The organism is Pseudomonas mosselii, from assembly GCF_005796105.1.
In the GTDB taxonomy this organism is placed as follows: domain Bacteria; phylum Pseudomonadota; class Gammaproteobacteria; order Pseudomonadales; family Pseudomonadaceae; genus Aquipseudomonas; species Aquipseudomonas mosselii_C.
The window spans coordinates 226940-280027 of the sequence record NZ_VAUO01000008.1; the positions used below are offsets into that span (position 1 = coordinate 226940).

At 59.5% G+C, this 53088-nt stretch carries 48 protein-coding genes (1 of these 48 running past the window's edge); 16 read left to right on the forward strand and 32 right to left on the reverse strand.

Going from position 1 to position 53088, the window contains the following annotated elements:
- From FEM01_RS17630 to FEM01_RS17645, 4 genes are all read left to right on the forward strand, one after another.
- A protein-coding gene (locus FEM01_RS17630; protein WP_138220764.1) for a methyl-accepting chemotaxis protein crosses the window boundary here: on the forward strand, positions 1-1521 show its 3' portion. The gene continues 99 nt to the left of window position 1, outside the view; only the last 1521 of its 1620 coding nucleotides appear in the window; its start codon lies off the left edge, out of view; it ends in the stop codon at positions 1519-1521.
- Between the two features lie 224 nt (positions 1522-1745).
- Positions 1746-2273, forward strand: a complete 528-nt coding sequence (locus FEM01_RS17635; protein WP_138220765.1) for a DUF3455 domain-containing protein — start codon at positions 1746-1748, stop codon at positions 2271-2273.
- A gap of 108 nt (positions 2274-2381) precedes the next feature.
- Complete coding sequence (locus FEM01_RS17640) at positions 2382-2930, forward strand: sigma-70 family RNA polymerase sigma factor (RefSeq protein ID WP_138220766.1); 549 nt, start codon at positions 2382-2384, stop codon at positions 2928-2930.
- Positions 2927-3634 carry an anti-sigma factor gene (locus tag FEM01_RS17645; RefSeq protein ID WP_138220767.1) on the forward strand — a complete coding sequence of 236 codons (708 nt, stop codon included), beginning with the start codon at positions 2927-2929 and terminating at the stop codon, positions 3632-3634. The genes FEM01_RS17640 and FEM01_RS17645 overlap by 4 nt, the downstream gene beginning before the upstream one ends.
- 128 nt (positions 3635-3762) lie before the next feature.
- On the opposite strand, the gene FEM01_RS17650 is transcribed toward FEM01_RS17645, so the two are convergent.
- The 3 genes from FEM01_RS17650 to FEM01_RS17660 form a co-directional block, all read right to left on the reverse strand.
- Complete coding sequence (locus FEM01_RS17650) at positions 3763-4566, reverse strand: helix-turn-helix domain-containing protein (protein WP_138220768.1); 804 nt, start codon at positions 4564-4566, stop codon at positions 3763-3765.
- A gap of 178 nt (positions 4567-4744) precedes the next feature.
- Positions 4745-5983 carry an ethanolamine utilization protein EutH gene (eutH, locus tag FEM01_RS17655; protein WP_138220769.1) on the reverse strand — a complete coding sequence of 413 codons (1239 nt, stop codon included), beginning with the start codon at positions 5981-5983 and terminating at the stop codon, positions 4745-4747.
- 750 nt (positions 5984-6733) lie between these two features.
- The gene (locus FEM01_RS17660; RefSeq protein WP_138220770.1) at positions 6734-7066 is read right to left on the reverse strand and encodes a hypothetical protein; all 333 of its coding nucleotides are present in this window, start codon (positions 7064-7066) and stop codon (positions 6734-6736) included.
- A gap of 150 nt (positions 7067-7216) precedes the next feature.
- Between FEM01_RS17660 and FEM01_RS17665 the strand changes: the two genes are divergently transcribed.
- Positions 7217-7891, forward strand: a complete 675-nt coding sequence (locus tag FEM01_RS17665; protein ID WP_138220771.1) for a response regulator transcription factor — start codon at positions 7217-7219, stop codon at positions 7889-7891.
- Entirely contained in the window at positions 7888-9279 is a 1392-nt protein-coding gene (locus FEM01_RS17670) for a sensor histidine kinase (protein WP_138220772.1), read from the forward strand. The genes FEM01_RS17665 and FEM01_RS17670 overlap by 4 nt, the downstream gene beginning before the upstream one ends.
- Before the next feature lie 112 nt (positions 9280-9391).
- Here FEM01_RS17670 and FEM01_RS17675 read toward each other — a convergent pair whose 3' ends face one another.
- From FEM01_RS17675 to rpmH, 23 genes are all read right to left on the reverse strand, one after another.
- The gene (locus FEM01_RS17675) at positions 9392-10663 is read right to left on the reverse strand and encodes a D-arabinono-1,4-lactone oxidase (RefSeq protein ID WP_138220773.1); all 1272 of its coding nucleotides are present in this window, start codon (positions 10661-10663) and stop codon (positions 9392-9394) included.
- A 27-nt stretch (positions 10664-10690) separates the two neighbouring features.
- Positions 10691-11458, reverse strand: a complete 768-nt coding sequence (locus FEM01_RS17680) for an SDR family NAD(P)-dependent oxidoreductase (RefSeq protein WP_138220774.1) — start codon at positions 11456-11458, stop codon at positions 10691-10693.
- Between the two features lie 764 nt (positions 11459-12222).
- Positions 12223-14058: a glutamine--fructose-6-phosphate transaminase (isomerizing) gene (gene glmS / locus FEM01_RS17685; protein WP_138220775.1), complete on the reverse strand. Its 1836-nt coding sequence runs from the start codon at positions 14056-14058 to the stop codon at positions 12223-12225.
- 12 nt (positions 14059-14070) lie between these two features.
- Entirely contained in the window at positions 14071-14838 is a 768-nt protein-coding gene (locus FEM01_RS17690) for a DeoR/GlpR family DNA-binding transcription regulator (protein ID WP_138220776.1), read from the reverse strand.
- Between the two features lie 196 nt (positions 14839-15034).
- Positions 15035-16402, reverse strand: a complete 1368-nt coding sequence (gene glmU, locus FEM01_RS17695) for a bifunctional UDP-N-acetylglucosamine diphosphorylase/glucosamine-1-phosphate N-acetyltransferase GlmU (protein WP_138220777.1) — start codon at positions 16400-16402, stop codon at positions 15035-15037.
- Between the two features lie 122 nt (positions 16403-16524).
- Positions 16525-16944, reverse strand: coding sequence for a F0F1 ATP synthase subunit epsilon (locus FEM01_RS17700; protein WP_054893003.1), 420 nt, complete (start codon positions 16942-16944; stop codon positions 16525-16527).
- 44 nt (positions 16945-16988) lie between these two features.
- On the reverse strand, positions 16989-18365 hold the full coding sequence (gene atpD / locus FEM01_RS17705; protein WP_138220778.1) for a F0F1 ATP synthase subunit beta: 1377 nt from the start codon (positions 18363-18365) through the stop codon (positions 16989-16991).
- A gap of 27 nt (positions 18366-18392) precedes the next feature.
- Positions 18393-19253, reverse strand: a complete 861-nt coding sequence (gene atpG, locus FEM01_RS17710) for a F0F1 ATP synthase subunit gamma (protein ID WP_138220779.1) — start codon at positions 19251-19253, stop codon at positions 18393-18395.
- Positions 19254-19301: 48 nt separating this feature from the next.
- Complete coding sequence (gene atpA / locus FEM01_RS17715; protein WP_138220780.1) at positions 19302-20846, reverse strand: F0F1 ATP synthase subunit alpha; 1545 nt, start codon at positions 20844-20846, stop codon at positions 19302-19304.
- 21 nt (positions 20847-20867) lie between these two features.
- Entirely contained in the window at positions 20868-21404 is a 537-nt protein-coding gene (locus FEM01_RS17720; protein ID WP_138220781.1) for a F0F1 ATP synthase subunit delta, read from the reverse strand.
- A 12-nt stretch (positions 21405-21416) separates the two neighbouring features.
- Positions 21417-21887 carry a F0F1 ATP synthase subunit B gene (locus tag FEM01_RS17725; RefSeq protein ID WP_138220782.1) on the reverse strand — a complete coding sequence of 157 codons (471 nt, stop codon included), beginning with the start codon at positions 21885-21887 and terminating at the stop codon, positions 21417-21419.
- Positions 21888-21944: 57 nt separating this feature from the next.
- Positions 21945-22202, reverse strand: a complete 258-nt coding sequence (atpE, locus tag FEM01_RS17730) for a F0F1 ATP synthase subunit C (protein WP_003097235.1) — start codon at positions 22200-22202, stop codon at positions 21945-21947.
- A 144-nt stretch (positions 22203-22346) separates the two neighbouring features.
- Positions 22347-23216, reverse strand: coding sequence for a F0F1 ATP synthase subunit A (gene atpB / locus FEM01_RS17735; protein ID WP_138220783.1), 870 nt, complete (start codon positions 23214-23216; stop codon positions 22347-22349).
- Between the two features lie 16 nt (positions 23217-23232).
- Entirely contained in the window at positions 23233-23640 is a 408-nt protein-coding gene (locus FEM01_RS17740) for a F0F1 ATP synthase subunit I (protein ID WP_138220784.1), read from the reverse strand.
- Between the two features lie 149 nt (positions 23641-23789).
- Positions 23790-24662, reverse strand: coding sequence for a ParB/RepB/Spo0J family partition protein (locus tag FEM01_RS17745; protein ID WP_138220785.1), 873 nt, complete (start codon positions 24660-24662; stop codon positions 23790-23792).
- A gap of 9 nt (positions 24663-24671) precedes the next feature.
- The gene (locus FEM01_RS17750; RefSeq protein ID WP_138220786.1) at positions 24672-25463 is read right to left on the reverse strand and encodes a ParA family protein; all 792 of its coding nucleotides are present in this window, start codon (positions 25461-25463) and stop codon (positions 24672-24674) included.
- Between the two features lie 18 nt (positions 25464-25481).
- Positions 25482-26132, reverse strand: coding sequence for a 16S rRNA (guanine(527)-N(7))-methyltransferase RsmG (rsmG, locus tag FEM01_RS17755; RefSeq protein WP_138220787.1), 651 nt, complete (start codon positions 26130-26132; stop codon positions 25482-25484).
- Positions 26129-28021 (reverse strand): tRNA uridine-5-carboxymethylaminomethyl(34) synthesis enzyme MnmG, encoded by a 1893-nt coding sequence (mnmG, locus tag FEM01_RS17760; RefSeq protein WP_138220788.1) that lies wholly within the window; start codon positions 28019-28021, stop codon positions 26129-26131. Before mnmG ends, rsmG begins: the two co-directional genes overlap by 4 nt.
- Before the next feature lie 521 nt (positions 28022-28542).
- Positions 28543-29913: a tRNA uridine-5-carboxymethylaminomethyl(34) synthesis GTPase MnmE gene (mnmE, locus tag FEM01_RS17765; protein ID WP_138220789.1), complete on the reverse strand. Its 1371-nt coding sequence runs from the start codon at positions 29911-29913 to the stop codon at positions 28543-28545.
- Positions 29914-29996: 83 nt separating this feature from the next.
- Entirely contained in the window at positions 29997-31679 is a 1683-nt protein-coding gene (gene yidC, locus FEM01_RS17770) for a membrane protein insertase YidC (protein WP_138220790.1), read from the reverse strand.
- A gap of 2 nt (positions 31680-31681) precedes the next feature.
- Positions 31682-31927 (reverse strand): membrane protein insertion efficiency factor YidD, encoded by a 246-nt coding sequence (gene yidD / locus FEM01_RS17775; RefSeq protein ID WP_011536514.1) that lies wholly within the window; start codon positions 31925-31927, stop codon positions 31682-31684.
- Entirely contained in the window at positions 31920-32324 is a 405-nt protein-coding gene (gene rnpA, locus FEM01_RS17780; protein ID WP_138220811.1) for a ribonuclease P protein component, read from the reverse strand. The genes yidD and rnpA overlap by 8 nt, the downstream gene beginning before the upstream one ends.
- 13 nt (positions 32325-32337) lie before the next feature.
- Positions 32338-32472, reverse strand: coding sequence for a 50S ribosomal protein L34 (gene rpmH / locus FEM01_RS17785; RefSeq protein ID WP_003253163.1), 135 nt, complete (start codon positions 32470-32472; stop codon positions 32338-32340).
- Positions 32473-33050: 578 nt separating this feature from the next.
- On the opposite strand from rpmH, the gene dnaA reads away from it, so the two are divergent.
- The 6 genes from dnaA to FEM01_RS17815 all read left to right on the forward strand — a co-directional run bounded on the left by dnaA (position 33051) and on the right by FEM01_RS17815 (position 41375).
- Entirely contained in the window at positions 33051-34577 is a 1527-nt protein-coding gene (dnaA, locus tag FEM01_RS17790; RefSeq protein ID WP_138220791.1) for a chromosomal replication initiator protein DnaA, read from the forward strand.
- A 40-nt stretch (positions 34578-34617) separates the two neighbouring features.
- Complete coding sequence (gene dnaN, locus FEM01_RS17795; protein ID WP_138220792.1) at positions 34618-35721, forward strand: DNA polymerase III subunit beta; 1104 nt, start codon at positions 34618-34620, stop codon at positions 35719-35721.
- 15 nt (positions 35722-35736) lie between these two features.
- Entirely contained in the window at positions 35737-36840 is a 1104-nt protein-coding gene (gene recF, locus FEM01_RS17800) for a DNA replication/repair protein RecF (protein ID WP_138220793.1), read from the forward strand.
- 4 nt (positions 36841-36844) lie between these two features.
- Complete coding sequence (gene gyrB, locus FEM01_RS17805; RefSeq protein ID WP_138220794.1) at positions 36845-39265, forward strand: DNA topoisomerase (ATP-hydrolyzing) subunit B; 2421 nt, start codon at positions 36845-36847, stop codon at positions 39263-39265.
- A 294-nt stretch (positions 39266-39559) separates the two neighbouring features.
- On the forward strand, positions 39560-40444 hold the full coding sequence (locus FEM01_RS17810; RefSeq protein WP_138220795.1) for an MBL fold metallo-hydrolase: 885 nt from the start codon (positions 39560-39562) through the stop codon (positions 40442-40444).
- Between the two features lie 112 nt (positions 40445-40556).
- Positions 40557-41375 (forward strand): sulfite exporter TauE/SafE family protein, encoded by an 819-nt coding sequence (locus FEM01_RS17815; RefSeq protein WP_138220796.1) that lies wholly within the window; start codon positions 40557-40559, stop codon positions 41373-41375.
- On the opposite strand, the gene FEM01_RS17820 is transcribed toward FEM01_RS17815, so the two are convergent.
- On the reverse strand, positions 41364-42251 hold the full coding sequence (locus FEM01_RS17820; protein ID WP_138220797.1) for a LysR family transcriptional regulator: 888 nt from the start codon (positions 42249-42251) through the stop codon (positions 41364-41366). The two genes, FEM01_RS17815 and FEM01_RS17820, sit on opposite strands and share 12 nt — an antisense overlap.
- A 204-nt stretch (positions 42252-42455) precedes the next feature.
- On the opposite strand from FEM01_RS17820, the gene FEM01_RS17825 reads away from it, so the two are divergent.
- Positions 42456-44105 carry a GMC family oxidoreductase gene (locus tag FEM01_RS17825; RefSeq protein WP_138220798.1) on the forward strand — a complete coding sequence of 550 codons (1650 nt, stop codon included), beginning with the start codon at positions 42456-42458 and terminating at the stop codon, positions 44103-44105.
- Positions 44106-44201: 96 nt separating this feature from the next.
- The gene (locus FEM01_RS17830) at positions 44202-45821 is read left to right on the forward strand and encodes an MFS transporter (protein ID WP_138220799.1); all 1620 of its coding nucleotides are present in this window, start codon (positions 44202-44204) and stop codon (positions 45819-45821) included.
- A gap of 227 nt (positions 45822-46048) precedes the next feature.
- Here the strand turns inward: FEM01_RS17830 and FEM01_RS17835 are convergent, their stop codons facing one another.
- The 4 genes from FEM01_RS17835 to glyQ all read right to left on the reverse strand — a co-directional run bounded on the left by FEM01_RS17835 (position 46049) and on the right by glyQ (position 50414).
- Complete coding sequence (locus FEM01_RS17835) at positions 46049-46819, reverse strand: lysophospholipid acyltransferase family protein (protein WP_138220800.1); 771 nt, start codon at positions 46817-46819, stop codon at positions 46049-46051.
- A 65-nt stretch (positions 46820-46884) separates the two neighbouring features.
- A complete protein-coding gene (gene gmhB, locus FEM01_RS17840; protein ID WP_138220801.1) occupies positions 46885-47412 on the reverse strand; it encodes a D-glycero-beta-D-manno-heptose 1,7-bisphosphate 7-phosphatase in 528 nt (175 codons plus the stop codon).
- A 3-nt stretch (positions 47413-47415) separates the two neighbouring features.
- On the reverse strand, positions 47416-49470 hold the full coding sequence (gene glyS / locus FEM01_RS17845) for a glycine--tRNA ligase subunit beta (RefSeq protein ID WP_138220802.1): 2055 nt from the start codon (positions 49468-49470) through the stop codon (positions 47416-47418).
- Positions 49467-50414 carry a glycine--tRNA ligase subunit alpha gene (gene glyQ / locus FEM01_RS17850; RefSeq protein ID WP_027592054.1) on the reverse strand — a complete coding sequence of 316 codons (948 nt, stop codon included), beginning with the start codon at positions 50412-50414 and terminating at the stop codon, positions 49467-49469. Before glyQ ends, glyS begins: the two co-directional genes overlap by 4 nt.
- Positions 50415-50497: 83 nt before the next feature.
- Between glyQ and FEM01_RS17855 the strand changes: the two genes are divergently transcribed.
- Positions 50498-51049: a DNA-3-methyladenine glycosylase I gene (locus tag FEM01_RS17855; protein ID WP_138220803.1), complete on the forward strand. Its 552-nt coding sequence runs from the start codon at positions 50498-50500 to the stop codon at positions 51047-51049.
- Between the two features lie 10 nt (positions 51050-51059).
- On the opposite strand, the gene FEM01_RS17860 is transcribed toward FEM01_RS17855, so the two are convergent.
- On the reverse strand, positions 51060-51911 hold the full coding sequence (locus tag FEM01_RS17860; RefSeq protein WP_138220804.1) for a class I SAM-dependent methyltransferase: 852 nt from the start codon (positions 51909-51911) through the stop codon (positions 51060-51062).
- Between the two features lie 228 nt (positions 51912-52139).
- Between FEM01_RS17860 and FEM01_RS17865 the strand changes: the two genes are divergently transcribed.
- On the forward strand, positions 52140-53027 hold the full coding sequence (locus FEM01_RS17865; RefSeq protein ID WP_138220805.1) for a lysophospholipid acyltransferase: 888 nt from the start codon (positions 52140-52142) through the stop codon (positions 53025-53027).
- The last annotated feature ends 61 nt before the right edge of the window (positions 53028-53088 follow it).

A 53088-nucleotide genomic window follows, 5' to 3' on the forward strand; every position in this document is an offset into this window, starting at 1 on the left:
ATGAGCAAGCTGCGTGACATCGAAAAAGACGTCGAGCAGAACTGGATGGCCAGTATTCGCCAAACCGCGATAATGAACGCTTCGATGCTTCGCCTGCGCTTGGAAACGCAGCGCGCGCTGGCGGACCCGCAAAGCCTGCAGAAAACCATCGCAAACTTTCCTGACTATCGTCAGGTGATGGCAAATGCCGTCACCAATTACGAGCCGCTCATTGCCAGCGATCAGGAGCGCACCTTGTTCTCTGCCGTGAAAACCAGCGCGCAGGCCTATCAACAGCAGTTGGATCTGCTCGAGCCCATGATGCAGGCTGGCGACATTCCCGGGGCGGTCAACCTGGTCGCCACACGTATTCGCCCGTTGACCAGCGGCATGGAAGAGCAGATCCAGGCACTCACCGACTTCAACAACAAAGGTGCCGCGCAAGCCGGCGAGACTGCGACCAACATCTATTCATCAGGTCGCTGGCTGGTTATCGCCATCATTGTCGCAGTGGTGGCGCTGACGATCGGCCTGGCCTTGGTGCTGACCCGAAGCATTACCTCGCCAATCAGTGCTGCATTGTCCGTGGCCGAGCGCATCGCCAACAGCGACCTGTCGAAGGACGTGCAGGCCAGCGGGACCGATGAAGCCGGCAGACTGCTCCAGGCATTGGCGCAGATGCAGCAAAACCTGCGCAATACGATTGTCCAGATATCGGACTCTTCGACACAGCTGGCCTCGGCCTCCGAGGAAATGACAGCGGTCACGGAAGCGTCGAGCCGCGGCCTGGTCGCGCAAAACGACGAGGTCAATCAAGCCGCGACGGCAGTGACCGAGATGAGCGCAGCGGTGGATGAGGTCGCCCGCAATGCAGAATCCGCCTCTCAAGACTCCAAACGTACCCAAGGCTTTACCCAAAGCGGCCAGGAGCGGGTCGCGCAGACCTTGAAGTCGATCCAGCGCCTGAGCGGTAACGTCGAGCAGACCAGCGAACAGATCCAAGGGTTGTCGGAGCGCGCGCAAGATATCTCCAAAGTCGTGGAAGTCATCCGTGGCATTGCCGAGCAAACCAACCTGCTGGCCCTCAACGCGGCAATCGAAGCGGCACGCGCGGGTGAACAGGGGCGTGGCTTTGCAGTGGTCGCAGACGAAGTCAGGGCGTTGGCGCATCGCACCCAGCTGTCGACGCAAGAGATCGAGCAGATGATCGCGACGATTCAAGCCGACTCCGAGAATGCCGTGCAGGCGATGAACACCAGCCGTGACTTGGCCAACCAGTCTTTGGGTATCGCCCAGCAAGCCAGCAGTTCCCTGGATGAGATCGCCAGCGCGATCACGCAAATCAATGAGCGTAACCTGCAGATCGCGACGGCGTCTGAAGAGCAATCGCATGTAGCGCGTGAAGTGGACCAGAACCTTTTGCGCATCCGCGATCTCGCCTCGCAAAGCGCCGCCGGCGCGAGCCAGACCGCAAGCGCGTGCAGCGAGATGTCGCAATTGGCGGTCAACCTCAATCAACTGGTCACGCGTTTCGTGGTCTGACCCACCCGTGCCTCACCCGGCGAACGCATGACAGCCGTTTGCCGGAGGATCAGCGGGCACCTTCATGGGGGCCACTTGCCGAAGGCAACGTGACCCCGTGATACAGCTTTCGGCGCCACGCGCACAATTGCTTGAAGCAGATGCATCCAAAATGAAACCTGGCGGGTAGTGCTTATCAGGCAGCCGACAATTGGCTGGCCCATGACCCCACAGGAGTTCATCACATGCGCATAAAACCCGCTTTCTCCGTATTGGCCGCCTGCTGCATGCTGGGCGCTGCGAGCGCCCATGGGCAATCGGCGCTACCCGAGGCAGTCAAGGTGCCCGATGGCCACCGCGTCATGCTCGAAACCGTCGGCGTCGGCGAAATTACCTATGAATGCCGCGACAAGGCCAATTCGCCCGGCCAGACCGAGTGGTTCTTCGTCGGCCCCAAGGCGGTGCTCAATGACCGCACCGGCAAGCCTGTGGGGGACTACTTTGGTCCGCCGGCCACTTGGCAGGCCAAGGACGGTTCGAAAGTGACCGGTACGCAGCTTGCGGTGGCACCTGCGGCCAAAGGCGATATTCCGTACCAACTGGTCAAGGCCAACCCCGCTGAAGGCAAAGGCGCCATGCAGGGGGTCAGCTATATCCAGCGCCTCGCTACCCGGGGTGGGGTGGCGCCGGCCATGGACTGCACGGCGCAGAACAAAGGCACGCAGCAGGTCGTCAAGTACCAGGCCGATTACGTGTTCTGGTCGGCCAAATGACCGGGGCCTAGCGGCAGTGCGGCGATTGATCATCTACGCTCTTGGGCGAGCCCCTGGCCAACAGGCCAGGGTATCGTCCGACCTACGCTGCCACGGAAAGCTGCCTAATTGAATTCGCCCATTGCGCCTTTCGACTTCGAAGGCTGCCTCGCCGCCTGTGCTCAGGGAGACCGCCGAGCGTTGCAGGCACTCTATGAACACGAGGGTTCTCGTTTGCTCGGCGTGGCCAAGCGAATCGTGCGCGATCAGGCCAGTGCAGAGGACATCGTTCACGATGCCTTCGTACGTATATGGACACGCGCCGCCCGCTTTGATCCGCAACGGGGTTCCGCTCGGAGCTGGGTCTACAGCCTAACACGTCACCTGGCGCTGAACGCGGTGCGTGACAGCCACTGGGAAGCCTCTATGGATGATGCCGACATGAGCGCCATCGCGACGCTGGCAGCAGACACTGACGAGCTGCACCTTTGGTCCGGCTCGGCAAAGATCTACCGCTGTCTGGAGCGCCTACAGCCCGCCGCACAACGCTGCATCCTGCATGCGTATGTGGACGGCTGTAGCAACGCGCAGATCGCGGCCCTGCTCGACGCGCCCTTGGGCACGGTAAAGGCCTGGATCAGGCGAAGCCTGAAACTGCTGCGAGCGTGCATGGGATGAAACCTACCCCTGAGGATGAAAGCCCCGAAGCACTCGATGAGCTGGCGGCCGAATATGTGCTGGGCACCTTGAGCGGCGAGCAGCGTACCGCGCTGATCGCGCGTATGAACACCGAGCCGGCTGTACGCGCCGCAGTGGACGGCTGGGAGGCTCGCCTGCTGAACCTGACCGCGTTGGTCGAGCCCGTAACCCCCACCAGCCGCTTGTGGAGCCGGATCGAACGCAGCCTTGACGAACTCAAGGCCCCGCTGCAACGCCCCATCAGCAGGTGGCGCCGGCTTGGGCTCTGGCAGGGCCTGGCCGCTGCCGGGCTCGCCGCCAGCCTGGTGCTGAGCTTGGCCCTGCTGAGCAAGGCGCCACCTGTGACCACCTACATGGTAGTGCTGGTAGCACCTTCGAATCAGGCCCCGGGATGGGTCGTGCAGGCGAACGATGCGCGCATGATCGAACTGATCCCCCTTGCGCGTGACGACGTACCAGAGGGCATGACGTTGCAGTTCTGGACCAAGGGTGATCAGTGGCGCGCACCGGTTTCGCTGGGGTTGGTCAGGCCAGGCGAAGCCTACCGTGTGCCGCTCACTCGTCTGCCTGCGCTTGAGCCCAATCAGCTGTTCGAGCTGACCCTGGAAAAAGCCGGGGGCTCTCCTACCGGCGCACCCACCGGACCCGTGAAGTTCATCGGCCGCGCGGTGAAAGTCATCTGAGCTGGGGCAGCACCACACTAGAAACGCTGGGGTTCTCACGATTCATCCGGCTGATTGCACGCGCTTTCAGGCAGCTTGACGGCTTCATAGCCAATCCCCTGATCTCGGCAAGTGCTGGTCCAGCGGACTCACGTAGGCTTCGCCAAGTAATCGATGAACAAACGGAACAATTCAGCGTTGGTCGATATCTCGAGGCGTTGATAGATATTGTGCTTGTGCACTTTCACCGTGCCATCCGAGATGTTGAGCAGCGTGGCAATCGAGGCATTGCTATGCCCCTGCAACAGCAGCTTGGCAATGTAGCGTTGCGTGCCCGTCAGTCGCCCCTGCAAAATTTCGACGAAAGCATCTTCAAGCATCACGTCGCCAGGTTGTTCTTCTTTGAGGCTACCTGAATAGCTCAACTGGCAATGCTTTTCGAACAGTGCCGTAATGACCGGCCCAAGTGCGGTCAGCGCTTGCATTTGCGACGCGGTGAACGGCCCGTTACGCAGGTACCTCATCACCGAGTAGACGATCGCCACCTGGGGACGTATCGGGATGATGAATCCTACTTCTTCGATGGCCGTGCCATGCTCGGAGGACACACAAGGATGAATGTCCTTGGATATCGAGAATCCCGACGAAAAGAAACTGTCCGGGGCCAGATCCGTCATGCGCCATAGGCCAGCTGGATGACCGTTCACACACGCCACATAGAACGGATCGAGGAGATAGCCACCGCGAAGATAGGCGTTGAGCGTCCTTTCAGTGACGGACTGGCCATAACCGTTGTGTACCAGGATAGCGCCTTGGTTGTACTGGAAAAGATAACCGCAGCTCATGTCGAACGAGACTTTCTCACGAAGCAGAGCATCCATGGACGCCCCAAATTGCTCAGTCCCCAAAGCCAAAACGACGGAGGACAGCGCTCTCGCCTCTTCGATTTTCATGATCACCACGCAGCTGTTCTTGAGCCCTTGCCGATGTCATCTGGTTTTTTGCAGAAAACCTGAAGGTTTGCTCAAGGCACTTTATCGACTCGTCCAGATGATTGCGACACCGCAGCGCCGAAGCTGAACAATCCGCAGCGCCGATGACGCTGCGGATAAACTCGATGCCGTTGTCGGATCAAGCCGCTTCGGCGCTGGCCCGGAAAGTGCCGGCCGCTGCCGCCTCATCCTGCAGTCCCATCTCCCTGGCTCTGGGCACCGCGAGCCAATAGGCCAGCACCATCGCAATCAGGCCGCCGGATAGCTTGCCGATGATCAAAGGCAGAATCAGCGACGGCTGGAAGTTTGCCGAGAACGCCATATGGTCGCCAAAGGTGAACGCGGCGCAGACCGAGAACGCGATGACCAGGACCTTGTCCTTGGGCGGCATGTCACTGACAAGGCGAAACATCGCCAGAATGTTGGCAGATGAGGCGAGCACGCCGGCAGCACCGACCCCCGACATACCGAAGCGAGAGGCAACCTTCTCGATGGGTTTGGACAAGAAGCGCTTGAGCAAATAGACCATCGGAAAGGCACCGCACAACATCAGCCCGATATAGCCGGCAATTTCGAGCGCACGGAACTGATCGTCAGCGTCGGCAATGATCGGAGCGAACCCCCAGCCACCAAAGACCGAGCTGAAGAAGCCGGTGAAGTACTGGACTATCGAGGCAACCAGCACCAGCACCACCGAGATGTACATGAACTGCCCAAGCTTGAGGAACAGGTAGACCATCACGTTAGGGAAGTACCGAAGTGCAGCAGCCAGCGCGATACAGAACAGAATCAGTGGCATCAGGTTGCGCAGCAGCATCGGCAGCGTGAAGTGCAACGCCTCGGTGGCAGCACCGGTGGTCGCAATGTCAGGCCGGACATTCAGGCCCAATGTCTGCATCATCATGGCGATGATCATGATGCTGATGGGAATGGTGAGCAGCCCAGCCATGATGCCTAAGGCCATGTACTTGTGGTCGATTTTGCGCAGCATGGCCAGACCGACAGGGATCACGAAAATCAGGGTGGCGCCGGACTGGAAGCCGGTGATCAGACCCAGAATCCAGCCTTCCGGCGTCTGTGCGAGCGCCTTGGCCAACTGATAGCCGCCCATGTCGGATGCAATGAAGATGGGGCCAGCTATGCCAGGATCAGCGCCGATGAGCTGGAACAGCGGCGCGATCACGTGGCTGATGCCACTGGAGATGAAGGGAATGGCGGCCATGATACCGGCCACGGGGATGAAGATCGGCCCGATGCTATGCAGCCCGGCAATGAACTCCTGGCCCAACTCGCTTTCTGGATTGATCATGGACGCAACGGCACCGATAACCGCGCATATCATGATCACATAGATGACATAGGTGCCTATGTTTTCCATTTGCTGCCTCATTCTTGTATGTGTTGTTCAATGGCAGGACTGAAAGGTATTTAGTCGTTGTTTTTGTGAGTGAAGCTCGCGAGCCCACGAAGGTTCGCCGAGGTCAGGCTAGTGCCAGCCCGCCGAGCGTGTCCATATATCAACCGGTATACGCTCATTTAACTAATTGATTTATAAATAAAATTTGTAATTTCGGCGTGGCGACGGAGGACCAGCGCCAGCGCGGTATGCCGGTGAAGACGTCGATCATGCGCCCTCGGAAGGCATTCAGGCAGTCCGACAGCGAACCTTCAAGCAACCGGCAAACCTGGAAAACGCCGCCGCCACTATGCTCGACTCAATCACCAGCGCCCATGGCACCTTCCGGCCGCTTCGCGCTGAATGGTATGGGCAGCCCTTGGATGTCAGCGTTGACGGGGGAGATGGCGCATGACTGGACAACGCCATGCAGTGGAGGAACAGCGAGCCGCCATGCGCGGCGTTTCCTCGACTCGCTGGGCGCAGACGCTACCGGGGCTTGAGCACGCTTTGCGCAACGACATTGCAATCGTTAGCTGCATAGCCTCTGCTGCGTACCGGACGCCGCGATTCCACGCCGAACGATCCGACCCAAGGGAAAACGCGCCATAACGTTCCGAGACGACGTTTGAGTACGCTGGAAACGCCCATAGGCCTAGTGTTGTCGAATAGCAAATCGCCCCCTGCGCATCAAGAATGCCAAGGGGCGATCCGCTGAAGTGGTTGACTCAGTCAGTCAAACTTCATATTGAGCGTCGTACCGCCGGACAACTGGCAGGTTCCGGTCGCGACACTGCCTGGCATGGTGTAGCTGCACGTCAGCGAATTACCTTTGCTGCCCTTAGCTGTGATCTTGTTATTGGCATTCTGGCCGGTGAAACGTTCACCCTTGTAAGTAACATCTAACTGACCGCCGCGGCTAAGGGTGCCGTTGCTTGCGGAGAATTGGCTATTCGGCTGTGCCAAGTAAACCGAGTAGAAATCCTTACTGGTGTAGCTACCCGCACAGCCAGAAAGTGCTGCTGCAGCAAGCGCCAGGAGGCCGGTACCGAACAATTTGATCATCTATCACTCCTTCAATAAACCAGACGGACGGATAGGCCGTCGAAGACAACACGGCGATCTTGCCGTGCTTGCCTGTCGTTAACCTGTCGCGCCAGTGCGCTGGGCTCGACTGGTACACTTTCAAACCTGCCCACGGCCACAGGTAGCACCTTGAAAATTTTGCTTGTTGAAGACGAACTTGAATTAGCATCATCGCTGAAAGAAGCGCTGGGCCGTCATAATGTGGTCGTTGATCACGTGACCTCGCTCATGCAGGCTGCCGGCGCGTTGGCCGATTACCCTTACGACGTCGTGGTATTGGATCGCCAGCTCTCGGATGGCGACGCCCTGTCTTTACTGAAGCAGTGGCGGACAAACGCAAATCCCATTCCTGTGATTATCTTATCGGCACGGGGCGACTTGGCCGACCGTGTAACAGGCCTTGATGCAGGTGCTGACGACTATCTCGCCAAACCGTTTGAAGTTAGCGAGCTTTTCGCCAGGATCCGAGCGCTAGTACGACGCCCTCTCAATATTCAGCACGACTTGGTGAGTTTTGGCCGTTTGGTCTTTGACTACTTAAGTGGGGAGGCGACGGTGGGCGGCAAAACCGTGCTGCTTACTCGCCGAGAAACCTTGGTTCTGGAGCTCCTACTCCGCCGATTTGGCCGTGTCATTGCACGAGGCGCATTGATGGAAGCCGTCTTTTCCATTGATGACGAGGTGCAACCAAATGCTTTGGAAACGCATGTCTCCAGGCTGCGTAAAAAACTTCTAGAAGCCGACAGTGGGCTAGACGTGACGGTAGTCAGAGGCGTTGGCTACTTCATAAGGGAAAAACAATGATCTCTTTGAAGCCCCGCTCCCTACGCTGGCGCCTCACACTGCGTATCATTGCAGCACAAATTGGCATCATTACCGTACTGGCGGCAATTCAGCTGATTGCTGAAGCTTATTTATGGTCCAACGGTAACCTGTACGATGGCAATAATGGCTGGACGGCAGTGAATACCGTCGCCGACTCGGTCACCCGCAGTCCCGATGGGGTGCTGACCATCGATGAGAGCGCTAAATTGCGCGAGCGCCTGCAAGATCCTGAGTTCTGGTATGTCGTGCGCGATGCCTCGGGGCAGCAGATCATGCACGGTCAGGTACCAGGCAATGTTGCATCGGCAGTAGAGGCTCTGGATGCGATTGCATATGCCGATCTAGGCCAGACTATCGATAAGTCTCAGACACCGATTGCAACCGTGCAGTGGGCGACATCGCGAGCGGGTGTGATCAAGGTGATGACAACCGCGCGCTCACCCGTCACCTTTACAGAGGCGCTTTCACTGGCTTCGGCAAAAAGCCTGGTTCTGGTAGTTTTTCTTTCATTGATAACATTGGTGATTTTGCCAATCATCACGCCCTGGGTAGTCAAGCGGACATTGGCCGGCATGGACAAAGTTGCGGCGGATGCAAAAGCCATCAACTTCAAGCAGCGGGGCATTCGTCTGCACGCGGGCTCTGCGCCCCTCGAAATTCAACCGTTCATCGACGCGGTAAATGCTGCATTCAACCGCCTAGATGAAGGCTATAAAGCACGGCAACGTTTTCTGGCAGATGCTGCGCATGAACTGAGAACACCAATAGCAATCCTCCAGACCCGACTCTCGAACCTGCCACCAAGCGCGCATAAAGGCCTTCTTCAGGCGGATTTGGCAAGGCTTACCAATCTGGCCTCGCAACTACTCGATCTGCAGCGTTATGAACAAGGTGCAGTGGTACTGGAGCGCATCGACCTCGTCGAACTGGCACGCACTGTGGTCGCCGATATTGCTCCGCTGGCCGTGGCTGCTGGCTACGACATAGCACTCGAACACGAAACCGCGCATTGCTGGGTCAATGTCGAGGCAGCGTCCATTGAACGCGCGCTGGGCAACCTTATCCAGAACGCTATCACGTATGCAGGTCAATCCGGCCTGATCACAGTGCTGGTCGGTAGCAACGGCAATATCGATGTGATTGACGAGGGCCCAGGAATAGCAGAAGCGGATTGCGAGAAGATTTTTGAGCCCTTCTACCGTCTGAAAAATGATGGTCGAGGCGCAGGGCTAGGCCTGGAACTGGTGCAAAAGATCATGATGGCCCATGGAGGGCGCGCCCAACTGCTACCGGCTACAACATCTGCCGGCGCTCATTTTCGCCTGAGCTTTGGGTCATCTAGCCGTGTAGCGGGCACACCCGCGTGACCTCCCTGACCTGAAGGACGAAAGGTTGAAACGCAAGAGGCCAACGATGCCCCTCTGTACGACTCAGCAAGCTGGTGATTGCCAGCACGCTGAGTCGCTCCCGTGCCGATAACTATTTGAAATAGGGACTGAGGTGTTCGCTGAGGAAGATACCTTGCGGGTCGAGTTGGCGTCGCAGCTGACGGAAGTCAGTGGCACGCGGATAAATACTCGTTACATCATCACCGGTCAGGAAGTGCAGCTTGCCCCAATGTGGCCTGGCACCATAGGCGCGCAGGATTGCATCGACAGCACGTAGATAGTCCCAATAGTCAGTACCTGGCTCGCCTGACACCGAGATGGTCACGCTATCCTGCTCGAAGAAAGGGCTCATCCACGCACCATCCCCGGCAGTGAAGCGGTACTCGATGGGGTAGATGGCTTGCGGGAAGTCTTCCAGCATCAGCTTGCGGACGGCGCGCAGCGCCTCTTTGCTGTGCTTGATCGGTACCGCATATTCCAGCTCGTGGAAGTTCGGCAGGTACTCGATTGGGTATACATCCGAGCTGTAAGCGACCTTTTCGAAAGGGCTGTCGAAAGGGGCGCGATCGGTAATATCCATTACCTTCACTTCACAGACATCGGTCGTCTTTCCGGTTTTCGAAGTTGCCGCTGTATCCGGCAGACAATAGCAGTGTCGGCTCTGCTCGTACGGGCACCAGAAGAAGCTGAAGTGCCGATGTTTGCGCGCGAGTTCGTCGTGTTTTTCCATCACGCTTTCGAAATCTTCACGCCAGATTCGCTCGTGCAGGTTGAAGCTGTCGGTAACCTGCAGGGTGATCTCCGAGACGATACCCAGCACGCCCATCGACACGCGCCCTGCTTGCAGCAGGTCTGGGGTACTTTCATCGACAACGATGATGCGGCCGTCAGGCTGAACCAGCTTCATCCCCACGATCGAAGAGGCCAGGTTACCGAGGGTCAGGCCCGTACCATGAGTGCCGGTGGTCAGCGCGCCCGCGATCGACTGGCTGTCGATATCGCCCTGGTTGACCATCGACAGGCCAGCCTCACGCAAGGCTTTACCAAACGCGTTGATGGTAGTGCCCGCCGAAGCGGTGACTCGCTTCTTGTCATAATCGATATGACGTACGCCGGTCATGTTGCCCAGCGTGAGGTGAAGGCCATTGGTGAGGGCGACGGCGGTGAAGGAGTGACCGGAGCCGGCAACCCGAACGTTCATACCCTTGCTGGAGGCATCGTTTACCATCGAGCAAAGCTCATCCTCGCTCGCAGGTGCTCCACGTGCCGAACGGATGCAGGATTGGTTACCTGCCCAATTACGCCAGTGAGCGTGCTCGAGTCCGAATTCGTTGATGTGCATATTGTTCGAAGATGTTGTCACGATGGATCTCCTGCATTTTTCTTCTGGTTAGATTGCGGTATAGCCATTGTCGGCAAACAAATGCGCACCATTGACGAAACTTGCATCATCACTGGCCAGGAACAGTGCTGCGCTCGCAACTTCTGATGGTTTGCACAGACGCCCCTGCGCAGCAGCAATGGCCTCTTCCGTGACATCCACGCCATGTTTTTGCAACGTTTCGATTTCGCGCAGGCCGTGTGCGGTAGCAATGAAACCTGGGCAAATCGCGTTGGAACGGATTCCGCGATCTCTGAACTCCACCGCAATCGCCCTGGCGAACATGTGTGTGGCGCCTTTACTGGTGCAGTACAAAACCTCCATGGGCGTGCCTACCACCGCAGAGATCGAGGACGTGGACACTATGCTGCCACCACCCGCTGCGAGCATGCCTGGCAAGACCGCCCGGGTGACCAGGAACATGCTCTTCACGTTAACTGCCATGATGCGGTCCCATTCCGCCTCGCTTGTTTCAAGGAAAGGCAGCGCGGAAAGAATGCCGGCATGGTTCATGAGTACCGTGATCGGCCCGAACGCTTCCTCTACGGCTGCCACGGCAAGCTGCACCTGAGTCGCATCCGAAACATCCGCAGGCGAGAACACGACGTCATACCCTTCGCTACGAAGCCGCTCGGCCACTTCGGCACCTTTGCTGGAGGGAAGATCGACGATGCCTACCTTGGCCCCTTCTGCCGCGAACAGCTCCGATGCGGCCAGACCGCATCCACCCGCACCGCCAGTGATCAACGCTACTTTTCCTTGCAAACGTCCCGTCATGAGTAGCCTCCGAGCAGCGCAGATGAACAACGCGGCTTTCGCAATGTGAGTTTTTGTTTTGTCACGGCTCGACCTGATCCGTGCGCTGAAGCATGACCCGAATAGGCATCAAGCTCCATATACCAATCGGTATACAAAATCTCTTTTTCACGAATGGATGGGTGGAATACCAACTCGCCTGGCGAGAGGACAAAAATAAAGATGGAGACGCTGTTCAGCGCTTAACTAAGTGTTTATGAGGTCTTACAAAAGGCCGAAAATAAGAATTATATATTTGGCAATTGATTCAATTTGCATAGGATGTGACCAACGCAGAGCTACATCTCGGTCAGGAAACGCTCGCGAAGGGTTTGCTTACGCTTACCCGCGTACTGCTTACCTCGCCTTCAGTATTGCGCTCAGGCCCCAGGTGGACCAGATAGTGATGCTGCTGGTCAATAATCTGCGAGTGGTACACCGGCAATGATTGACCACTGCAGGAGAGGTGCGCCTGTAGCGCGCAAGAGCCCTGGCTTTGAGCCGGTTGAGGGCTGAAAAATGGTCGGCAGCATCAAAGCGCCGCTCATTACGCGTTTAAGGAAAATTGTTCGGGGTTTTCACAGAAATATTTTTCCATCGAGCATGATTAAAAAGCAAGCGTTGCCGATATGATCGGCCGAGACCACGAGCCTCCCTAAGGAAGATCATGGTCTCGTGAGACAGCTTTTATTGTTTCAATACCGCTTTAATTGTCGAAAACTAAGACTGGACAACAGCCCACAGCATCACTCCACCGTCACCGACTTGGCCAGGTTCCGTGGCTGGTCGACGTCGGTACCCTTGAGCACCGCCACGTAGTACGACAGCAATTGCAGCGGCACGGTATAGAGAATCGGCGCCAGGGCGTCGGCGATGTGCGGCACGTTGATCACGTGGGTGCCTTCGCCGTTGCTCATGCCGGCGTGCTCGTCGGCGAACACCACCAGCTCACCGCCACGGGCGCGCACTTCCTGCAGGTTGGACTTGAGTTTTTCCAGCAGTTCGTTGTTCGGCGCCACCGTGACGACTGGCATGTCGTTATCCACAAGCGCCAGCGGGCCGTGCTTAAGTTCACCGGCTGGATAGGCTTCAGCGTGGATGTAGGAGATCTCCTTGAGCTTCAGCGCGCCTTCCATCGCCACCGGGTACTGCGCACCACGGCCAAGGAACAGGGTGTGGTGCTTGTCGGCGAACAGTTCGGCGGTCTTCTCGACCACGCCGTCCATCGCCAGCGCCTCGCTCAGGCGAGTTGGCAGGCGGCGCAGCTCATCCACAAGCTCTGCCTCAACACCGGCTTCCAGGGTGCCGCGCACCTGGCCCAGGGCCAAGGTCAGCAGCAGCAGGGCTACCAGCTGGGTGGTGAAGGCCTTGGTCGATGCCACGCCGATTTCCGGGCCTGCCAAGGTCAGCAGGGTCAGGTCGGATTCGCGTACCAGCGAGCTGATGCCCTTGTTGCAGATCGCCAGGCTGCCAAGGAAACCCAGTTCCTTGGCGTTGCGCAATGCCGCCAGGGTGTCGGCGGTTTCACCGGACTGGGAGATCGAGACGAACAGCGTGTCCTGCTGCACCACCACCTTGCGGTAGCGGAACTCGCTGGCCACCTCGACCTGGCAAGGAATGCCGGCCAGGCTTTCCAGCCAGTAACGGGCAACCATGCCGGCGTGGTAGCTGGTGCCGCAGGCGACGATCTGGACGTTGCGGACCTTGCCGAACAGCTCCGCCGCCTGAGGACCAAAGGCCTGGACCAACACGTGGTCCTTGCCCAGGCGCCCTTCGAGCGTGCGCTGCACCACCGCTGGCTGCTCGTGGATCTCCTTGAGCATGAAGTGGCGGTACTTGCCCTTGTCGGCCGCCTCTGCGCCGTCGCTGTACTGCACGGTCTCGCGTTGCACCGGCTGGCCAGCCTGGTCCCACACCTGCACCGCGTCACGACGGATTTCGGCGATGTCGCCCTCTTCGAGGTACATGAAGCGGTCGGTGACCTGGCGCAGTGCCAGTTGGTCGGAGGCGAGGAAGTTTTCACCGAGCCCCAGGCCAATCACCAGCGGGCTGCCACTGCGCGCGGCGACCAGGCGATCCGGCTGGCTGACGCTGATCACGGCCAGGCCATAGGCGCCGTGCAGACGCTGGACCGCCACCTTGAGCGCATCGGTCAGGTCGGGGGTGGTCTTGAGCAGGTGATGGATCAGGTGGACGATCACTTCGGTGTCGGTCTGCGAGTCGAAGGTGTAACCCAGGGCCTTGAGCTCTTCGCGCAGCGCTTCGTGGTTCTCGATGATGCCGTTGTGCACCACCGCCACCTGGTTACCCGAGAAGTGCGGGTGGGCGTTGTGCTCGGTCGGTGCGCCGTGGGTCGCCCAGCGGGTGTGGGCGATACCCAACTGGCCCTTGAGCGGATCGTCCTCGACGGCTTTTTGCAGCTCGCTGACCTTGCCGATGCGGCGACGGCGTTGCAGCTCGCCCTGCTCGGTATAAACGGCCAGGCCGGCGCTGTCGTAGCCGCGATATTCCAGACGCTTGAGGCCTTCGACCAGAATGGCTGTGATGTTGCGCTCGGCAACGGCACCCACGATTCCACACATAAGTTGTTGCTCCTAGCTGATAGCGGCGCAGATCAGATTGACGCCGCGGGCTTGAATGCGCTCGCGTGCCTCGGCGGGCAGGCGATCATCGGTAATTAGCGTATTGACGCTGCCCCAAGGCAGCTCGAGGTTGGGGATCTTGCGACCGACCTTGTCCGATTCGACCATCACGATCACTTCGCGGGCCACTTCGGCCATGACACGGCTCAAGCCCAGCAGTTCGTTGAAGGTCGTGGTGCCGCGCTCCAGGTCGATGCCATCGGCACCGATGAACAACTGGTCGAAATCATACGAGCGCAGCACTTGCTCGGCCACCTGGCCCTGGAACGACTCTGAGTGCGGGTCCCAGGTGCCACCGGTCATCAGCAGCACGGGCTCGTGCTCCTGCTCGCTGATGGCACGGGCGACGTTAAGCGAGTTGGTCATCACCACCAGGCCCGGCTGGCGCCCGAGCTGCGGGATCATCGCAGCCGTAGTGCTGCCGCTGTCGATGATGATGCGCGCATGCTCACGTATGCGCTGCACTGCCGCCTTAGCGATGGCCTGCTTGTACAGCGACACCGGCTGCACGGTTTCGGCCAGCAGTTCCTGGGGCATGGTGACAGCACCGCCGTAGCGACGCAGCAGCAGGCCATTGGCTTCAAGGGCGGCCAGGTCCTTGCGGATGGTCACTTCGGAGGTTTCGAAACGCTTGGCCAGGGCGTCGACACTCACCTCACCCTGCTCGTTGAGCAAGGCGAGAATGTTGTGACGACGTTGCGGTGTATTTCGTTTCGACATTTTGGCGTTAAGTTTCGATTCGAAAGATAAGAGGTGCAATCAAAACCTAAGCCGCCTCGTTAGTCAAGCGTAGGCAGACAGGTGCCTGCCAGACCAGCCTCGCAATCGCCGAGTACCGCACTGCCTGGTTATCCACAGAATGAAAAAGCCGGCTTATTCACATAAGCCGGCCTGTGTAAAAAGCACTGTGGATAAGTCAGCTCTGCTTGATCTTTTCCGGGCGCTTCCAGCCTTGGATGTTGCGCTGGCGCGCACGCGCCACACCCAGCTGGCCGGCCTCGACCGTCTGAGTGATGGTCGAGCCCGCCGCAGTGGTGGCGCCTGCCTGGATTTCCACAGGGGCGACCAGCGAGTTGTTCGAGCCGATGAACACGTCCTCACCCATGACCGTGCGGAACTTGTTGGCACCGTCGTAGTTGCAAGTGATGGTGCCGGCGCCGATGTTGCTGCGGGCGCCGATCTCGGCATCACCCAGGTAGGTCAGGTGGCCAGCCTTGGCCCCTTCGCCCAGGCGTGCGTTCTTCAGCTCGACGAAGTTACCCACGTGGGCCTTGGCTTCTAGCACACTGCCCGGGCGCAAGCGGGCGAATGGGCCGGCATCGCTGCCCTCCCCCATGACGGCGCCTTCAAGGTGGCTATTGGCCTTGATCACCACGCCCTTGCGCAGGATGCTGTCCTTGATCACGCAGTTCGGGCCGATCTGTACGTCATCCTCGATGACCACCTTGCCTTCCAGCACCACGTTGATGTCGATGAGCACATCACGACCTACCGTGACCTCGCCGCGGACATCGAAACGGGCCGGGTCGCGCAGGGTGACTCCCTGAGCCATCAGGCGGCGGCCTTCGCGCAGCTGGTAGTGGCGCTCCAGTTCGGACAACTGCCGGCGGTCGTTGGCGCCTTGCACTTCCATAGCGTCATGCGGCTGCTCGGTGGCAACCACCAGGCCATCGGCCACGGCCATGGCGATCACATCGGTCAGGTAGTACTCGCCTTGGGCGTTGTTGTTGGACAGGCGACCCATCCAGTCGGCAAGACGCTTGGCAGGCATGGCCAGAATACCGGTGTTGCCTTCAGTGATAGCCTTCTGCGCTTCGCTGGCGTCCTTGTGCTCGACGATCGCCAGCACCTGGCCTTGCTCATCACGCACGATACGGCCATAGCCGGTCGGGTCAGCAAGGTTTACCGTGAGCAAACCCAGCTGCGTGGCACTGACCTTGGCCAGCAGGCGTTGCAAGGTATCCACTTCGATCAGCGGCACATCGCCGTACAACACCAGTACGGTGTCGGCAGTGATGGCCGGGAGTGCCTGGGCCACCGCATGCCCTGTACCAAGCTGTTTGTCCTGCATGACGAAGTTCAGGTCGTCTGCTGCCAGGCGTTCGCGCACCTGCTCGGCGCCATGGCCAATCACCACATGGATACCGTTGGGGTGCAGTTGGCGTGCGCTGTGGATAACATGGCCGAGCATGGAATTGCCCGCTACCGGGTGCAGCACCTTGGGCAGCGAGGAGCGCATGCGGGTGCCTTGGCCTGCGGCGAGAATGACGATATCGAGGGACATTGACTGGCTACCGATCCGGGGCGGTCAGCGATGTGACCGAAGAAGAAATTCAGAAAAAGAAAAAGGGTAGCCGAGGCTACCCTTTAACTCAATCGCAATGCAGGTGACCGGCCAAAGCCAGATTACTTGCCTTTGCGCAATTGCTGGACAGTACGCAGCTGAGCTGCAGCCTCGGCCAGACGTGCGGCGGCAGCGCCGTAGTCGAAGTCCGAGCCTTTAGTGTTCAGCGCGTTCTCGGCAGCCTTGAGGGCTTCCTGAGCCTGAGCTTCGTCCAGGTCGGCAGCACGCTGCACGGTGTCGGCAAGAACCTTGACCATGTTTGGCTGCACTTCGAGGAAGCCACCGGAGATGTAGAACACCTCTTGAGTGCCACCCTGCTTGGTCAGCGTGATCGGACCAGGCTTGAGATTGGTGATCAGCGGCGCATGGCCTGGAGCGATACCCAGATCGCCCAGGTTGCCGTGCGCTACTACCATCTCGACCAGGCCGGAGAAGATCTCTCCTTCTGCGCTGACGATGTCGCAATGGACTGTCATAGCCATCTGCTTGCCTCAACCTGATTAGCGCCCCTTGCGGGGCGCCGGGATTACAGTTTCTTGGCTTTCTCGATCGCTTCGTCGATGCCGCCGACCATGTAGAACGCTTGTTCTGGCAGGTGGTCGTAGTCACCTTTGAGGATGCCGCTGAAGCCAGCGATGGTGTCCTTGAGCGAAACGTACTTGCCTGGCGAACCGGTGAAGACTTCGGCCACGAAGAACGGCTGCGACAGGAAGCGCTGGATCTTACGAGCGCGGGCAACCAGTTGCTTGTCGGTCTCGGACAGCTCGTCCATACCCAGGATCGCGATGATGTCCTTCAGCTCTTTGTAGCGCTGCAGAACATACTGAACCTGACGGGCAGTTTCGTAGTGCTCGGTACCGATCACGTTCGGGTCCAGCTGACGGGAAGTCGAGTCCAGTGGATCGACCGCTGGGTAGATACCCAGGGATGCGATGTCACGGGACAGAACGACGGTGGCGTCCAAGTGGGCGAAGGTGGTGGCTGGCGACGGGTCGGTCAGGTCGTCCGCAGGTACGTATACGGCCTGGATCGAGGTGATCGAACCTTCCTTGGTGGAGGTGATGCGCTCTTGCAGAACGCCCATCTCTTCAGCCAGGGTCGGCTGGTAGCCTACTGCCGAAGGCATACGGCCCAGCAGTGCGGATACTTCGGTACCGGCCAGGGTGTAACGATAGATGTTGTCGACGAACAGCAGAACGTCGTTACCTTCGTCACGGAACTTCTCAGCCATGGTCAGGCCGGTCAGCGCTACGCGCAGACGGTTTCCTGGTGGCTCGTTCATCTGACCGTAGACCAGCGCTACTTTGTCGAGAACGTTGGAGTCCTTCATCTCGTGGTAGAAGTCGTTACCCTCACGAGTACGCTCACCCACACCGGCGAACACGGAGTAACCGCTGTGCTCGATGGCGATGTTACGGATCAGTTCCATCATGTTAACGGTCTTGCCGACACCGGCACCACCGAACAGACCGACCTTACCGCCCTTGGCGAACGGGCAGACCAGGTCGATAACCTTGATGCCAGTTTCCAGCAGGTCGTTGCCGCCTGCCTGGTCAGCGAACGAAGGGGCAGCGCGGTGGATACCACGACGCTCTTCTTCACCGATCGGACCGGCTTCGTCGATTGGGTTGCCCAGAACGTCCATGATACGGCCCAGAGTGGCCTTACCGACTGGAACGGAGATGGCCGCGCCCGTGTCGACAACGTCCAGACCGCGCTTCAGACCTTCGGTCGAGCCCATCGCAATGGTACGAACCACGCCGTCGCCCAGCTGCTGCTGAACTTCGAGAGTGGTTTCCGCGCCTTGAACTTTCAGCGCGTTGTAAACACTCGGCACGACGTCACGTGGGAATTCCACGTCGATGACGGCGCCGATGATTTGAACGATACGTCCGCTACTCATAGCTGGATCCTCTGAATATTTGAACCGTTAAACCGCGGCAGCGCCGCCGACGATTTCCGAGATCTCCTGGGTGATCGCAGCCTGACGCGCCTTGTTGTAGATCAGCTGGAGTTCGCTGATCAGGTCACCGGCGTTGTCTGTGGCGTTCTTCATGGCGATCATCCGGGCTGCTTGTTCAGCAGCGTTGTTCTCGACCACCGCCTGGTAAACCTGCGACTCCACGTAACGCACCATCAAGCCGTCCAGCAGCTCTTTTGCGTCGGGTTCGTACAGGTAGTCCCAGTGGTGCTTGAGTTCCTGATCCGGGGTTGCCACCAACGGTACCAACTGCTCTACCGTCGGTTTTTGGGTCATGGTGTTGATGAACTTGTTCGAAACCACCGAGAGGCGATCGATACGGCCGTCCAGGTAGGCGTCCAGCATCACTTTGACGGAGCCGATCAAGTCGTTGATCGATGGCTCTTCGCCCAGGTGGCTGATCGCGGCTACGACGTTGCCGCCAAAGATGCGGAAGAAAGTCGCACCCTTGCTGCCGATCACGCACAGGTCGATTTCCACGCCCTGTTCGCGGTTTTCGTTCATGTCCTTGACCAGGGCCTTGAACAGGTTGGTGTTCAAGCCACCGCACAGACCACGGTCACTCGTCACCACGATATAACCGGCGCGCTTTACAGGGCGCTCGATCATGAACGGGTGGCGGTATTCCGGGTTGGCGTTGGCCAGATGACCGATCACCTGGCGGATACGCTCCGCGTAAGGACGGCTAGCAGCCATGCGCAGTTGTGCCTTGCGCATTTTGCTGACCGCCACTTTCTCCATGGCGCTGGTAATTTTTTGCGTGCTTTTGATGCTCGCAATCTTACTGCGAATCTCTTTTGCGCCTGCCATGTATCACCTATCAGGTTAGCAAGCGGGGGCCGCAGCCCCCGCTGCGGCTTACCAGGTCTGGGTGGCCTTGAACTTCTCGATACCGGCTTTCATGCCAGCGTCGATTTCGTCGTTGAAGTCACCCTTCACGTTGATCTTGGCCATCAGTTCGGCGTGATCACGGTTGAAGAAGGCGATCAGCGCTTGCTCGAAGCTGCCGACCTTGGAGACTTCTACGTCAGTCAGGAAACCACGCTCAGCGGCGTACAGCGACAGGGCCATGTCAGCGATCGACATTGGCGCGTACTGCTTCTGCTTCATCAGCTCGGTAACGCGCTGACCATGCTCCAGCTGCTTGCGGGTCGCTTCGTCCAGATCGGAAGCGAACTGGGCGAATGCAGCCAGTTCACGGTACTGAGCCAGAGCGGTACGAATACCACCGGACAGCTTCTTGATGATCTTGGTCTGAGCGGCACCACCAACGCGGGATACCGAAACACCGGCGTTCACTGCAGGACGGATACCCGAGTTGAACATGGCCGATTCCAGGAAGATCTGACCGTCGGTGATCGAGATCACGTTGGTCGGAACGAACGCAGAAACGTCGCCAGCCTGGGTTTCGATGATCGGCAGCGCGGTCAGCGAGCCAGTCTTGCCGGTAACAGCACCGTTGGTGAACTTCTCGACGTACTCTTCCGAAACGCGCGATGCACGCTCCAGCAGACGGGAGTGGAGATAGAACACGTCGCCTGGGTACGCTTCGCGTCCTGGTGGACGGCGCAGCAGCAGGGAGATCTGACGGTAGGCAACAGCCTGCTTGGACAGGTCGTCGTAAACGATCAGTGCGTCTTCACCGCGGTCACGGAAGAACTCGCCCATGGTGCAGCCGGCGTACGGGGCCAGGAACTGCAGTGCGGCGGATTCCGAGGCGCTGGCGGCAACCACGATGGTGTTGGCCAGGGCGCCGGCTTCTTCCAGCTTGCGAACAACGTTGGCGATGGTCGACTGCTTCTGGCCAACGGCCACGTATACGCAGAAGATGCCGCTGTTTTTCTGGTTGATGATCGCGTCGACCGCCATGGCGGTCTTACCGATCTGACGGTCACCGATGATCAGCTCGCGCTGGCCACGGCCAACCGGAATCATGGCGTCGACCGACTTGTAGCCAGTCTGTACAGGCTGGTCTACCGATTTACGCCAGATGACGCCCGGAGCGACCTTTTCGACCGCGTCGGTTTCGGTAGTGGCCAGAGGACCCTTGCCATCGATCGGGTTACCCAGAGCGTCGACGACGCGGCCCAGCAGGCCTTTGCCGACTGGAACTTCCAGGATACGACCGGTGCACTTGGCGCTCATGCCTTCGGCCAGGGTGGTGTAGGCACCCAGGACAACTGCACCCACGGAGTCTTGCTCCAGGTTCAGTGCCATACCGTAGACGCCGCCCGGGAACTCGATCATTTCGCCGTACATGACGTCGGCCAGACCGTGGATCCGCACGATACCGTCGGAAACGCTTACGACGGTACCTTCGTTGCGGGCTTGGGAGCCGACATCGAGTTTCTCGATGCGACCCTTGATGATTTCACTAATTTCGGAAGGATTGAGTTGCTGCATTGCTCTGCTGCCCCTTCAAACTCAAGATTTCAATGCTTCGGCCAGTTTCGCGATTTTGCCGCGAACCGAGCCATCGATTACCAGGTCGCCGGCGCGGATGACGACGCCGCCGATCAGGCTGGCATCCTCCGACGCGTGCAGGCGCACTTCCCGGCTGAGCCGTGCACTGAGAACCTTGGCGAGTTTGTCTTGCTGTTCTTGGTTCAACGCAAAAGCACTGGTGACTTCCACGTCCACGGATTTCTCTTGCTCGGCCTTGTACAGGTCGAACAGAGCGGCAATCTCCGGCAGAAGCAGGAGACGGTCGTTTTCCGCGGCAACATGAATGAAATTCTGTGCCTGAGCGTCGAACTTGTCACCGCACACTTCAATGAATGCGGCGGCCTTGTCTGCGCTAGTCAGTTGCGGGGCCTTGAGCAGGCGCTGCATGGTGCCGTCTTGCGACACCGCAGCAGCCAGGCCGAGCATGGCTGACCAATTGGCCAGTTGCTGATGGGCCTGGGCATGCTCAAAGGCAGCCTTAGCGTAAGGTCGGGCCAACGTGGTCAGTTCTGCCATGATCGCCCTCGCTTAAATTTCAGCGGCCAGTTTGTTAACCAGCTCCGCATGCGCGTTTTGATCGATTGTGGCGCCAAGGATCTTTTCAGCACCGCCAACGGCCAGGGCACCCACTTGGGCACGCAGGGCGTCTTTGACGCTGTTAATTTCCTGTTCGATCTCGGCTTGAGCCTGAGCCTTCACACGGTCAGCTTCGACGCGAGCCTGTTCACGGGCTTCCTCGACAAGCTGAGCAGCGCGTTTCTTGCTTTGCTCAATGATTTCGGCTGCCTGTGCCTTCGCTTCACGCAGTTGCTGACCCGCTTTCTCTTGGGCCAGCTCCAGGTCGCGAGCTGCGCGGTTGGCAGCGTCCAAGCCGTCGGCAATCTTCTTTTGGCGCTCTTGCAGAGCAGTGATGACCGGAGGCCATACATACTTCATGCAGAAGAACACAAAAATAGCGAAAGCAACGGTTTGGCCAATCAGGGTTGCATTAATGTTCACGCCAACACCTCGCTCGGTCTTTGTCCATCACACCAATCAACTCGTAGAAACGAGTGATTAGCCGGCGATCTGACCAACGAAGGGATTCGCGAAGGTGAAGAACAGAGCAATACCAACACCGATCATGGTTACGGCGTCGAGCAGACCGGCAACGATGAACATTTTGACCTGCAGCATCGGAACCATTTCTGGCTGACGAGCAGCGCCTTCCAGGAACTTGCCGCCCAGCAGGCCGAAACCAATGGCGGTACCCAGAGCACCCAGGCCGATCAGCAGAGCAACAGCGATAGCGGTCAGACCAACTACAGTTTCCATCTTTCCTCCCGACTTTTACGTCGTATTGGTTAGGTTTTTAGTTTGAAGCGGTAAAACAAATCGTTTGGTACAGCTTGCCCTTGCGGACTTTATAAAGCCTTCCCCCGCAACTGGCGGGAAGGCTATCAGACACGCCAGGCGGTCTTAATGGTTATCTTCATGAGCCATCGACAGGTAGACGATGGTAAGCATCATGAAGATGAAGGCTTGCAGGGTGATGATCAGGATGTGGAACACCGCCCACGCCCACTGCAGCACCACACCCAGGCCGCTGAGCCACAGGATGCCGGCGCCGAACATCACGGCAATCAGGATGAACACCAGCTCGCCGGCATACATGTTGCCGAACAGACGCAGTGCCAGGGAGATTGGCTTGGCGATCAGGGTGACGAATTCCAGCAGGAAGTTCACCGGGATCAGCAGCGCCTGAACGAACAGGTTCTTGCTACCAAACGGGTGCAGGGTCAGTTCGCCGATGAAGCCGCCGAGGCCCTTGATCTTGATGCTGTAGAAGATGATCAGTGCGAACACGCTCAGGGCCATGCCCAAGGTCGCGTTCGGATCAGTGGTCGGCACGGCACGGAAGAAGATGTGCTCATTGCCCGACAGCTTCTGTGCAGCCCACGGCAACCAGTCGACCGGTACCAGGTCGATGGCGTTCATCAGGAACACCCAGGCGAAGATGGTCAGCGCCAGCGGGGCGATCACCGCGCTGCGGCCGTGGAAGGAGTCCTTCACGCTGCCATGGACGAAGTCCACCAGCACTTCGACGAAGTTCTGCAGGGCGCCAGGCTGCCCGGAGGTAGCCTTCTTGGCCACCATGCGGAAGATGAACAGGAAGATCAGACCCATCGCAACGGACCAGCCCAGGGTGTCCAGGTGGAACGCCCAGAAGCCCATTGCCTTGGCTTCTGCAGCCGAATGGGCCAAGCCCCAGCTGCCGTCTGGTAGTTGACCGTAGGTCAGGTTCTGCAAGTGGTGCTGGATATAGCCCGAAGCGGTTTCTGCTGCCATGGTTGCCTCAAACGCCCTAAGGTCTCGAAAGTCTTTTATTCATCAGCAGGGGCGCGAACCAGCTGACCAAAAGGGTCAGCACGAAGACGCCGAATACTGCCAACGGCGCCAATGGCTTCACTCCTGCAAAGGTCAGTGCAAACAGCACTGCCGTCAAAATCATCTTGCCTGCCTCGCCTGCGTAGAACGACTTGACGATGGCCTGCGCCGCCCGGGCTCCGCTGAAGCGAAAAGCCTTCCAGGCGAAATACACGTTGGGTAGCCAGGCGATCAGCCCTCCACAGAGGCCTGAATATCCAATGACCGCCCCTTTCCACTGCCACAACACCAACGTTGCCAGCAGCAGGACGACAAATTGAGCCAGCAGTACCGGAAAAACCGCCCAGCGATGGAAAGGCAGGCGGTTTGGCGTGCGTATTTCCATCAAAACTGCTCCTCGAAAGTCGACCGCCTAGTCAGTAACGACTTGGCATAATTTGTGCCGACAAAATGCGCGCAGAGTATAGGGGTGGATTAACCCCTATTCAACTATTGGGTAGTGATTTCCGACTGCGCGCTACAACGGGAATTGTTTCAGCGGATGTGAGCGAGCACGCCCTGTAACTCGTCCAGCGAGTTGTAGCGAATGACCAGCTGGCCTTTACCCTTGTTGCCATGGCGGATTTGCACCGCAGAGCCCAGGCGCTCTGCCAGACGCTGTTCGAGGCGTGCGATATCCGGATCAGTTTTGCTCGGCTCGACCGGCTCAGGTTTGCCACTCAGCCACTGGCGCACCAGTGCCTCAGTTTGGCGCACGGTAAGCCCACGTGCGACAACATGACGCGCCCCCTCTTCCTGGCGATCCTCCTCCAGGCCGAGCAAGGCACGTGCGTGACCCATCTCCAGATCGCCGTGGGCGAGCATGGTCTTGATCGCCTCGGGCAGCGTGATCAGACGCAGCAGGTTGGCCACGGTCACCCGCGACTTGCCCACGGCATCGGCCACTTGCTGCTGGGTCAGCTCGAACTCCTGTTGCAAGCGCTGCAGGGCGAGGGCTTCCTCGAGTGGGTTGAGGTCCTCGCGCTGGATGTTCTCGATCAGCGCCATCGCGATGGCTGCTTCATCGGGCACTTCGCGAACCATCGCCGGGATGCTGTCCAGCCCGGCCTGCTGGGTCGCGCGCCAGCGACGTTCACCCGCGATGATCTCGTAACGGTTGTCGCCAATCGGGCGGACCACGATCGGCTGCATGACGCCGTGGCTGCGGATCGAGTGAGCCAGCTCTTCGAGCGCCTGTGGATCCATGTCGCGACGTGGTTGATACTTGCCGCGCTGGATCAGCTCGACCGGCAGTTGTTGCAGTTCTTTCTGGTCGATCTTGACCGCCTGCGCTTCGAGAGTGCTGACGGAAGGACCACTGAGCAGAGCATCCAACCCACGTCCGAGACCGCGTTTCTTGATGGCCATGCGGATTCCTTAAGTTGTTTGTGCAGTGCGTGATGGGCGGCGCTGGCGACGCACCAGTTCCCCGGCCAGGGCTAGATACGCCAGTGCGCCACGCGACTGCTTGTCATAGGCCAGGGCCGGCATGCCGAAGCTTGGCGCCTCAGCCAGGCGAATGTTGCGCGGGATGACCGTATCGTAAAGCTGGTCGCCGAAGTGCTCCTTGAGCTGTGCCGAAACATCGTTGTTCAGGCTCAGGCGCGGGTCGTACATGGTCCGCAGCAGGCCTTCGATCTTCAACTCCGGGTTCAGCCGGGCTGCGATGCGCTTGATGTTATCCACAAGGTCGCTCAACCCTTCAAGTGCGTAGTACTCGCACTGCATCGGGATGATCACGCCGTCGGATGCGACCAAAGCGTTGAGGGTGAGCATCGACAGCGACGGTGGACAGTCGATGAGGATGTAGTCGTAGTTGTCGCGGATCGGCGCCAGAGCATTGCGCAGGCGGCTCTCCTTCATTTGCATTTCCAGCAGCACCACTTCGGCCGCCGTCAGGTCGCGGTTGGCCGGCAGCAGCTGGAAATGGCCGTGCTCGGAGTACTGCATGGCCTGGGCCAGGTCGCATTCCCCGATAAGCAGGTCGTACACCGAATGCTCGAGCTCATGTTTATCCACACCGCTACCCATGGTGGCGTTGCCCTGTGGATCGAGGTCGATCAGCAGCACGCGACGCTTGGTCGCGGCCAGCGATGCGGCGAGATTGATACAGGTGGTGGTCTTGCCTACACCACCTTTCTGGTTCGCGATTGCGAATACCTTAGCCATTGTTGCGTGTGTTCCCAGTCATGCCTTGCGGCGCAGTATCAGCAGATGGCGCTGGCCCTGGCAACCTGGAACGGTCAGGGCCTGCTCGCTTTCCACTGTGAAGTCTGCGGGCAATGCTACCAGTTCGTCGGCAGGATGCAGCCCCTTCATTGCAAGCCATTGCGTGCGGGCGTCACCCAGGTGGCGGGTCCAGTTGGTGAAATTCTCCATGCTGCTGAAGGCACGCGAAATGATTCCGCAAAACGGCTGCTCGGGCTGTACCTCTTCGACGCGACTGTGGATAACCGTGAGGTTATCCAGTTTCAGTTCCATCTTCACTTGCGTGAGGAAGCGGGTTTTCTTGCCATTGCTGTCGAGCACCGTGACCTGTTTGTGCGGGTGCAGGATTGCCAGGGGAATACCCGGCATGCCGCCGCCACTGCCGACATCCAGCCAACGCTGAGTGTCGCTGTGGATAAACGGCATGACGCTGAGGCTGTCGAGCAAATGCCGCGAGACCATCTCGTCAGGATCGCGCACGGCGGTGAGGTTGTAAGCCTTGTTCCATTTGATCAACAGGGCCAGGTAGCCCAGCAGCAGCGCGTGCTGCTGCGCGCTCAGCTCGACACCGAGCTGGCGCGCACCTGTGGACAACTCTTCAGCGTGTTGCGGGGTGACCAGGGAACTCAAGCGCTTTGCTCCAATTCGCGGCCTGCGCCGCGTTTTTTCAAGTGAATCAGCAACAACGAAATCGCCGCAGGGGTTACGCCGGGAATACGCGACGCCTGGCCCAGTGTTTCAGGGCGGGTCTGTTCGAGCTTGCCTTGGATCTCCTTGGACAGGCCGGAGATCGTGGTGTAGTCGATATCCACAGGCAGGCGTGTGTCTTCGCTGGCACGCAGGCGGGCAATCTCTTCCTGCTGACGGTCGATGTAACCGGCGTACTTGGTCTTGATCTCGACCTGCTCGGCGACCTGTGGATCGACCTGCGCAGCGCCGGTCGCCTCGACCAGCCCTGCGTAGTCGATTTCCGGGCGGGCCAGCAGGTTGAGCAGGCTGTATTCGTGGGCCAGTGGTGTGCCGAACTTATCCACAATGGCTTGTCCCAGATCGGTGCCCGGGCGTACCCAAGTGCTCTTCAGGCGCTGCTCTTCGCGCTCGATCCCTTCGCGCTTGGCGCAGAAGGCCGCCCAACGCGCGTCGTCGATCAGGCCCAGTTCGCGGCCTTTCTCGGTCAGGCGCAGGTCGGCGTTGTCTTCGCGCAGGATCAGTCGGTATTCGGCACGCGAGGTGAACATGCGGTACGGCTCCTGGGTACCCAGGGTGATCAAGTCGTCCACCAGCACACCGATGTACGCCTCGTCGCGGCGTGGGCACCAGCTTTCCCGACCCTGCGCGCGCAGCGCAGCGTTGGTCCCGGCCAACAGGCCCTGGGCACCGGCTTCTTCGTAGCCGGTGGTGCCGTTGATCTGGCCGGCGAAGAACAGGCCGGCGATGACTTTGGTTTCGAGGCTGTACTTCAGGTCACGTGGGTCGAAGTAGTCGTATTCGATGGCGTAGCCGGGACGCACGATATGCGCATTCTCCATGCCTCGGATCGAACGGACGATCTGCAACTGCACATCGAATGGCAGCGAAGTGGAGATGCCATTGGGATACAGCTCATGGGTGGTCAGGCCTTCCGGCTCGATGAACACCTGATGGCTTTCCTTGTCGGCGAAGCGGTGGATCTTGTCTTCGATCGACGGGCAGTAACGCGGACCGACGCCTTCGATCACCCCGGAGTACATCGGCGAGCGATCCAGGTTCGACGCGATGATCTCGTGCGTGCGCGCGTTGGTGTGAGTTATCCAGCAGCTCACCTGACGCGGGTGCATTTGCGCATTGCCCATGAACGACATCACCGGGATCGGGGTATCGCCGGGCTGTTCGGACATGACCGAGAAATCTACCGAGCGGCCATCGATGCGCGGTGGGGTACCGGTTTTCAAACGGCCGACGCGCAGCGGTAGTTCACGCATGCGGTTGGCCAAGGCATTGGCGGGAGGATCACCGGCACGACCGCCGGAGTAATTCTGCAGGCCGATGTGGATAAGCCCGCCCAGGAACGTACCGCTGGTGAGTACCACCGAATCGGCGAAGAAGCGCAGGCCCATCTGGGTGACAACGCCTTTGACCTGATCCTGCTCGACGATCAGGTCATCGCAGGACTGCTGGAATATCCACAGGTTCGGCTGGTTTTCCAGGATCTCGCGCACCACCGCCTTGTAGATGGCGCGGTCGGCCTGAGCACGGGTGGCGCGCACGGCCGGCCCTTTACGGTTGTTCAGGATACGGAATTGGATACCGCTCTTGTCGGTGGCCAACGCCATGGCGCCGCCGAGCGCATCGATTTCCTTGACCAGATGGCTCTTGCCGATGCCACCGATGGCCGGGTTGCAGCTCATGTGACCGAGGGTTTCCACGTTATGGGTCAGCAGCAGGGTTTTAACCCCCATGCGTGCAGACGCAAGCGCAGCCTCGGTACCGGCATGGCCGCCGCCGATGACGATCACTTCAAAACGGGAAGGGAAATCCACCACGCACCTCGTGCCTGTTTTTGCGAATAGAGAAGGTAAGCGGACAAGTATAGGGACTTACCCCCTCTCAAAGAAACCTTTTGAGCAAAATTTGACCAGCCTGTGGATGAGCGGCGAACAAAAGTAAACAAAAGAGAAAAATTTATAAAAGCTTTGTTTTTATGTTTATTCTTAGGCGGCTATCCACATGTGGATAACTAGGTGTAGCCCAGTATTCATGTACCCTGCATGGATTCATAACCCTGTGCTCTAAGGGGCTTGAGGGCTCTGGATAACGGCGTTTAACCTGTGGATTAAAGTAGTGCTTACCCACAGGCAGGTTTTTCCTCAGCAAAAAATCGCTGTTATCAACGTAGCTGAGGGCGAGTTTTCCACAGACCTCCCGAGCTTGATTTGCCTCCTGTTGATGAAATGAATTTTGATCTCGCAGGCATGCAGGCGCCCTGTGTATCGGTTTGGGTTTTCCACAGACGAAAAAAAACCGCGCCATGCTGGCGCGGTTTCTGGAATTGCCAGGCGTGCTACTTGCCGATGCAGAAGCTCGAGAAAATCCGGCCAAGCAGGTCGTCCGAGCTGAATGCGCCGGTAATTTCGCCAAGCGCTTGCTGAGCCTGACGCAGATCCTCAGCCAACAGCTCTCCGGCACCGGCCAAGGTCAGTTGTGCCCTGCCATGCTCCAGGTGATCACTGGCCAGACGTAACGCCTCAAGATGCCGGCGCCGGGCGCTGAAGCTGCTTTCCGCGGTTTGTTCATAGCCCATGCAGGCCTTGAGGTGATCGCGTAGCAGGTCCAGGCCCATGTCGCTGTTCTGCGCACTGAGGGTGAGGGTGACGTGACCATCGTCGTTCTGCTCCAGGCCTACCGATTCACCGCTGAGGTCAGCTTTGTTGCGAATCAGCGTGACTTTGGCAGGATCTGGCCGTTGGTCGAGAAACTCAGGCCACAAAGCAAACGGATCACCGGCCTCCGGTGCAGTGGAGTCCACCACCAACAGCACACGATCAGCTTCGCTGATCGCCTTGAGCGCCCTTTGCACGCCGATTTTTTCCACATGGTCGTTGGTATCGCGCAGACCGGCCGTGTCGACCACATGCAGCGGCATGCCATCGATGTGGATATGTTCACGCAGGATGTCCCGCGTGGTGCCGGCGATGTCGGTTACGATCGCCGCTTCTCGGCCAGCCAACTGGTTGAGCAGGCTGGATTTGCCAGCATTCGGACGACCGGCGATCACCACGCTCATGCCATCACGCAGCAAGGCGCCCTGCCCGGCCTCACGCTGGACTGTGGACAACTCTTCGCGCACCCCATCGAGCATCCCCAGGACATGGCCATCGGCGAGGAAGTCGATCTCCTCCTCGGGGAAGTCGATGGCAGCCTCCACGTAGATGCGCAGTGCGATCAGCGCCTCGGTCAGCCCGTGTACACGCTTGGAGAAGGCCCCCTGCAGCGAGCGCAAGGCATTGCGCGCAGCCTGGGTGGAGCTGGCTTCGATGAGGTCGGCGATAGCTTCGGCCTGGGCCAGGTCGAGCTTGTCGTTGAGGAACGCGCGTTCGCTGAACTCACCCGGACGGGCCAACCTGCAACCGAGCTGCAAACAGCGTTGCAACAGCATGTCCATCACCACCGGACCGCCGTGGCCCTGCAGCTCGAGCACATCTTCGCCGGTGAACGAGTTCGGCCCAGGGAAGAACAGTACGATCCCTTCATCGAGCACCAGGCCGTCGGCGTCGCGCAACGGGCCGTAATGCGCGTATCGCGGTGTCAGGCTGCGTCCGGTGATGGCCTGCCCGGCTTGGCTGGCCAGCGGCCCCGACAGACGGACGATACCCACCCCCCCGCGGCCCTGGGCGGTGGCGATGGCGGCGATGGTTTCACGCACAGTGCTCATGATCAAAGCCTCTAAACAGATACGACAGATAGCAAAAACGCCCCCGAGGGGGCGTTTTATTCACAGGCTAGTCGAGTAGCCCGTCAAGCAGCAGCGTTTTTCTTGGCTGCTTCGATGCGGCGAGTGATGAACCACTGCTGCGAAATCGACAGGCAGTTGTTCACAACCCAGTACAGCACCAGACCGGCCGGGAACCACAGGAAGAAGAAGGTGAAGATGATCGGCATCATTTTCATGACCTTCGCCTGCATCGGATCCGGCGGCGTCGGGTTCAGGCGCTGCTGGATGAACATGGTCGCGCCCATGATGATCGGCAGGATGAAGAACGGATCCTTGATCGACAGGTCGGTGATCCACAGCATCCACGGGGCCTGGCGCATCTCGACGCTTTCCAGCAGTACCCAGTACAGGGCCAGGAACACGGGCATCTGTACCAGGATCGGCAGGCAGCCGCCCAGTGGGTTGATCTTCTCTTTCTTGTACAGCTCCATCATCGCCTGGGACAGTTTCTGGCGATCGTCACCGAAACGTTCCTTGAGCTGAGCCAGCTTCGGCGCCACCGCACGCATGCGCGCCATCGAGCGATAGCTGGCAGCCGACAGCGGGAAGAACAGGCCCTTGATGAGCATGGTCAGCACAATGATCGACCAGCCCCAGTTGCCCAGCAGGCTGTGGATATGTTGCAGCAGCCAGAAGATCGGCTGGGCGATGAACCACAGGAAGCCGTAGTCGACGGTCAGTTCCAGGCCTGGGGACAACTCCTTGAGCTTGGACTGGATCTTTGGACCTGCGTACAGCATGGCGCTGGTTTCGGCCTTGCCGCCGGCAGGCACGCTGAGCGCCGGGCCGGTGTAGCCGATGATGTAGTTGCCCTGGCTGTCCTTGCGGGTCATGACGGCGTTGTTGTCCGACTTGGCCGGAATCCATGCGGTCACGAAGTAGTGCTGCAACCACGCGACCCAACCGCCAGACACATTTTCTTTCAAACCGCCCTTGTCCATGTCTTTCATCGACACTTTCTTGTACGGCTCGGAAGCTGTCCACAGGGCTGCACCGAGGTAGGTGGCGGTGCCGGTGGCAGTGCTCGACGAAGGATCGGAGCTGGCGTCACGCTTGAGTTGGGCAAACAGGTTGCCGTTCCAGGCCTGAGCACTCTGGTTGTCGATCAGGTAGGTGACGGTCAGGTCGTACTCACCGCGCTTGAAGCTGAAGCGCTTGATGTAGTTGACGCCGTTTTCGCTGAACTTCAGGTCGACGACCAGTTGGTCCTGGCCATCGGCCAGTTGGAAGCTACGGGCATCGGCGGCATAAAGCGGACGGCCGCTGCTGCGGGCATCCGGGCCGTTGCTGCCGGTCAGGCCGGACTGCGCCAGGTAGACACGTTCGCCGCCATTATCGAAGAGCTGGAACGGAATCTCAGGGTGGTCCTGACGACGCGGGTACTTGGGCAGGGTCAGCTGGACGATGTCACCGCCGACCGGGTCGATAGCCAAGTCCAGGACATCGGTCTTGACCCGGATGAGGTCCTTGCTGACCGCAACCGGTGCAAGTTCCGCAGGGCTGGATTCAGCATTGGCGCTCGGCACATCGGCGCTGGCGCCGGAATTGCCGGCCGGCACGGTGTCCGGCAGAGCCGGGGCAGCATTGCTGGCAGCAGTATTCTGAGTCGGCAGGGCAGCCTGGCCATAGTCCTGGTTCCACTTGAGGACCATGACGTAGGACACGATTGCCAGGGCGACGATCAGGATCGTGCGTTTAATATCCATGATTACTCGGCTATCGAAGAAGTTCGGGAGGAAGGAGCGGGAGGAACGGGATCGAAACCGCCGTCGTTCCACGGATGACAACGCCCCAGGCGACGAACGGCCAGCCACCCACCACGCAACAAGCCATGGTTTTCGATGGCTTCGTATGCGTAACAGGAGCAGCTGGGATAGAAACGACAGTGACTGGCCATCAGTGGACTGATGGCGTAACGGTAGAACTGGATCGGAACGAGGGCCAGTTTACGCATTGTGACTGTCTACCCCTGCAGGATCGGCATTGACCGCTGGAGAGGGCCGACTGCGGACCAGTCGCTTCCAGAGCTTGCCAAAGTGTTGGTGCAATTCTGGGTTTTCCACTTCGCCCAACCCCTTGCGTGCAACGATCACGATATCCAGCCCCGCCAACAATTGCTGGTTCAGGCGGAACGAGTCGCGCATCAGGCGTTTCAGGCGATTGCGTTGAACGGCGAGCTTGACGCTCTTCTTGCCGATCACCAGGCCAAGGCGTGGATGATCGAGCCCGTTCTCGCGGGCAAGGATAAGCAGGTTTTTCCCTGGAACCTTGCCGGTTGGGGAGTCGAAGACCGCTTTGAAATGCCGGGGTGTAAGCAGTCGCTTTTCCCGACTGAAGTCCTGACTCACCACCTGTGCCGAAAAATCAAATGGCCAGACGCTTACGGCCTTTGGCACGACGACGCGACAGAACAGCACGGCCGTTCTTGGTAGCCATACGGGCACGGAAACCGTGGGTGCGGGCGCGCTTGATGGTGCTTGGTTGGAAAGTACGTTTCATGGCGTGTTACCTGGGTTGGTCGACAACGGGCCGGAAGGGCCCCCTTTTTAAGAGATCGGCGATTCTAGAGAAAGCAAGCCAATAGGTCAATTTCCAACCAGCCTTTCCTTGAGTAAGCGTTGAGCGAGCCATTCAAGGTTTCGCTTGCTGACATGCGTACCGATACTCAACATGAAAAAAGAAAGAGGCATATAAAAAGCTTTTCTGAAGATCTTAAAGAGTTTAAGTGGATAACCTTCTGTGGATAACCACGCTAAGCCCTTAATTTACGCTATGTACAGAGATTCAAAACCTTGTCGGTAACAGGTGTGATCGCTGTGCTGCGCATGCGGAAAAGCTGTGTATCGATAGGCTATTTATCCACAGCCGAATTATCCACAGGTCTGACCTCAGGGTTGTGCATAGCCCTCATGTACGGTTATCCACAGGGCTTATTCATACGTACAAATGCCATTTCTGTCTATTTTTGGCGTATTCAACACCGCCGTGCGCCGCCCGATATGTGGATAACTGACCCGCCGCCCGGTACAATGGCGGTTTGTTTTTGCCTCATCCGGCTTTCAACTCAGGGGATATCCGTGTCAGTGGAACTTTGGCAGCAGTGCGTGGAGCTTCTGCGCGATGAACTGCCTGCCCAGCAATTCAACACCTGGATCCGTCCGCTACAGGTCGAAGCCGAAGGCGACGAGTTGCGCGTCTACGCGCCTAATCGGTTCGTACTCGACTGGGTCAATGAAAAGTACCTGGGCCGTCTGCTCGAGCTGTTGGGTGAACATGGCAACGGCATCGCGCCTGCACTCTCCTTATTAATAGGTAGCCGTCGCAGTTCAGCACCGCGCGCTGCCCCTAATGCACCGGTCAGCGCCGCAGTCGCCGCATCCTTGGCCCAAGCCACTGTCCAGCAAACCGCCCAGGTTGTCGTAGCAAGCGAACCGGTTGCGGCCCCGCTGGCCGAGCGGGTCATGGAGGCCGAAGAACCCTCCAGCCGGGACAGCTTCGACAGCATGAGCGATACCGCTCCGGCGCCAGCCGCTTCAGGTCGAACCGAGCAGCGTACGGTGCAGGTTGAAGGTGCACTCAAACACACCAGCTACCTGAACCGCACGTTCACTTTCGAAACCTTTGTCGAGGGTAAGTCCAACCAGCTGGCGCGTGCTGCTGCGTGGCAGGTCGCCGATAATCCCAAGCATGGCTACAACCCGTTGTTCCTGTATGGCGGTGTCGGCCTGGGTAAGACCCACTTGATGCATGCCGTGGGTAACCATCTGCTGAAGAAGAACCCGAACGCCAAGGTGGTGTACCTGCATTCGGAGCGCTTCGTCGCGGACATGGTCAAGGCGTTGCAGCTCAACGCCATCAACGAGTTCAAACGCTTCTATCGCTCGGTGGATGCGCTGTTGATCGATGACATCCAGTTCTTCGCCCGCAAGGAACGCTCCCAAGAAGAGTTTTTCCACACCTTCAACGCGTTGCTTGAGGGGGGCCAGCAGGTCATCTTGACCAGCGACCGCTATCCGAAGGAGATCGAAGGCCTGGAAGAGCGCCTGAAGTCGCGCTTCGGCTGGGGCCTGACCGTGGCTGTCGAGCCGCCGGAGCTGGAAACCCGTGTGGCGATCCTGATGAAGAAGGCCGACCAGGCCAAGGTCGAGCTGCCCCACGATGCCGCGTTCTTCATCGCCCAGCGTATTCGCTCGAACGTTCGTGAACTCGAAGGGGCCCTGAAGCGGGTCATCGCGCACTCGCACTTCATGGGCCGCGACATCACCATCGAGCTGATTCGCGAGTCGCTGAAGGACTTGCTGGCATTGCAGGACAAGCTGGTCAGTGTGGATAACATTCAGCGCACGGTGGCTGAGTACTACAAGATCAAGATTGCCGACCTGCTGTCCAAGCGCCGTTCGCGCTCGGTAGCGCGCCCGCGTCAGGTGGCCATGGCATTGTCCAAAGAGCTGACCAACCACAGCCTGCCGGAAATCGGCGACATGTTCGGTGGCCGCGACCACACCACCGTGCTGCACGCCTGCCGCAAGATCAACGAACTTAAGGAATCCGACGCGGACATCCGCGAGGACTACAAGAACCTGCTGCGTACGCTGACGACCTGATGGCCGTCTGCGCAGCTTATTGAAGGCAAGGGACTAGACCATGCATTTCACCATTCAACGCGAAGCCCTGTTGAAACCCCTGCAACTGGTCGCAGGTGTCGTCGAGCGCCGCCAGACCTTGCCGGTCCTGTCCAACGTCCTGCTGGTCGTGCAAGGCCAGCAGTTGTCGTTGACCGGTACCGACCTGGAAGTCGAACTGGTTGGCCGCGTTCAACTGGAAGAGCCCGCCGAGCCGGGCGAGATCACCGTGCCTGCGCGCAAGCTGATGGACATCTGCAAGAGCCTGCCCAGCGATGTGCTGATCGACATCAAGCTCGATGAGCAGAAACTGCTGGTCAAGGCTGGGCGCAGCCGCTTCACCCTGTCTACGCTGCCCGCCAATGATTTCCCGACCGTGGAAGAAGGCCCAGGTTCTCTGACCTGCAACCTGGAGCAGAGCAAGCTGCGTCGTCTGATCGAACGCACCAGCTTCGCCATGGCCCAACAGGATGTGCGCTACTACCTCAACGGCATGCTGCTGGAGGTGTCCACCGACACCTTGCGCGCAGTCGCCACCGATGGCCACCGCCTGGCGCTGTGCGCGATGCAGGCACCGATCGCTCAGGCTGATCGTCATCAAGTCATCGTGCCACGCAAGGGTATCCTGGAGCTGGCGCGTCTGCTGACTGACCCGGAAGGCATGGTCAGCATCGTACTGGGCCAGCATCACATTCGCGCCACCACGGGTGAGTTCACCTTCACCTCCAAGCTGGTGGACGGCAAGTTCCCAGACTACGAGCGCGTACTGCCCAAGGGGGGCGACAAGCTGGTGATCGGCGATCGTCAGGCGCTGCGTGAAGCGTTCAGCCGTACGGCGATCCTGTCCAACGAGAAGTACCGTGGTATCCGCCTGCAACTGGCCGCTGGCCAGCTGAAGATCCAGGCCAACAACCCTGAGCAGGAAGAGGCAGAAGAAGAGATAAGCGTCGACTACAACGGCAGCTCTCTGGAGATCGGTTTCAACGTCAGTTACCTGCTGGATGTGCTGGGCGTGATGACCACCGAGCAGGTTCGCCTGATTCTCTCGGACTCTAACAGCAGCGCGTTGCTCCAGGAAGCTGGCAATGATGACTCCTCTTACGTCGTCATGCCGATGCGTCTGTAAACCGTAGCAGGCCCAATGTCCCTTCTACGGCTTTCGGTCACCGCGGTGCGTAACCTGCATCCGGTGACCCTCTCCCCCTCTCCCCGCATCAATATCCTTTACGGCGCCAACGGCAGTGGCAAAACCAGTGTGCTGGAAGCAGTGCATCTGTTGGGTCTTGCGCGTTCGTTTCGCAGTACCCGGCTGAACCCGGTTATTCAGTACGAGCAGCCCACTTGCACCGTGTTTGGCCAAGTCGAACTGGCAGAAGGCGGCACCAGCAACCTAGGTGTTTCACGGGAGCGCCAGGGCGATTTCACTATCCGCATCGACGGACAGAATGCGCGCAGTGCTGCTCAGTTAGCCGAGATGCTGCCTTTGCAGTTGATCAACCCGGACAGTTTTCGCTTGTTGGAAGGAGCGCCCAAGGTACGCCGACAGTTCCTCGATTGGGGTGTGTTCCACGTGGAACCCCGCTTCATGGCAACCTGGCAACGCCTGCAGAAGGCCCTGCGGCAGCGGAACTCATGGCTGCGGCATGGTACACTTGACGCTGTTTCGCAAGCCGCCTGGGATCGGGAGTTATGTCTCGCCAGTGCGGAAATAGATGAATACCGTCGCAACTACATCAAGGCCTTGAAGCCTGTCTTCGAGCGAACCCTGAGCGAGCTGGTCGAACTGGATGGGTTGACCCTGAGCTATTACCGCGGCTGGGACAAGGACCGGGAACTCAACGAAGTCCTCGCGACTTCTCTTCTTCGCGACCAGCAGATGGGTCACACCCAAGCCGGACCACAGCGCGCGGATCTGCGCCTGCGACTGGGTGCGAATAACGCCGCTGACATCCTCTCGCGAGGGCAGCAGAAGCTGGTGGTGTGCGCATTGCGCATTGCCCAGGGGCATCTGGTGAGCCAAGTTCGTCGCGGGCAGTGTATTTATCTGGTGGATGACTTGCCGTCAGAGTTGGACGAACAGCATCGCCGCGCCCTGTGCCGCTTGCTTGAAGAATTGAACTGCCAGGTGTTCATCACCTGCGTAGACCACGAATTTCTGAGGGAAGGCTGGCAAACGGAAACGCCAGTCGCTTTGTTCCACGTGGAACAGGGCCGTATCACCCAGACCCACGACCATCGGGAGTGAAGGCATGAGCGAAAATCAAACGTACGACTCCTCCAGCATCAAGGTGCTGAAAGGGCTGGATGCCGTACGCAAACGTCCCGGCATGTACATTGGCGACACCGATGACGGCAGCGGCCTGCACCACATGGTATTCGAGGTGGTCGACAACTCCATCGACGAGGCCCTGGCCGGTCACTGCGATGACATCACTGTCATCATCCACCCGGACGAATCCATCAGCGTGCGTGACAACGGCCGCGGGATTCCGGTCGACGTGCATAAAGAAGAAGGCGTATCGGCGGCCGAGGTCATCATGACCGTGCTGCACGCTGGCGGTAAGTTCGACGACAACTCCTATAAGGTGTCTGGCGGTCTGCACGGTGTTGGTGTGTCGGTGGTGAACGCCCTGTCCGAACAGTTGGTACTGACCGTTCGCCGCAGCGGCAAGATCTGGGAGCAGACCTACGTCCACGGTGTTCCACAAGCGCCCATGGCGATTGTGGGGGACAGTGAAACCACCGGTACCCACATTCACTTCAAGCCATCGGCTGAAACCTTCAAGAACATCCACTTCAGCTGGGACATCCTTGCCAAGCGTATCCGCGAGCTGTCGTTCCTGAACTCCGGTGTAGGCATCCTGCTTAAGGATGAGCGCTCCGGCAAGGAAGAGTTCTTCAAGTATGAAGGCGGTCTGCGTGCCTTCGTCGAATACCTGAACACCAACAAGACCCCGGTCAACTCTCAGGTCTTCCACTTCAACGTCCAGCGTGACGATGGTGTAGGTGTTGAAGTCGCGCTGCAATGGAACGACAGCTTCAACGAAAACCTGCTGTGCTTTACCAACAACATTCCACAGCGCGACGGTGGTACCCACCTGGTCGGTTTCCGTTCCTCGCTGACCCGCAGCCTGAACAGCTACATCGAACAGGAAGGCTTGGCCAAGAAGAACAAGGTCGCCACTACCGGTGATGACGCCCGTGAAGGTTTGACCGCGATCATTTCGGTCAAGGTACCCGATCCGAAGTTCAGCTCGCAGACCAAGGACAAGCTGGTTTCCTCGGAGGTGAAGACCGCCGTGGAACAGGAGATGAACAAGTACTTCGCTGACTTCCTGTTGGAGAACCCCAACGAAGCCAAGGCGGTGGTCGGCAAGATGATCGACGCTGCCCGTGCCCGTGAAGCCGCGCGCAAGGCCCGTGAGATGACCCGCCGCAAAGGCGCCTTGGACATTGCCGGTTTGCCAGGCAAATTGGCCGACTGCCAGGAGAAAGATCCTGCGCTTTCCGAACTGTACCTGGTGGAGGGTGACTCCGCAGGTGGCTCGGCCAAGCAAGGTCGTAACCGTCGTACCCAGGCCATCCTGCCGCTCAAGGGGAAGATTCTCAACGTCGAGAAAGCTCGCTTCGACAAGATGATCTCTTCGCAGGAGGTCGGCACGCTGATCACTGCGCTGGGCTGCGGTATTGGTCGCGAAGAGTACAACATCGACAAGCTGCGCTATCACAACATCATCATCATGACCGATGCTGACGTCGACGGTTCGCACATCCGTACCCTGCTGCTGACATTCTTCTTCCGTCAGTTGCCGGAGCTGGTCGAGCGCGGCTACATCTATATTGCCCAGCCGCCACTGTACAAGGTGAAGAAAGGTAAGCAGGAGCAGTACATCAAGGACGACGAGGCCATGGAAGAGTACATGACCCAGTCGGCCCTCGAAGACGCCAGCCTGCATCTGGACGAGTCGGCGCCTCCGGTTTCCGGCGTACAGCTCGAAGCCCTGGTGAATGAGTTCCGCAGTGTGATGAAGACGCTCAAGCGTCTGTCGCGCTTGTACCCTCAAGAACTCACCGAGCACTTCATCTATCTGCCGGAAGTCACCCAGGAGCAGTTGGCCGATAACGCCGCCATGCAGGCCTGGCTGAGCAAGTTCCAGGAGCGCCTGAACAGCAGCCAGAAGTCCGGGCTGACCTACGCTACTAGCCTGCGCGAAGACAAAGAACGCAATATCTGGTTGCCGGAGGTTGAAGTTACCTCGCATGGCTTGGCCAGTTATGTGACCTTCAATCGCGAGTTCTTCGGTAGTAACGATTACCGTTCGGTGGTCGTAGTGGGTGCCAAGCTCGCTACCCTGCTGGGTGAAGGTGCCTATGTGCAGCGTGGCGAGCGTCGCAAAGCTGTCACTGAGTTCAAGGAAGGCCTGGACTGGCTGATGAACGAAAGCACCAAGCGCCACACCATCCAACGATATAAAGGACTGGGTGAGATGAACCCGGACCAGTTGTGGGAAACCACGATGGATCCGACGGTGCGCCGTATGTTGAAGGTGACCATCGAAGATGCCATCGCCGCTGACCAGCTGTTCAACACCTTGATGGGAGATGCGGTCGAGCCACGCCGTGACTTCATCGAGAGCAATGCGCTGTCGGTGTCTAATCTGGACTTCTGATTCAACCCCGCACCAGCGAAAGGCCAACCTCACCAGTTGGCCTTTTTTTTGTTCCACGTGGAACAACGCGTCTCATATCTCGATCCCTTTTCGCCCAGAGTTGGGCGCTGACGCACCGGCCATGACTGCGATGATCACCTAGACCATACCGGTTTCCTTGCTGAGCATCAGTTTGATCGCCGGCACGCTGACGCTATAGTTCAGCTTCGCTGGTTGAGCGTTTTCAGCCTTCAATGCAAGGTGAGCTTGCTTGGCAGGGTACCGCAAAGGCTTGGCGGATCACGGGAGAGTTCAATGATTATCGGCAACCACCTTCACATTGAGGCCCTGTATGACCAGGCGACCTCGACGCTCAGCTACTTGGTGATGGATGGGCAGACCCGCCAATGTGCGTTGATCGACAGTGTGCTGGACTATGACCCAAAGTCCGGGCGCACGTGCAGCGCTTCTGCCGACCGTTTGATCGAGCGGGTCGAAAAGCTGGGTGCGAAGGTTCAATGGATTCTCGAAACCCATGTACACGCCGATCACCTTTCTGCAGCGGCGTACCTCAAGGAAAAGCTCGGTGGACACACTGGTATCGGTGCGCAGATCACCCAGGTGCAGAAAACCTTCAGTTCCTTGTTCAATGCCGAGCCTGGCTTTGCCCGCGACGGCAGCCAGTTCGACGTTCTGTTCGAGGATCAGGAAGGCTTTCGTATCGGCAATCTGCATGCCCGTGCCCTGCACACCCCAGGCCACACTCCCGCCTGTCTGAGCTACTTGGTAGAAGAGGCTGGTGAGCAGGTCCTGTTCGTTGGTGACACCTTGTTCATGCCAGACTACGGGACTGCGCGCTGCGACTTCCCCGGCGCCAGCGCGCGGACGCTGTTCCGTTCGATCCGGCGTCTGCTGGCCTTCCCTGACCAGACCCTGCTGTTCATGTGTCACGACTACCTGCCTGGCGGTCGTGAATTGCGCTATTTCACTACGGTAGGCGAGCAGCGTGCATCCAACATCCATATCCATGCCGGGGTCAGCGAAGCGCAGTTCGTGGCCATGCGCGAAGCCCGCGATGCCACCCTCGACATGCCTGTGCTGATGCTGCCCTCGGTTCAGGTAAATATGCGTAGCGGACGCTTCCCTGAACCCGAACAGAATGGCGTCAGCTATCTGAAGATCCCGCTGAACACGTTGTAAAGCTAACACCGCTAATCCTAGTCTTAAGGAACACACTGATGCTCGATGCGTTGCCGCGCCCTACCCCGCTATGTGCCGACTATCGGCACTGGCACCTATGCGATGTGCTGTTGTGACTGAGCTGTCATTGCTGGGTGGCGCGCTGGGCGCAATCATCGGCGCCGTGTTGGCACTCACCGGTGCTGGCGGTGGTATCCTGGCGGTGCCGTTATTGGTGTTCGGGCTTGGCTTGTCGATGGTTGAAGCCGCACCTATTGGGTTGCTCGCCGTCGGGTTGGCGGCTGCGGTAGGGGCCCTGTTGGGATTGCGTGAGGGGCTGGTGCGCTACCGCGCGGCGTTGTTCATCGCCTCGATCGGTATCGTCGCCTCGCCATTGGGCCTGATGCTGGCACATCGTCTGCCCAACACGCCGCTGGCGCTGGGATTCGCCGGGGTGCTGGTTTACGCCTGCCTGCGCATCTGGCGTAAAGCGGCGCGGCAGTTACGTGGTGAAGACAACCTGGCTCATCGCTTCATCGAACCTTGCGTACTCAATCCGCAGCAAGGGCGGCTGCGATGGACGCTGCCGTGTGCCAGGGCGCTGGCCTTTACCGGGTTCATGTCCGGTTTGCTGTCCGGCTTGCTGGGGGTGGGGGGAGGCTTTGTCATCATTCCGGCGTTGAACCGCTACACCAACCTGCGCATGGCCAGCATCGTCTCGACCTCGCTGGCGGTGATCGCGCTGGTCGCCACCGGTAGCGTGATCAGCGCCAGTCTGGCGGGTGTGATGCACTGGCGCATTGGCGCGCCGTTCGCCGTCGGGGCTGTGGCCGGCTTGCTGCTGGCGCGGCCGTTAGCCAACAAAATTGCCGGCCCGCGCTTGCAGCAACTGTTCGCACTGGTGGGGTGTGGCGCTGCCGTGTTGCTGGCCGGCAAGGCGCTACTCAGCTAACAGTTCGTCTTGTTCGGCGGCGCACAGCGCCAGCAAATAGTCCCACACTACCCGCAAGCGTACCGACTTGTGCAGCTCGCGCCGGGTGCAGATCCAATAGCTGCGTTGGATGGTTTCGCTGGGAAGCACGCGTACCAGCTTCGGATCATGCCGGGCCATGTAGTTAGGTAGCACGGCGATACCCAGCCCGGCCTGCGCCGCTTGCTGCTGGGCGATCACGCTGGTGCTGCGAAACACCACGTTGGGGGCCCGGCAGAAGCTGTTGAGCAACAGCAGCTCCTGGCTGAACAGTAAGTCATCGACGTAGCCGATCCAGCTGTGGCGTGCCAAATCCTCGCGGCTGTTCAAGGGAGGCGCACGGTCCAGGTAATCCTGGCTTGCATATAGCGCCAGGCGATAGTCCGTGAGCTTGCGGGTGATCAGCAGATCGGCGCTGGGGCGTTCCAGGTGGATACTGATTTCCGCCTCACGGTTGAGGATGCTGACGAAACGTGGCACCGCCACCAACTCCACTTCCAACCCCGGGTAACGTTGGAACAACGCACTCATGCGTGGGGTGAAGAACATGATGCCGATGCCTTCGGTGACCCCAAGGCGGATCTTGCCCAAGGGAGTGATGGCCTGGGTGATCTCTTCCTGCGCTAGCAGGGCGACGTTTTCCATGGCTTCGGCATGCTTGAGCAAGGCTTGGCCCGAGGGCGTCAGTTCGTAGCCCTGCGCATGCTGAACGAACAGTGCGGTGCCCAGGCTCTGCTCGATGCTCTCGATGTGCCGGGCCACCGTGCTGTGGGTGGTGTTGAGGCGCTTGGCAGCAGTCAGCAGCCGACCGCTGCGCTGCAACTCCAGGAAAAACCGTAGATCGTTCCAGTCGAACATGCTGATCCTTTTGGCTGTTCGTTCGGGCCTTTTCGCGGCAGTGGCTCGGATTACCGGGGCGGCTGGCTTGCCCGCGAAGTGGCCAGGAGAGGCTTATCGTTGTGCTAAAACGCACAACGGGTGCGCGAAATCTCGTGTTTCCTCAGCGAAATTAATCAATAAGATGGATCGGGACAAGAATAATAATCAGGCGCGAGGTTGCACATGCCATCAGCCGATCCTGTCTACGACTACGTGGTCGTGGGCGCTGGTCCCGCCGGTTGCCTACTGGCCAATCGGTTGTCCGCCGACCCTGCTTGCCGGGTATTGCTGCTCGAAGCAGGCGGGCGCGACAACTATCCCTGGATACACATTCCCGTCGGTTACCTCTACTGCATTGGTAATCCACGTACCGACTGGTGCTTCAAGACCGAGCTGCAACCCGGCCTCAACGGCCGTGCCTTGGGCTACCCTCGGGGCAAGGTGCTCGGCGGCTGCTCGTCAATCAACGGCATGATCTACATGCGTGGCCAGGCGGCCGACTATGACGGCTGGGCCGAACAAGGCAATGCCGGCTGGGCGTGGAAAGATGTACTGCCGCTGTTCAAGGCCAGCGAAAATCATTTCGCAGGTGCCAACGAGAGTCACGGTGCACAGGGAGAGTGGCGGGTCGAGCGCCAGCGCTACAGTTGGCCGATACTCGATGCCTTCCGAGAAGCCGCAGCGCAGAGCGGCATCGGCAAGGTCGATGACTTCAATACCGGTGACAACGCCGGTTGTGGATACTTTCAGGTCAACCAGCGCAGCGGTGTACGCTGGAACGCATCCAAGGCCTTTCTCAGGCCCATTCGCAGCCGCGCCAACCTGACCGTGCTGACTGGCGTTCAGGTCGATAAGGTGCTGCTCGGCAACACTCGCGCCCAAGCGGTCAAGGCATTCTGGCAAGGCGCATGGCACGAATTCGGCGCACGCCGGGAGATCATCCTCTGTGCAGGTTCGGTAGGCTCCCCCGGTATTTTGCAGCGCTCCGGCATCGGCCCGCGCAAGCTGCTGGAAGAGGTGGGAATCCCCGTGCGTCACGACCTGCCCGGGGTGGGTGGCAACCTGCAGGACCACCTGCAACTGCGCTTGATCTACCAGGTCCGCAACACCCGCACACTGAACCAGATGGCCCACAGCCTATGGGGCAAGCTGGGCATGGGCCTGCGTTATGCCTTTGATCGCAGCGGTCCCTTGGCCATGGCCCCGAGTCAGTTGGGCGCATTCGTTCGCTCCAGCCCCGAGCAAGCCACCGCCAACCTGCAATATCACGTGCAGCCGCTGTCGCTGGAGCGCTTCGGCGAGCCACTGCATCGCTTTGCGGCTTTCACCGCGTCGGTGTGCAACCTGCGTCCGGCCAGCCGTGGGCGTATCGACATACGTTCGGCAGACATGAACGTGGCCCCTCTGATCGACCCCAACTACCTGAGCGATCCGGCTGATTTGCGCGTGGCTGCCGATGCCATTCGCCTGACCCGGCGCATCGTCCAGGCCCCTGCCCTGGCCGCGTTCGATCCGCGGGAGTACCTGCCCGGCCCTGCCCTTCAACGTGAAGAAGACCTGCACCAGGCCGCTGGCCAGATCGGCACCACCATTTTCCATCCGGTGGGCACCTGCCGCATGGGCAACGGTGCGCTGGATGTTGTGGATAACCAGCTGCGTGTGCACGGCATTCCAGGGCTGCGCGTGGCTGACGCCTCGATAATGCCGCAGATCGTCTCCGGCAATACCTGTTCACCCACGCTGATGATCGCCGAGAAGGCGGCGCAACTGATCCTCAAGGGGGCACATACCCAGACCAACCTCAGCGATTGCAGCGCGATACCGACGCCCTGACCCGGGTGCGTGCAACACCGGCGGCCCGAGGTCAGAGCTGCCGACAGTGGAACAACAAGAATAATCACTGTGGCCTTCGGGCCGAGGACAGCAACGATGTCGGATTACATTCAAGAGCAAGGTGCGGCCGCCACTCGCAGCAGCCGCCGTGAAGAACGTAAGATCATTTTCGCGTCATCCCTCGGGACAGTGTTCGAGTGGTATGACTTTTTTCTCTATGGCGCACTGGCTGCAGTCATCAGCAAGCAGTTCTTCGCGGGCGTCAACGACACCACCGCCTTCATCTTCGCGCTGATGGCGTTTGCTGCCGGCTTCCTGGTGCGCCCGTTCGGCGCACTGGTGTTCGGTCGGCTGGGGGATATGATCGGGCGCAAGTACACCTTCCTGGTGACCATCGTGCTGATGGGCTTGTCGACCTTTGCGGTCGGCCTGTTGCCCACCTACGCCAGTATCGGGATCGCGGCACCGATCATCCTGGTGGTGCTGCGCATGCTTCAGGGCCTGGCGCTGGGCGGCGAGTACGGCGGCGCTGCGACCTACGTGGCCGAACATGCACCGCCCGGCAAGCGCGGTTTCCACACCGGCTTCATCCAGTCTACCGCTACGCTCGGTTTGCTGCTGTCGCTGACCGTGGTGCTGGGCAGCCGCTACATCAGTGGCGATCAGTTCGAGACGTGGGGCTGGCGCCTGCCCTTCCTGCTGTCGATCGTGCTGCTGGCGATTTCCACCTGGATCCGCATGAGCATGCACGAGTCACCGGCCTTCGTGAAAATGAAGGCCCAGGGCAAGGTGAGCAAATCGCCGATCCGTGAGTCGTTCACCTCATGGCCGAACCTCAAGGTGGTGCTCACTGCGCTGTTCAGCATCAATGCCGGGCAAGCGGTGACCTTTTACACCGCACAGTTCTACGTGCTGTTCTTCATGACCCAGATGCTCAAGATGGACCCGGCCCAAGCCAACACGCTGCTGATCATCAGCGTGGTAATCGGTGCGCCGTTCTTCGTGTTCTTCGGCTGGCTGTCTGACCGTATCGGGCGCAAGCCGATCCTGATGCTGGGCCTGCTGTTGGCAACGGTCTGCTACTTCCCAATGTTCAAGGCTCTGAGCCATTACGCCAATCCGCAGATCGACGCGGCCAGCCGCCAGGCGCCGATCGTGGTCAGCGCCAACCCACAAGGCTGCACCTTCCAGTTCGACCCGGTCGGCAAGGCACGTTTCGACAGCCCCTGCGACAAGGTCAAGACCTTCCTGGTCAAGCAGGGCCTGCCTTACAGCTCGGTGAGCGTGGCCGGCAACGATGTCTCCGTGAGCATTGGCGAGACGACCATCAACGGCTTCGACGAAGCCGCCATGCGCAGCGCCATCGAGGCCGCCGGTTACCCCTCCAAGGCGGACCCGGCCAATGTGAACCAGGTGATGGTGGTGGTGTTGATCGTCGCCATGATCCTGATCGCAACCATGACCTATGGGCCATTGGCGGCGGTGATGGTCGAGCTGTTCCCCACCCGCATCCGCTACACCTCGATGTCCCTGCCCTACCACATTGGCAACGGCTGGTTCGGAGGCTTCCTGCCGACAGTTTCGTTCGCGTTGGTGGTGTACACCGGGGATATCTTCTACGGCCTGTGGTATCCGGTGCTGATCACTGGGGTGAGCCTGGTGGTGGGGATCTTCTGCCTGAAAGAGACTCGGGATGTGGATATCGACAAGGTCTGAAACAGGCTGGCAGTGATGCGGTGAAAGCGGGCTTGCCCGCGATGAACCCAAGCTTGTTGCACGGGCACAAAAAAACCGGCGTAAAAGCCGGTTTTTTTATAGCCCGAAAAAACTTATGCACGATTTTCGGAAAAACTTCATACAGAGAAATAAATAGCTAATTCAATCACTTAGGCTGTATTTGGAACGATTTATCGAAAACTTGCTAACACGTTATCCACAGATGCTCAGGCAGGCTGCTGTGCCGGGTTTTCTGCCACTGGCGGCAGCGAACCCATGGCTCGCTGGGTGGCTTCGTTCCAGGCCTGAGCACGTTCGTTAAGCTCGGCGATGGCCCGTGGACCGGTGCCCTCTGCGTACATCGGCGCACCGATCACCACCTCGATGGTACCGGGACGTTTTCCCCAGCCTTCACGCGGCCAGAATTTGCCGGCGTTGTGGGCAATCGGCAGCACAGGCAGCCCGGCGTTGACGGCAAGCGCGGTACCGCCACGCGAGAATTTGCCGATCTGGCCATGCGGCACGCGGGTGCCTTCGGGGAATATCAGCACCCAGGTGCCCTGCTTGAGCAACTCGTCGCCCTGGCTGGCCACCTGACGCAAAGCCTCTTTGGGGTTGTTACGGTCGATGGCGATCGGCCGCAGCATGGCCATGGCCCAGCCAAAGAATGGCACGTACAGCAGCTCACGCTTGAGTACCTGGCTCAGTGGCGAGAAGTACGCCGAGAGGAAGAACGTCTCCCAAGTGCTCTGGTGATTCGACAAGATCACGCAAGGCTCCTGCGGCACGTTCTCGGCGCCGGTCACCTTATAGTGGATACCGAGCACCGTACGGGCCAGGAACACGGCGCAGCGACACCAGTACACGTTGATGAACTTGTAGCGCTTGGGGAATGGCAGGAAAGGCGCGACGAAGAAGCTCAGCGAGCACCACAGCAGCGAACTGGTGCCCAACAGCAGGTAAAAAAGAAAGATTCTGATCGCCTGCAGGATCGACATAGTGGCAAGTACCGTTGCGGGGCAATGCCCGCCTAAGGAAAGTGCGCCACACAGGCGCGCTTCTTTTAAATAAGTGCTCTGGCGATAGCCGCCAGATCGTCGAAAATCAGTGTGTTTTCCGGGACGCCTTTTTCCAGGGTCCGCTCACCCTTGCCGGTTTTCACCAACACAGGTTGTGCATCGACGGCCAGCGCCGCCTTCAGGTCACCTTGGCTGTCGCCTACGAACCATACGCCAGCCAGCTCAACCTGATAGTGCTCGGCGATTGCCCGCAGCATGCCGGGTTTGGGTTTGCGGCATTCGCAACCTTCGTCCGGGCCGTGCGGACAATGCACGATGTAGCCGACCTCCCCGCCCTGTGCCGCCACCAACTCGCGCAGGCGCGTGTGCATGGCTTGCAGGGTGGCGAGGGGGTAATAGCCGCGTGCAATGCCAGACTGGTTGGTGGCCACGGCCACCGTCCAGCCGGCTTTGCTCAACTGCGCGATGGCCTCGATCGAGCCGGGGATGGGGATCCACTCTTCCAGCGACTTGATGTAGGCGTCGGAGTCGAAGTTGATCACTCCGTCTCGATCGAGAATCAGCAGTTTCAAGGCTTACCCCAGCAGCGAAATGTCGGCCACGCCCAGGAACAGACCGCGCAGGCGGCTGAGCAGGGCATAGCGGTTGGCTCGCACCTTGGCGTCTTCGGCGTTGACCAGCACCGCTTCGAAGAAGGCATCGACCGGGTCGCGCAGGGCGGCCAGGCGCGTGAGCGCTTCGTTGTACTGACGCGCGGCGGCCATCGGTTGCACGGCCTGGTCGGCCTGCTGGATGGCCGAGTACAGCGAGAACTCGTTGGCGTTGTCGAAGTACTTGGGCTCGACCTGCTCGGAGATGGCGCCGTCGGCCTTGCTCAACAAGTTCGACACGCGCTTGTTGGCTGCCGCCAGGGCCTCGGCTTCGGGCAGTTTGCGGAACGCCTGAACGGCCTGCACACGCTGGTCGAAGTCCAGCGGCGAGCCGGGCTTGAGGGCACGTACGGACAGGTAGGTGGCAACATCGGTGCCTTCGTCTTCGTAGCGCGCGCGCAGACGGTCGAAGATGAACTCCAGCACCTGCTCGGCCAGGCCCGTGGCCTTGACCTTGGCACCGAACTGTTTGACCGCGAACTCGACGGTGGTGCTCAGGTCCAGGTCCAGTTGCTTGTCGATCAGGATACGCAGCACGCCGAGGGCCGCGCGGCGCAGCGCGTACGGATCCTTGCTGCCGGTGGGCAGCATGCCGATGCCGAAGATGCCGACCAGGGTGTCGAGCTTGTCGGCGATGGCCACGGCAGCGCCGGTCAGCGTCTGCGGCAGCTCCGCACCGGCGCCACGCGGCATGTACTGCTCGTTCAGGGCCAGGGCGACGTCTTCCTGCTCGCCGTCGTTGAGGGCGTAGTAGTAGCCGGCCACACCCTGCATTTCAGGGAACTCGCCGACCATCTCGGTGGCCAGGTCGCACTTGGACAGCAGGCCGGCACGGCCGGCGTTGGCTGCGCTGCCGCCGATGTACGGGGCAATGAACGCGGCCAGCTTGGCAACGCGCTCGGCCTTTTCGAACACGGTGCCGAGTTGGGCCTGGAATACCACGTTCTTCAGGCGCTCGTTGAAGCTTTCCAGCGGTTGCTTCTTGTCCTGCTTGAAGAAGAACTCAGCGTCGGTCAGGCGCGGGCGCACGACTTTCTCGTTGCCCAGCACGATCTGCTTCGGATCGCGGCTCTCGACGTTGGCCACGGTGATGAAGCGCGGCAGAAGCTTGCCTTCGTTGTCCAGCAGGCAGAAGTACTTCTGGTTGTCCTGCATGGTGGTGATCAGGGCTTCCTGCGGTACGTCGAGGAAACGCTCCTCGAACGAGCACACCAGTGGCACTGGCCATTCGACCAGGGCAGTCACTTCATCCAGCAACGCCGGTGGCACGATGGCGGAGCCTTCCTGCTGCATGGCCAGCTCTGCTGTGCGCTTGCTGATCAGTTCGCGACGCTCGGCGAAGTCGGCCAGCACGTAGGCCTTGCGCAGGTCTTCGACGTAATTGGCCGGGGCACTGATAGTCACGCTTTGCGGATGATGGAAGCGATGGCCACGGGATTCACGGCCAGCTTTCTGCGACAGCAGGGTGCAGTCGACCACCTGCTCGCCCAGCAACATCACCAGCCATTGGGTCGGACGCACGAACTCTTCACGGCTGGCCGCCCAGCGCATGCGCTTGGGAATTGGCAGGTCGTTGAGCGAATCTTCGACGATGGTGGGCAGCAAGCTGGTGGTGGCCTTGCCGGGGATGTGCTGCGAGAAGCGCAGTTTCGGGCCGCTCTGGTCGATCTCCGACAGCTCGACGCCGCATTTCTTGGCAAAGCCCAGGGCCGCTTGGGTCGGCTGGCCTTCGGCGTTGAAGGCGGCCTGCAGGGGTGGGCCGTCGATGTTGATGCTGCGATCCGGCTGCTGCACGTCGAGTTGACGGATCAGCACGGCCAGGCGACGCGGTGCGGCATAGAACTGCTTGCCGGTGTAGTTCAGGCCGGCCGCCTGCAGGCCTTTTTCGATGCCGGCGAGGAACGCCTCGCCCAGGGTTGCCAGGGCCTTCGGTGGCAGCTCTTCGGTGCCCAGTTCAACCAGGAAATCTTGAGCACTCATTGTGCAGCCTCCAGCTTAGCCAACACTTCGTCACGCAATTCAGGGGTGGCCATCGGGAAGCCCAGGCGTGCACGGGCTTGCAGATAGCTCTGGGCGACGTCACGGGCGAGCGTACGTACGCGCAGGATGTAGCGCTGGCGCTCGGTCACCGAGATGGCGCGGCGGGCGTCCAGCAGGTTGAAGGTGTGCGAAGCCTTCAGGACCATTTCGTAGGTCGGCAGCGGCAGCTCCAGCTTGATCAGGCGGTTCGCTTCGCTTTCGTAGAAGTCGAACAGTTCGAACAGCTTCTCGACGTTGGCGTGCTCGAAGTTGTAGGTCGACTGCTCCACTTCGTTCTGGTGGAACACATCGCCGTAGGTGACCTTGCCGAACGGGCCGTCGGCCCAGACCAGGTCGTACACCGAGTCGACACCCTGGATGTACATGGCCAGTCGTTCCAGGCCGTAGGTGATTTCACCGGTGACCGGATAGCACTCGATACCGCCGACCTGCTGGAAGTAGGTGAACTGCGTCACCTCCATGCCGTTCAGCCAGATTTCCCAGCCCAGGCCCCAGGCGCCGAGGGTCGGCGATTCCCAGTTGTCTTCGACGAAGCGGATGTCGTGAACCAGCGGGTCCAGGCCGATGGCTTTCAGCGAGCCGAGGTAGAGCTCCTGGAAGTTGGCCGGGTTCGGCTTGAGCACGACCTGGAACTGATAGTAGTGCTGCAGGCGGTTGGGGTTTTCGCCATACCGCCCGTCGGCGGGGCGACGGCTGGGCTGCACGTAGGCGGCGTTCCAGGTCTCGGGGCCGACGGCGCGCAGGAAGGTCGCGGTATGGAAAGTGCCGGCGCCTACTTCCATATCGTAGGGCTGAAGCACCACACAACCTTGAGCCGCCCAGTAGTTCTGCAGGGCGAGGATCAGGTCTTGGAAGGTACGCACGGCTGGCGTAGGCTGGCTCACGAAATTCACCTGTATCTGGGGATGCGGATGTAAAGAGCGGGAGTATAACCCGATTCGCCTCGCCCTCTACTCATTGGAGCCTTATGCCGCGCTGCTTTTGGTGTTCCGACGACCCGTTGTACCAGGCTTACCATGACCACGAGTGGGGAACGCCGCAGCGCGACCCGGCGTTGCTCTTCGAGATGCTTTTGCTCGAAGGGTTCCAGGCGGGGCTCTCGTGGATCACCGTGTTGCGTAAACGCGAGCGCTACCGCCAGGTGCTGGAGGGCTTCGACCCGGTCAGGCTGGCGCAGCTCAGCGATGAGCGCATCGAGGAACTGATGCTCGATGCCGGCATCATCCGCAACCGCTTGAAGCTCAAGGCCGTGCGGCGCAATGCGCAGGCCTGGCTGGCTGTGGATAACCCGTCCGAGTGGTTGTGGTCGTTCGTCGGCGGCGTGCCGAAGATCAACCACTTCCAGGGCCGCGGCGACGTGCCGGCGGTTACCGGTGAAGCCAAGGCGATGAGCAAGGCCCTGCAGAAAGCCGGTTTCACCTTCGTTGGCCCGACCATCTGCTACGCCTTCATGCAGGCCACCGGCATGGTCATGGACCACACCACCGACTGTGATCGCTACGCCGCGCTGGTACGCTGAGCGCCGCAGGTCATGGCTTTATCAGCAGCCCCTGGCCAGTCGGAAGGCTCGCGATGGCAATGTTTGCCCTGCTCGCCCACTCATCCATGCCTTCCTTCTGCGGGTGATAACCGTAGTAGGCATAGTCATCCAGCAATACCACAGCCCCCGGAACCAGACGCTCCCAAAGATGTTCGATCGCCGCGACTTCAGGCAGGGTGCAATTGAGGTCGATGTGCAGGAACGCGATCTGACTGGATTTGATCTCGACCAGGGTGTCAGGAATGCTGCCTTGCACGATGACCGCATTCGGCCATTCAGCGAAGTTCTCCCGCACCGAGTCGATGTTCGATGTGTAGAAGCCGTTGGCGATGAGTTTGCGGTTCTTTTCGGTAGCCCCGGAAATCTTTTCCTGGTCTGACAGATAGCGGTCATCCACGCCGGCATAAGTGTCGAGCAGGTAGAACTTCCTGCTGCAGTTGTTCCAGTCGAGATCTTCCATGATGGCGGAGCTGAGTACGCCATAGTTCACCCCGCACTCGACGAAGTCGCCTTCGTGTCTGGCAGCAGTACGTGCTGCCCACAATCCCATGTGAACCCGCCAGTACCATTTGTAATCGGCGCCACGTGCGGCTTTGACGCCCCGGGCATAGGCCTTGATGAAGCGCGGATCGCTCATGAAGTCATGGTTGTGTTTGGAGGCGAGGCCGTCGAACTGGTAAAGACGTTCGACAATCGGCGTCACGGCAGCAGGATCGCGTTTGTAGCTACGGTTTTCTGATATGCCCCAGGCAAGATAGTGCTGTGCGGGATCAATCCCGGCCAACCTGACATCGGGATGAATCCTCAAATACTCTTCTGGACAAAAATCGCTGGGTAGCATGCTCGGTTGCTCTCGATTAAGTAAGGCGTTGTTGAACCTGTGTCGTTGAGTACCACGACCTGCACGACCGGTCAGCCTGGCTGAGGAAGTTACAGCGCAGGATTCTGCCGCTGGTGTATTTTCACGTCAATTTTCTGCTATCACCCAGACTGACGTGCCGCTGTTGCTGGCCGCCGTGTAGCGCTAAGAGGGTACAATGCGCGCATTGCTGAAATAAGGAATTCGCCTGTGGAAAAGTTCAAGGGCGCCCTGATGGTCGGGGTGCTGCGTCTGTTCGCCAAGCTGCCCTGGGGTGCGGTGCAGCGCGTTGGCGCTGGCATCGGCTGGCTGATGTGGAAAATCCCCAATGGCTCGCGCAACGTGGTGCGCATCAACCTGGCCAAGTGTTTCCCGGAAATGGACGCTGGCGAGCGTGAGCAACTGGTTGGCCGTGCGCTGAAGGATATCGGCAAATCGTTCGTCGAAAGTGCCTGCGCCTGGATCTGGCCGCCGCAGCGCTCGCTGGAGCTGGTCAAGGAAGTGCACGGCCTGGAGGTGCTGGAGCAGGCCCTGGCTTCGGGCAAGGGCGTGGTCGGCATCACCAGCCATCTGGGCAACTGGGAAGTGCTCAACCACTTCTATTGCAACCAGTGCAAACCGATCATCTTCTACCGCCCGCCGAAGCTCAAGGCGGTGGATGACCTGCTGCGTGAGCAGCGCGTGCAGATGGGTAACCGCGTGGCGCCTTCGACCAAGGAGGGCATCCTGAGCGTGATCAAGGAGGTGCGCCGTGGCGGCCAGGTAGGGATTCCCGCCGACCCAGAGCCGGCCGAGTCGGCTGGGGTGTTCGTGCCATTCCTCGGCACCCAGGCGCTGACCAGCAAGTTCGTGCCGAACATGCTCGCCGGTGGCAAGGCGGTGGGTGTATTCCTGCATGCGTTGCGCCTGCCGGATGGCTCGGGCTTCAAGGTGTTCCTGGAAGCGGCGCCCGAGGCCATGTACAGCACCGATGTAAATGAATCGGCAGCAGCCATGAGCAAGGTGGTCGAGCGCTATGTGCGTGAGTACCCGAGCCAGTACATGTGGAGCATGAAGCGCTTCAAGAAGCGCCCGGCGGGCGAGGCGCGCTGGTACTGAGATTCTTGGGGGCGCTTTGCGCCCCTTTCGCGGCACAAGGCCGCTCTCATAGAACTACACA

Bases quoted from the DNA above. Each gene is read 5' to 3' on its own strand.
- mnmE (WP_138220789.1), bottom strand. From the start codon at position 29,913: ATGAGCACTGTGCGTGAAACCATCGCCGCCATCGCCACCGCCCAGGGC.
- FEM01_RS17860 (WP_138220804.1), bottom strand. From the start codon at position 51,911: ATGCTACCCAGCGATTTTTGTCCAGAAGAGTATTTGAGGATTCATCCC.
- yidC (WP_138220790.1), bottom strand. From the start codon at position 31,679: ATGGATATTAAACGCACGATCCTGATCGTCGCCCTGGCAATCGTGTCC.
- FEM01_RS17830 (WP_138220799.1), top strand. From the start codon at position 44,202: ATGTCGGATTACATTCAAGAGCAAGGTGCGGCCGCCACTCGCAGCAGC.
- FEM01_RS17810 (WP_138220795.1), top strand. From the start codon at position 39,560: ATGATTATCGGCAACCACCTTCACATTGAGGCCCTGTATGACCAGGCG.
- glmU (WP_138220777.1), bottom strand. From the start codon at position 16,402: ATGTCCCTCGATATCGTCATTCTCGCCGCAGGCCAAGGCACCCGCATG.
- FEM01_RS17825 (WP_138220798.1), top strand. From the start codon at position 42,456: ATGCCATCAGCCGATCCTGTCTACGACTACGTGGTCGTGGGCGCTGGT.
- atpD (WP_138220778.1), bottom strand. From the start codon at position 18,365: ATGAGTAGCGGACGTATCGTTCAAATCATCGGCGCCGTCATCGACGTG.
- FEM01_RS17670 (WP_138220772.1), top strand. From the start codon at position 7,888: ATGATCTCTTTGAAGCCCCGCTCCCTACGCTGGCGCCTCACACTGCGT.
- FEM01_RS17700 (WP_054893003.1), bottom strand. From the start codon at position 16,944: ATGGCTATGACAGTCCATTGCGACATCGTCAGCGCAGAAGGAGAGATC.
- glmS (WP_138220775.1), bottom strand. From the start codon at position 14,058: ATGTGTGGAATCGTGGGTGCCGTTGCCGAGCGCAACATCACAGCCATT.
- FEM01_RS17645 (WP_138220767.1), top strand. From the start codon at position 2,927: ATGAAACCTACCCCTGAGGATGAAAGCCCCGAAGCACTCGATGAGCTG.
- atpB (WP_138220783.1), bottom strand. From the start codon at position 23,216: ATGGCAGCAGAAACCGCTTCGGGCTATATCCAGCACCACTTGCAGAAC.
- FEM01_RS17650 (WP_138220768.1), bottom strand. From the start codon at position 4,566: ATGAAAATCGAAGAGGCGAGAGCGCTGTCCTCCGTCGTTTTGGCTTTG.
- recF (WP_138220793.1), top strand. From the start codon at position 35,737: ATGTCCCTTCTACGGCTTTCGGTCACCGCGGTGCGTAACCTGCATCCG.
- atpE (WP_003097235.1), bottom strand. From the start codon at position 22,202: ATGGAAACTGTAGTTGGTCTGACCGCTATCGCTGTTGCTCTGCTGATC.
- FEM01_RS17660 (WP_138220770.1), bottom strand. From the start codon at position 7,066: ATGATCAAATTGTTCGGTACCGGCCTCCTGGCGCTTGCTGCAGCAGCA.
- FEM01_RS17835 (WP_138220800.1), bottom strand. From the start codon at position 46,819: ATGTCGATCCTGCAGGCGATCAGAATCTTTCTTTTTTACCTGCTGTTG.
- glyS (WP_138220802.1), bottom strand. From the start codon at position 49,470: ATGAGTGCTCAAGATTTCCTGGTTGAACTGGGCACCGAAGAGCTGCCA.
- FEM01_RS17740 (WP_138220784.1), bottom strand. From the start codon at position 23,640: ATGGAAATACGCACGCCAAACCGCCTGCCTTTCCATCGCTGGGCGGTT.
- FEM01_RS17680 (WP_138220774.1), bottom strand. From the start codon at position 11,458: ATGACGGGACGTTTGCAAGGAAAAGTAGCGTTGATCACTGGCGGTGCG.
- atpA (WP_138220780.1), bottom strand. From the start codon at position 20,846: ATGCAGCAACTCAATCCTTCCGAAATTAGTGAAATCATCAAGGGTCGC.
- FEM01_RS17635 (WP_138220765.1), top strand. From the start codon at position 1,746: ATGCGCATAAAACCCGCTTTCTCCGTATTGGCCGCCTGCTGCATGCTG.
- FEM01_RS17745 (WP_138220785.1), bottom strand. From the start codon at position 24,662: ATGGCCATCAAGAAACGCGGTCTCGGACGTGGGTTGGATGCTCTGCTC.
- FEM01_RS17750 (WP_138220786.1), bottom strand. From the start codon at position 25,463: ATGGCTAAGGTATTCGCAATCGCGAACCAGAAAGGTGGTGTAGGCAAG.
- FEM01_RS17855 (WP_138220803.1), top strand. From the start codon at position 50,498: ATGCCGCGCTGCTTTTGGTGTTCCGACGACCCGTTGTACCAGGCTTAC.
- gyrB (WP_138220794.1), top strand. From the start codon at position 36,845: ATGAGCGAAAATCAAACGTACGACTCCTCCAGCATCAAGGTGCTGAAA.
- atpG (WP_138220779.1), bottom strand. From the start codon at position 19,253: ATGGCAGGCGCAAAAGAGATTCGCAGTAAGATTGCGAGCATCAAAAGC.
- FEM01_RS17820 (WP_138220797.1), bottom strand. From the start codon at position 42,251: ATGTTCGACTGGAACGATCTACGGTTTTTCCTGGAGTTGCAGCGCAGC.
- dnaN (WP_138220792.1), top strand. From the start codon at position 34,618: ATGCATTTCACCATTCAACGCGAAGCCCTGTTGAAACCCCTGCAACTG.
- eutH (WP_138220769.1), bottom strand. From the start codon at position 5,983: ATGGAAAACATAGGCACCTATGTCATCTATGTGATCATGATATGCGCG.
- FEM01_RS17720 (WP_138220781.1), bottom strand. From the start codon at position 21,404: ATGGCAGAACTGACCACGTTGGCCCGACCTTACGCTAAGGCTGCCTTT.
- FEM01_RS17690 (WP_138220776.1), bottom strand. From the start codon at position 14,838: ATGTCGAAACGAAATACACCGCAACGTCGTCACAACATTCTCGCCTTG.
- rpmH (WP_003253163.1), bottom strand. From the start codon at position 32,472: ATGAAACGTACTTTCCAACCAAGCACCATCAAGCGCGCCCGCACCCAC.
- yidD (WP_011536514.1), bottom strand. From the start codon at position 31,927: ATGCGTAAACTGGCCCTCGTTCCGATCCAGTTCTACCGTTACGCCATC.